The organism is Ensifer sp. ENS02 (assembly GCF_014851885.1).
Taxonomy (GTDB): Bacteria; Pseudomonadota; Alphaproteobacteria; order Rhizobiales; family Rhizobiaceae; genus Ensifer; species Ensifer adhaerens.
The window spans coordinates 337128-392069 of record NZ_JACVAO010000001.1 but is presented as its reverse complement, the minus strand read 5'-3'; the positions used below and the strand labels follow the sequence as shown (position 1 = coordinate 392069).

Genomic DNA, 54942 nt, shown 5'->3' with positions numbered 1-54942 from the left:
CGACAAGTCCATCGCCGCAGATCCGAACGTGCGCCGTTGGCTCAAGAACCCCCAAGCCACTCCCCTCATCTGGCGGCTTGGCACGAGGCCGGCCCCCACCCACCCTCATCTCTGTGCTCGTCACAGAGATCCAGCAGCCGTGCGTCGGCACGGTGGGAAGTACGGTCTTGGCACGACGCCTCTTGGGAACCAGGTCCCTCGCGCCGCCGACGCGACGCGGCTGAATTCCTGTGACAAGCACAGGAATGAAGGACGCACTGCCCAAGAACCGTAAAAAAGAGGGCCACACCGCACCGGCATGGCCCTGGAGAATTCAATGCGGCTCAGGTGGGCCGGCGCGTCTTACTGCGCCTGCATATGCAGATCCGCCATCGCCTGCCGGAGATCATCGATCGGCGTCTGATTGGCCATCTTCTTGCCCTCCAGTTCCGGCGGCATCTTCCAGCCTGGATCGATGCCTTCCATGTTGGGCAGCTCGTGGGCGATGCCCTTATGGCAATCGATGCAGGTGGCCTTGCCCGAGAGCAGATAGCGGGTGTGGATCTCGGCCGCCCGCTGCGTCTGCTTCTGCAGGTCCATGGCGACGGAGGAATGGCAGTTGCGGCATTCAAGGCTGTCATTGGCCTTCATGCGCGCCCATTCGTGCTGCGCCAGTTCCAGCCGCTTCTCGAGGAATTTCGGCCTGGTATTGATCGTGCCGAAGATCTTGCCCCAGACTTCCTTCGAAGCCTGCATCTTGCGGGCGATCTTGTCGGTCCATTCGTGCGGCACGTGGCAATCCGGGCAACTGGCGCGCACGCCCGAGCGGTTGGAGAAGTGGATGGTGCGCGTCAGCTCCTGATAGACGTTGTCGTGCATCTCATGGCACGAGGTGCAGAACTTTTCGGTGTTGGTGAGTTCCAGCGCCGTGTTGAATGCACCCCAGAACATGACGCCGCCGATGAAGCCGCCGAGCGTGAGGAAGCCAAGACCGAGCGTGCCGGCCGGCGTCTTCATGATGCCCCAGGCCCAAAGGATGATTTTCCTGATCCATGCGATCATGTCGTCACTCGCTTCCGGCCGGCTTGAAGCCCAGTTCGCTCATGTCCTTGAAATTGCTCGGCACCAGCGGGCTGGTATCGGCCTGCGGCACGTGGCAGGCGGTGCAGAAGTAACGCCGGGGCGAAACGTCGGCGATCATCTGCCCATCGCGCGTCATGTAGTGGGTGACGCTGATCATCGGCGCACCCGAATCCTGCGTGAACTCGCGCTTGTGACAGGACAGGCATCGGTTGGCATTGACCGAAAGCTCATAGCCCTCGATCGAATGCGGAATGACCGGAGGCTGGTCGGGATAGGCGCGCATCTTGCGCTTGTCATCGACCACCCATTTCGGCAGCGGTGCCGCCGCTTCCGTCGCCATCTGCGGCGTCGGCCCTTCGAGCTGCGGCACCAGTTTTTCCGCCACTTGGGCGACGGCCGCCGTCGTGACGAACATCAGAAGGCCAGCCGCAAGGGCCATCCATGCGGGCCGTTTGGCAACGGCCCGAACCAGCCGTGACCACCCTAGAGGGTGACGGGAAGAATCTTGACCGCGCATTTTTTGAAATCCGTCTGTTTGGAGATGGGATCGGTGGCGTCGAGCGTAACCTTGTTGATCAGCTGGCTGGCGTCGAACCAGGGAACGAAGACGACGCCGGGCGGCATGCGGTTGCGGCCGCGGATGTCGACGCGCGAGCGGATCTCGCCGCGGCGCGAGACGATGCGCACTTCCATGCCCTGGTTGATGCCGCGCTTGCGGGCATCCTCCGCGTTCATGAAGACGCGCGCGCCCGGAAACGCCTTGTAGAGTTCCGGCACCCGCATGGTCATCGAGCCCGAGTGCCAGTGTTCCAGCACGCGGCCGGTCACCAGCCAGGTATCGTATTCGTCGTCGGGGGATTCGGCCGGCGGCTCGTAGGGCACCGCAAGGATGATCGCCTTGCCGTCCTTGTTGCCATAGAACTTCACGCCCTCGCCCGGCTTCACATAGGGGTCGAAGCCCTCGCGGTAGCGCCAGCGCGTCTCCTGGCCGTTGACCACAGGCCAGCGCAGCCCGCGCACCTCGTGATAGGTGTCGTAGGGCGCCAGATCATGACCATGGCCGCGTCCGAAAGTGGCATATTCCTCGAACAGCCCCTTCTGGATGTAAAAGCCGAAATCCTTGGCTTCGTTGTTGTCGTATTCGGCACTGACATCGGTCAGCGGGAAACGATCGACTTCGCCGTTCTTGAACAGAACCTCGAACAGCGTCTTGCCGCGATATTCGGGGCTGGCGTCGAGGATCTCCTTCGGCCACACCTCGTCGGTGGTGAAGCGCTTGGAAAACTCCACCATCTGCCAGAGGTCCGAGCGCGCTTCGCCGCCCGCTTGCACCAGCTGGTGCCAGACATGGGTGCGCCGCTCGGCATTGCCGTAGGCCCCTTCCTTCTCCACCCACATGGCGGCGGGCAGGATCAGGTCGGCGCTCATCGCCGTGATCGTCGGATAGGCATCGGAAACGACGATGAAATTGTCCGGGTTGCGATAGCCCTGCCAGGTCTCGTTGGCGGTGTTCGGCCCCGCCTGGACGTTGTTGTTGACCTGCACCCAGTAGAAATTGAGTTTGCCGTCCTTCAGCATCCGGTCCTGCTGCACGGCGTGGTAGCCGGGCTTTTCCGGAATGATACCGTGCGGAATGCGCCAGATTTCTTCGGCGTGCTTGCGGTGCTCGGGATTGGTCACCACCATGTCGGCAGGCAGGCGATGGGCGAAGGTGCCGACCTCGCGCGCCGTGCCGCAGGCAGACGGCTGCCCGGTCAGCGAGAACGGGCTGTTGCCGGGCTCGGAGATCTTTCCGGTCAGAAGATGCAGATTGTAGACCATCTGGTTGGCCCACACACCGCGCACATGCTGGTTGAAGCCCATGGTCCAGAGCGACATGACCTTGCGGCTCGGGTCGGCATAAAGCTCGGCCAGCTGCTCCAGGAACTCCGGATCGACGCCGGTCATCTCGGCGGTCTTCTTCAGCGTATATTCGGAAACGAACTCCTTGAACGCCTCGAAATCCATCGGCTCAGTCTTGCCGGGGTCCTTGGAGTTGGCGGCATTCACCTCGACCGGGTTGTCGGGCCGGAGACCATAGCCGATGTCGGTGACCCCGCGAGCAAACTTCGTGTGCTTGTTGACGAAGTCCTCGTTGACCTTGCCGGTCGTGATGATGTGGTTGGCGATGTAGTTGAGGATGACGAGGTCGGTGCCTGGCTTGAAGACGATCGGGATATCGGCCAGGTCCATGCTGCGATGGGTGAAGGTCGAAAGTACCGCGACGCGCACATGCGGCTGGCCGAGACGCCGGTCGGCGACTCGGGTCCAGAGGATCGGGTGCATCTCCGCCATGTTCGAGCCCCAGAGCACGAAGGCATCGGCGTTCTCGAAGTCGTCGTAGCAGCCCATCGGCTCGTCCATGCCGAAGGTGCGCATGAAGGCGACGGCGGCGGACGCCATGCAGTGGCGGGCATTGGGATCGAGATTGTTGGAGCGGAAACCCGCCCGCATCAGCTTGGTCGCAGCATAGCCCTCGAAGATCGTCCATTGACCGGAGCCGAACATGCCGACGGCCGTCGGGCCTTTCTCCTTCAGCACCTTCTTTGCCTGCTCGGCCATGACGTTGAAGGCCTCGTCCCAGCTGACGGGCTCGAACTCGCCGTCCTTGGCGTAAGTGCCGCCGCGCTTCCTCAAGAGCGGCGTCGTCAGGCGGTCGTTGCCGTACATGATCTTGGAAAGGAAATAGCCCTTGATGCAGTTGAGACCGCGGTTGACCTCGGCCTGCATGTCGCCGTGGGTGGCGACAACCTGGCCTTCCTTCACGCCCACCATCACGCCGCAGCCCGTGCCGCAGAAGCGACACGGCGCCTTGGACCACTTGATTTCCAGCGCGTTGACGCCGCCCGGCACCGGCTGTGCGGCGGCAGGCAGCGCAATGCCGGCCGTGGCGGCGGCGATGCCGGCCGCATGGGCCTTCAGAATGTCACGCCGCGTCAGTTCTCCGCTCATGGCTCCTGCCCTTCCTCTTCCATTTCCACATGCTCGAAAACCATGTTGGCCGAGATCACCCCGTCGAGCAGCGAGATCTGTGTCAGCCGTTCGCCGAGCGCGCCCGTGCTTCTGCCTTCGATGACGACGACGATCTTGCCGCCGCCATGGCCATGGATTTCGACGTTTTCCATTCCCGCGAGCGTCGCCAGGATCGCTTCGGTGCTCTGCGGCATCGTGGCGACCACGGCGCTCGAAATGTGATAGGGCGTACCCGCCTTTGCCGCTGCGGCCTCAGACATGCGCCACCTCCACTTCCAATGCCTTCACTGCAATCGCACTCACCGGGCAGCCACTGAGGCAGGCGCCGCAGCCGGTGCATCGGTCTTCGTTGATCTCAGGCAGAAACGGCCCGCCGATACGCGGGCGAAAACGGATCGCCTGCTCCGGGCAGCTTTCACCGCAGGACTGGCAGGCAATGTATCGGCGCGCGAGACAGGTATCGGTGACCGCGGCGACATGCGGGAAACGGCGCACGGCCTTCTCGGTGAATACCGGCTCGGGACAGGCTTCCTCGCAGGCACCACAGAAGGTGCATTCGCCGCCCGAAAAGTCGACGAAGGGAAGACCGTCAGAAAGACGGATTATGGCGGTGGGACATCGCTCCGCACAGGCGCCGCAACCGGTGCAGGCGGCAAGGCTGAGCTCCGAAACACCCGGCGGGCGGATGCGGACGGGCTTTGCGGCAGTGCGGCCGGTAAAAAGTTCACGACGTGAGAGAGGTTCGACCTTCATGGCTCGACCTCAATGCCCGGGCGGGCCCGGCGGGCCAAAGATGATCTGCAGCATCCAGACGAGGAAACCATAGCCGCCGACGATACCAACGGCGACGATCGGCCAGATGCCGAAGGCGAGCACGAAGAAGGTAATCAGCTCCGCGCGTCGCGAGCGCGGCGGCTTTTCGATCGGCTGTGCCTGAACGACTTCCGGCATTCCTGCGTCCCCCAACACAATCCAAGGTAAGATGCGCCACCGGAAATAAAAATCAATCCCGTGACCGGCCGATGACAGCTTTTCACCGTGCCTCAGAGTAAATGCCGAACAGAAGGGGTCATTGATCTGTGTCAAATTGACAGAAAACTGGTACCGGAATTCCCGAGAAATTCTCACGCGTCGTTCCGGCATAACTTGCGGACGCCAATCAGTTTTTGCGAATATCGATATATTTCTAGAAATACATCGCCTCATGCCCGCTCGGTCGAACCAGCCGGACATGCGGATACGGGAGCAAACTGCCGGCGGCGAACGCAACCTGCCCCGACCGCAGAACCCGAGGCAACAGCCTTGCAACCCTGGGCTTTGCAGCCTACTTCTTGGCGCATGACACAGCTGATCGAAATCGGAACCGCGCGCGTGCTGCAATGCGCTGTCGATGGCCCCCTGCTTGCGGCACCGGGCGACGCCAATGATTTTCTTGGCGACGGCTGGGCGCATGAGGCCGACTTGCTGGCAGTCCCGGTCGAACGGCTGGGTCCCCATTTCCTCGATCTTTCGACCCGCGTCGCCGGCGAGGTGTTCCAGAAATTCGTCAACTACCGCATGCGGCTCGCCATCGTCGGCGATATCAGCACCAGGCTCGAAGCCAGCAAGGCGCTGACCGATTTCGTGCGCGAAACGAACAAGGGTGATTCGATCTGGTTCGTGCCGGATTTCGAAACGCTTCGCGCCCGGCTCGAGCGTTTGCCGACCGCCTGAACGCGGTAGTGTCTGACGATCAGTGCGGATCGATGGGGAAACCTCTGACAATGCGCCCATCCGCAGCGAACACTGGAAATCGCCCCGCGGTCACGCTGACGACCGATCGACTCGCGCTGCGCCCGACAACGCCCGCCGATGCGCAGCGCGCCTTTGAGATCCAGTCGGATTGGGACGTCACGCGCATGCTACGCATGGCGCAGTTTCCACCCGATCCCGACGACATGACCGGCTGGTTCGGTGAGCACCGGCAGGAATGGATCGCCGGCACGGCCTTTCGATTTGCCATCGAGCGCAGAGGCCGCATGATCGGCCTGGTCGATCTCGACGAGATCGACGGCGAAGAAGGCGAACTCGGCTACTGGCTGGAGAAGCCAAGCTGGGGCCAGGGCTATGCCTTCGAGGCCGCGCAGGCGGTGGTGTCCTTCGCCTTCGAGCAGCTCGGCTCGCGAGGCTGAAAACAGGCCACGCGGCCGACAATCCGGCCTCCGGCAAGGTGCTGCTCAAGCTCGGCTTTCGCCCGCAACAGGCCATGCGGAAGGCCTCCCGCTCGAGGGGCGAAGAGATCCTCCACCAGAGCTACAGCCTCGCGTCCGAGGCGTGGCGCAATCGGTCGGGTGCCGATCGCTGAGCGGCGCCGCGTCGGCCCCGCCCGTCTCTTGCGGGATCATCACTCTCCAGCTGGCTCCGCGGCGACGGCCCGTTGTGCGCGCCTGAACGCCCTGCCCGCAACGGCGATCGCCAGCGCGGTCACGGTCAACAGCCCAGCCACCGCAAAGGTCACCTGCATGCCCCTGGCGACCAAGGCTGGCGCCGCCCCGGCCATGTCGCCTGCCGCCACGGCTGAGGCAAAGACCGCGCCCATGACCGATGCGCCGGTGACGAGGCCGAGATTGCGCGAAAGGTTGAGCAGGCCGGAAACGACGCCGCGCCGGTCCGCGCTCACCTCCGCCATGACCGCCGTGTTGTTGGCCGCCTGGAACAGCTGGTAGCCGGGCGTCAAAAGCGCGATCGCCGCGACATAACCGGCAACGCCAAAAAGCCCCGGCAGCAGCACAAGCGCCGCGCAGCCCGCAACCATCGCGGCAAGACCGATCGTGACTACGAAGCCCGCGCCCAGGCGATCGACGATACGGCCGGCGACCACGCCACCGAAGGCCGAGATGACGGGACCGACCGACAGGACGAGCCCGACCATCGCCGCATCGAGCCCCAGCCCGCGCGACAGATAGAACGGCCCGACCACCAGCGTCGCCATCATCACGGTCGAGACCAGCGCATTGGTCGAAAGCCCGCGGCTGAAAACCGGATCACGCAACATCGCCGGCCGGATCAGCGGCGAGGCTACCTTGGTCTCGACCCGCAGGAACAGTGCAAGACCCAAAACGGCGGCCGAAAGCAGCGCGACATTGAGCATGCCAAAACTGCCGCGTCCCACCGTCATCGCCAATGCATAGGCGCCCAGCGAAAGCGCAAGCAGCAAGGTGCCGGCGACATCGAATCGTGAGCGCTCCCTGCCCTCAAGGCCTCGGTCTACCGGCAGATGCCGACGGGCGAGAAGGAAAGCGACGAGCCCCAACGGCACGTTGACGAGAAAGATCGCCCGCCAACCGGGCCCGGCAATCAGCGCGCCGCCAAGCGACGGCCCGAGCGCTGTGCCGATGGCCGACATGGTGCCGAGCAAGCCCATGGCGCTGCCGGTCTTCTCCTTCGCCACCGTCTCGCCGACAAACGCCATGGTCAGCGCCATCATCATCGCAGCCCCGATGCCCTGCATCGCTCGCGCCGCGACGAGCAGCGGGAAAGCGGGCGTCAGGCCGCAAAGCACCGAGGCTGCGATAAAGAGCGCGATGCCGGCAAGCAGAAGCCGCCGCCGGCCGACGATATCGCCAAGCCGCCCGACGCTGACGATCAGCGTGGTGATGGCAAGCAGATAGGCAAGCACCACCCATTGCACCGCCTGGAACGAGACACCAAAAGCGTCCGCCAGCGCCGGAAGCGCCACATTGGCGCTGCTGGTGCCAAGCGAGGAGAGCAGCATCGACAGCGACAGGCTGGTGAGCACGCAGCGAACCGAGGCCGTGGCGGGAGCGTTTGCAGTCTTCGTCGCGCTCATCGACCACCTCCCGCGCGCGAGGTTTCGCGCCGATCTTTTGCAGCACGGGAAATCGCGGGGAAACAAGGCGATAGCACGCTTTCATGATTCAAAATATGCGGCAACGACTTCCGATCAGACAGGGAAATCGGGGCGGGCATCAGTGGGCATGGGATCATCGGAAAACCCTCCAAGGTCGGTTCTCCGCAAAATTAGACCTCGGCTTCATGTGGCGGAAGACGCAGCATTTGCACTTCATTCGTGCGTTTGACGCCACATCATGAACCAGCTGTGTTATGGATGGGCATGACCAGACCGGATCTCAACCTGCTCGTGACCCTCGAGGTGCTGCTTGCGGAAGGCAGCGTCGCCCGCGCCGCAAGGCGGCTGCGGCTCAGCCCCTCGGCCATGAGCCGGGCGCTGGCAAGGCTGCGCGAGGCGACCGGCGATCCGCTGCTGGTGCGCGCCGGCCGCGGCCTCGTTCCAACGCCGAGGGCGCTGGAACTGCGCGATCGCATCGGCCCCATCGTCGAAGCGGCCGAAGCCTGCCTTCGCCCGGCCGAGAGCCTGGACCTGAAGACGCTTTCCCGCACCTTCACGCTCAGGAACCGCGAGGGTTTCGTCGAAAACTTCGGCGCTGCACTGATTGCCCGTGTCGAGCGAGAGGCGCCCGGCGTGCGTCTGCGCTTCGTGCAGAAGCTCGACCGGGAAAGCAGCCCGCTTCGCGAAGGAACCGTCGATCTCGAAACTGCCGTTGTCGGCGACATGACGGGCCCGGAGCTTCGCGCCCAAGCCCTCTTCCACGACCGTTTCGTCGCCGTGGTCCGCCCGGGCCATCCGCTGACATCAGGCGAAGTGACGCCCGCCCGCTACGCCGAAGGCCACCACATCCATGTCTCGCGCCGCGGCAACGACGTCGGCCCGATCGACACTGCCCTCGAGGCCCTCGGCCTTAGCCGCAAGATCACCGCTTCCGTCGGCAGCTTCTCCGAGGCCCTGGCGCTTGTCCGCGCCACCGACCTCGTCGCCAGCGTGCCCGAGCGCTACACCGGAAGCCTGCGCGAAAACCTCGTCACCTTCCCCCTGCCCGTCGCCCTGCCCGAAATCACCATTTCGTTGCTCTGGCACCCCCGCCTCGACGCCGACCCGGCGCACCGCTGGTTGCGGGCCTGCGTGCGGGAGGTCTGCGCCGTGTGACGCGCCGCGCGGCAAGAGGCTAGGCCCCGAGCGCATACCGATGCGCCCCCAAGGACCTACGGTTGCCTGCAACAGGCCATCGGGGTATCAGCCCAATCCCGGCCGCAAATGCGCCGCCTCGCCAGCGCACGTCAAACCCGCACACAGGAGAACGCGATGTTCGACCACGTCAAATTCGGTGTCCGCGACTATGCGGCAAGCCTCGACTTCTACCTGAAGGCGCTCGAACCGCTCGGCGTTTCGGTGGTCGATCACGGCTCGCATGGCGTGGAGATGAGCACGGACGGCAAGTCGTCGCTGTGCCTCTACCAGACCGAGGAAACGCCGGCGCACCTTCACCTCGCCTTCATGGCCACGACCCGTGAGCAGGTCGACGCCTTCTACAGCGCAGCCCTTGCGGCCGGCGGCAGGGACAACGGCGCGCCGGGCCTGCGCCCGCGCTACCACGCCAACTATTACGCCGCCTTCGTTTTCGATCCGGATGGCCACAACATCGAGGCTGTCTGCCACGAGCCTGAGGCCTGATCCGACCAAGATCGCGGCAAGGAGCCGCCATCGATGCCCGGCAAACGAGCTGGGCCTTGATGGCGACAGGCTGAAGTCTACGTCGCGTTGCGCCCCCGCTCCAGGGCGGACGGCGCGACGCTCAAAACCAATAGCGTCTCATCCGCGCCAGGAATTCGACCGTCGTCACGGGAAAGCCTGAGCCACTGCCGATGACGGAATCGATGCCGCAACCGGGACAGATCGCCGTTGTGTCATCGTCGATCCATTCGTTTATCTCGGCCGCCGGAAAGATCTCGCAACAATAGAAGCATCCGCAGGACGGGCTCGCTTCGATTTCCGCTCGATGGTTGGCGCTATGCTTGTGCGCCTGGATGACGATTTCGTCCATCCGTCATCATCGGCGCATGTATCAAGGGTTGTCCAGCGAGCGCGACACGCGCCTCCATCGCTCATGCGCCTTTCGAGACGGAATTCCGGGCCACCGCCGGCGCTACCTCGTACCAGTCCCTGGACCTGTTCACGATCCAGACGACCGACAGCATCACCGGTACCTCGATGAGCACCCCGACGACGGTCGCGAGCGCGGCGGCCGACTGGATGCCGAACAGGCTGATGGCGGCGGCAACGGGCGGAGGAGCCAGCCGATGAACAACCATGCCTGCAGGGCCATCGAGAATGGCTTGATCGCCCAGTTGATGAAGAGCGTCACGCCGATGCCGCGCCAGTGGCACCCCAGCTTGCACAGCGAGCGGAAGTCGATCTTCATCAGCATCGGGCCACGGTAGCAATGGATCGCGGACATCCCTGCCCGAACTACTTGCCGACCTCGATCACGAGCGGGTAGCCCTCGTCATCCCACTCCAGAAATCCGCCGGCGAAATAGTAGACGCGGGTGTAGCCCCAGGCGATCGCCTTGGCGGACGCATAGGCGGCATGGGTGCAGTTTCGGCCCTGACAATAGAAAGCGACCTCGTCTGCCTTTCCCACCACCTTGGCGAGGCTTTCCTTCGATAGCGCGGTCAGCAGCGACAGATTGACGGCCTTGGGGAGATGGCCAATGTCATAGGTGAGCGGCGCCCGCACATCGATGAAGGTGACGCCGCGCGCAAGCAGCGCTTTCACTTCCGCAACGTCGACCTTTATCGTTCGCTCGACGCTGAGCTCGCCCTTCGTCAGCGAAATGAACTTGGCATAGTCGTCGAAGGCAAGGTCCGTGCCGGCCCCTTCCGGCAATCCGGCCTTGCGAAGTCCCTCCTGCAGCCGCGCGATATAGGGCTGGTGGTAGCTGAAGGCGCTGCCATACCAGTCATAGGCGCTTTCCTGGACGGTGAGCGGATCTCCCAGCGAGGACGCCGCCAGCTTGTTGTACTGGTCGACCAGCCTCTGAATGTCGCCCGTGCGGCCGAGATGTCCATAGCTCGAAGTCAGCGTGGCGTAATCCCCCAAGAGTTCGGAGCTTTTCTCGAGCACCCGCTCGTAGGTGGCGGCGGCCTCGTCGTATTTGCCTTGAGAAAACAGCGAGACGGCGAGCATGCGCAGCGTTGCCCGCGTCGGGTGAGGATCGAACCGCATCGCCAGGCGCGCCTCCTGTTCCGCCTCGGTCGCGCGTCCTGTCGCGTTGAGGATCCGCGCCATGCCGACATGGTTGTCGGGATCGTTGGGCGCAAGCGTCATCGCTCGGTCGATGGCGGCGAAGGCTTCGTCGTAACGCCCCTGCTGCGCAAGCACCTGCGCCGAGACGGCATAGGCAAGCGGCGTCGGCCTCTCCATCGCCTTTGCGAGATTTCTGGCGAGGTTCCTGGACGCGGCCTCCCTGCGGGAATAATCCCAGGAGAGGATGCTCGCCCGCCAGTTTGCCGCCGCCAGCGACGCGTAGGCGCGGCTATAGTGCGGGTCGAGCACGATCGCCTTCTGGAAAAATGCGGAAGCTGCGACCGTTTCCGCTTCGCTGTCGCGGCGAAGATGCTCCCAGCCGCGCAACAGGGTATCGTAGGCCTTCGGGTTCGTCGTTTCCGGCACCGCCGCCACGTTCTTTTCGGCACTCGTCAGCTTCACGGAGAGCGTCGAGACGATCTGTCCGATCACCTTGTCCTGCAGCCCGAACACGCCGCTCATTTCCCCATCATAGCGCTCGGCCCACAGGTGGTGCCCGTCGATCGCGTCGATCAATTGGGCATTGACCCGAACCTGGTTTCCCTCCCGACGGACGCTGCCCTCAAGGATATAGTGGACGCCCAGTTCCGCCCCCACCTGCTGCGCCTTGGTGGGCTTGCCCTTGTAGGCAAAGGTCGAGTTGCGCGCGATGACGAAGATGCCCGACAGTTTCGACAGTTCGGTGATCAGGTCGTCGGTCATGCCGTCGGCGAAGTAGCTTTGCGCTGAATCGGAGCTGAGATTTTCGAAAGGCAGCACCGCGATCGAGGGCGTCTGCGGCAGCGGCAAGGCGCTCCGCGCAACGGACGCGGGCTCGACGCTCTCGCGCCTCTGCACCAGCCACGTCGCGGCAAGGCCGGTCGCAACGATCACGGCCAGCGCAGCCGCAATGCGCCAGCCGCGAAGGGTCTCGAAGGTGAAGCGCCGACTCTTGAGATCTCCGTCGAACTGCACCCGGTAGACGCGGACGGGCCGCTGGATGTTCTTCACGTGATGCTCGCCAATGAACTCCAGCGGCAGTTCGAACTTGCCCTGCAGGTGGTCGAAGGCGGTACCGGAGACGAACAGGCCCCCTGGCTCGCACATCTGCTCGAGGCGGGCTGCGACGTTGACGCCGTCGCCGAGCAGATCATCCCCCTCGACGACGACATCGCCGAGGTTGATGCCCATGCGCAGCAGCAGCCGATGCTCGCGCGGGATATCCGCCTGGCGCGCCGCAACCCTGTTTTGCGACGCGACCGCACAGGCGACGGCATCGACGACGGAGCCGAATTCGACGATCGCACCGTCGCCCATCAGTTTGACGATGCGACCGTGGTAGTCCTGCATGAGGGGATCGAAGATGTCGCAACGCCACGCCTTGATGGCTGCGAGCGTACGGGCCTCGTCGGCCTCCATCAGCCGCGAGTAGCCGACAACGTCGACGGCAAGAATGGCCACCAGCCGCCGTTCTGCGCGAACTGCTTCCATAGCCACCTCTCCCGACGGTGCAGCAGGCTCCGCAATTGCGTTGTCAGGGGCGGAAACGCATCCTCCTCGCCTCCGGATCCGTGCTTGCGTCCACGCGCAGGCCTTGAGCGCGCGGGCCCGCTTTTCATCCCGCCCCCGCCTTCACCAGCCCCTCGCGCAGATGCTGCAGGTCCTCCTCCTGCGCATAGTGCATGGTCGCCAGAAAGGTCTCGATCTCGAAGCTCGGCGCCAGCGCCTTGACCTTGCCGATATGCGCGCCCGCCGCAATCGCATCACCGCGCCAGCCGTGGCAGGCGGCGACGAAGGCGTGCTGGGTCTCGTCCATCGAGGTCAGGTGCATGAAGGCCTCGATCGCCTCGCCATATCGGCGCGCGGCGAAATGCGCCTTGCCGAGGTGGCTCCAGAAGCGTTCCGGGTGGTGCGGGTTGAGGCGCATCGCCTTCAGGATCCATTCCGCTCCCTCCTCCGGCCGGCCGAGCCAGGTCAAGAGTTCGCCCTGCTGCACCACGACGAGGTCGTAATTGGGGTTGAGGAACAGCGCCCGCTCCTGGTGATAGCGCGCCGTCGTCAGTTCGTTGGTGTTGACGTTGACGGCGGCAAGGATGCGATGCACGTCGGCGTCGTTGTCGTCGAGCGCAAGCGCCCGTTCGAGCTCGGCATTGACCTCGGCCCAGGTCGCCTCCTTGTCGGCACACCAGCCGTAGACCCAGGATTGCCCGAGGATGCAGGCCCGCCAGGCATGCGCGTGGGCATAGCCGGGATCGAGCGAAACGGCACGGTCGATCAACGCCTGCGCCTGCCTGTTGTCGTCGGCACTGCTGCGGTGATGCAGCACCTTGGCGGCAAGCGCACATTCGTAGGCCGCCATGTTGGCCGGCTTGGTGCGCGAAAGCTGGTCGCGCTGGGCTGCCTCCAGCCGACCGGGCACGGTCGCGGCGATCGCCGCCGTCACCTCGTCCTGAATGGCGAAGATGTCATCGAGCTGCCGGTCGTATTTGTCGGCCCAGATGTGTGCGTCGTTGACCGCGTCGATCAACTGGACGGTGACGCGCACCCGCTCGCCGATCTTGCGCACGCTGCCTTCCACCAGATATTGCGCCCCGAGGCTGGCAGCCACCTCGCGCACGTTGACCGACTGGTTCTTGTAGACGAAGGAGGAGTTGCGCGAGATGACGAAGAGCTCATGCCTTCGCGAAAGCTCGGTAATGATGTCCTCGGTCAGCCCGTCGGCGAAGAACTCCTGGTCGGGATCGCCGCTCATATTGTCGAAGGGCAAGACGACGATCGTCGGTTTGCAGACGCCCTTTTTCGCTTCGCTCCCCCCCGTCGAGGCCGGAAGGTCCAGCCCCTCGAGACCGACGCGGTAGAGGCGCACCGGCCGGCTGATGTTCTTCAGCGTCTTCTCTCCGAGATCTTCGATCGGCAATTCCAGTCGGTCGGCCACTTGTGTCGCCACTGCTGCTGTCACGCAGATGCCGCCGACCTCGGCCAGCTGCTCGGCGCGCGCGGCAATGTTGACGCCGTCGCCGAAGATGTCGTCGTCCTCGAAGATGATGTCGCCGAGATTGATGCCGATGCGGAATTCGATCCGCCGGTCCTCCAGCACATCGGAGTTCCGCCTCTTCATGCGCTGCTGGATCTCGACCGCGCATTTGACCGCATCGGTCACGCTCTGAAATTCCACCAGCAGCCCGTCGCCGGTGGTCTTGATCAGCCGCCCCTTGTTTTTGGCGATCGCGGGATCGATGAGCTCGATGCGGTGGGTGCGGAGCCGCGCAAGCGTGCCCGCTTCGTCGGCCTCCATCAGCCTGGAGTAGCCGGCCATATCGGCCGCCAGCACTGCGGCTAATCTCTGCTCCATGGGCTTGCCAAACACGTTGAAAAGCGGCCCGTTCCGGACTTCCGGACCTAAGAGATATCCGATCCGATATTATCGCAGCCTGAAACGATCTCCTACCTAAATTAGCAAATGCAAAAACCAAAAGGGGGCGCACATGCGCCGGCGCTCGGCAGCGGGCGGTCCCGCAGGCCTTGGCGCATTCCTGCTTGACAATGCTTGCCTTAGGCAACTAATTATCTGATCAAGGCAAACTCATGAAGGCATCCCATGTCTCCGCAGCAAATCGATGACCGCGCCCAGACGGTGCGGCACTTCAACCGCTTTTACACCCGACTGATGGGCCTGCTGCACGAGCATCTGCTCGCCAGCGCCTTCTCGCTGACCGAAGTCCGCATTCTCTATGAGTTGGCGCATCGCTCCGGTCTGACGGCGAGCGACCTCTGCCGCGAACTCGGCCTCGATGCGGGATATCTCAGCCGCGTCATTACCGGCTTCGAGAAGAAGGGGCTGATCGAAAAGACCCGTTCGCCGGCCGACGGCCGGGTCACGCAACTCGAGCTGACGGACGCGGGGCGCGTGATCTTCCAGCCCCTGGAGGATGCATCACAGCGCGAAGTCGTCGCCATGCTGGAAAAGCTTTCGGTGCCGGAACAGAAGCAGCTGGTGGGCGCCATGGGCGAGATCGAAAGCCTGCTTGCCGAGGAGCGCACGCCGGGCTTCATCCTGCGCGATCCGCAGCCGGGCGACATGGGCTGGGTGATCCACCGGCAGGGCGCGCTCTATGCGCAGGAATATGGCTGGACCACCGCGTTCGAAGCGCTGGTCGCCGAGATCGTCGTCAAATACATGCACGACTACGATCCGAAGTCGGATCGATGCTGGATCGCCGAAAAAGACGGCAAGGTCGTCGGCTCGGTATTTCTCGTCCGCCACGATGAAACGACGGCGAAGCTGCGCCTGCTCTATGTCGAGCCCACCGCCCGGGGCCTCGGCATCGGCCGTCGGCTGGTCGAGGAATGCATGCGCCACGCCCGCCTTCTGGGCTACCACCGCATGATCCTGTGGACCAATGCCGGCCTCGACGCCGCCCGCCACATCTACGAGAAGGCCGGCTTCGCGCTGATCGAGGAAGAACAACACCACAGCTTCGGCAAGGATCTCACCGGCCAGATTTTCGCGCGGGACCTGTAGGAACGGCAGGCACGCCATCCGCTTGAAGATCGAGAAGGCCATTAAGAGGCGTCTTCTGCTGGCCTTGCAGGAAAGCGGCGGTCCGTCGGTCACGCCCCCGACGACGGCGGGCTTCGGCACCAGGCTTATCGAATTCTCCGTGAGAAGCGAATTGGGCGCGCGCGTGGAACTGAACTATGCACCAAAGGGTTTGGCAGTAGAGATCGCTACGCCCCTGTCACCGGTCTCCAAAGACAGAGACTGGTTTTATGTCCAAGTCCGTGCTTCTCGTCGAGGATGAGTTCCTGATCGCCATGGACCTCGAGCTGCTGCTGGAAAGGCACGGCTGGCATGTCTTGGGACCCGCCGCGACGGTAAAGCAGGCCCTGCAGCTCTTGCGAAGCGCCGAGCCGGCGGTGGCCATTCTGGACGTTACCCTGAAAGACGGCACCGTGACGCCGGTGGCGGAGGCGCTGCGGGCGCAGAGCGTGCCCTTCGTGCTTGCCAGCGCCTATGAAAAGCCGGAGCAGGTCGGCGGAGAGGTTCTGGCGGGGGCAGTCAATGTCGGCAAGCCGGCGGATACGCGGGCGTTGCTGAGCGCTCTGGAGCAGGTGATGCAAACGTGATGCTTGCGCAGTCCGCGCCTGCCTTTGGCTGATAGCCCTCCAACCGCGAAGAAACGTCGATCCACGGCGGCGGCCACTGGAAAGGCCCGGGAGCCGACACGAGGTGCCGCGCTAGTGTTTTCACTCGGTAGCGGACGCCAGTTGCCGGCCGGTCGATACGCCGGTGACGAGGCTGAACGCCCCATCGCCGAGACGATAAAATCCATCCTGCGGCACCGGCAACTCCAGCATTTCCCGCCTGGAGAGGCCGGCATAGACGCCGCGCAGCAACCGGCCGAACAGCCCATGGGAAATCGCGACCGTCGGCCGCCGGATATCCGCAAGCCAGCTTTCCGCCCGCGCACAGGCGGCATCGAAACTCTCCCCATCCGGCGAACGGAAATACCAGTCGAAGACATCGGAACCATCGAGTTTGCCCGGATACTCCATGTCGATCTCGAACTTGGTCATGCCATCCCAGCAGCCGACCGAAACCTCCATCAACCGCGCATCCTCGCGGCTCGCAAGCGGCAGCACCCGCTGCACCCTTTCGGCGGTTTCGCGGGTCCGTCCGAGCGGGCTGACATGCATCTCGAACGACGGCACCTCATCACCAATCTCGGCGCGAAGGAGGTTGGCGACAGCATCTGCCTGCTCGGCGCCAAGCCTCGTCAGCGGCGAATCCAGCTGCCCCTGGAACCGACCGAGCGTGTTCCAGACGGTTTCGCCATGGCGGAGAAGATAGATCAAGAGATGGCCTTTCCATGAGCCTGTGGCTGGCGCAGGCAGCTAGATCAGGTCGCCAAGACAATGTCGAGCACTGAGCTTGCGCTCCCGTCAGGCGATACGACGCTTTTCCAGGCCACCCCTCTCGCACAACACAAAGGATCGTGTTCAGTTTCAGCCGCAATCAAGGAAGGCATCGATGTCGCAACGGTACATATGGACGTTAGCTGCTCACATTGGGCGCAAGCTCCAGCGTGCCTCTTCCGGCGTCCGCTGAGCCGGAAATGGCGGCGAACTGTGCGCTTCTCCGCCATGAAGACGTCGCGGGTATCGCTGCTACGGTCTATCGATATGAGCGACAGATCCAAAAGGACTATAATGTCCGTGTCGAAATGTGGATTTCCAAGGAAACCGGGTTGCCGCTAAAATCCCATTTCAGGGCGCTGCCTCTCGATAACATCTCTGAGCGCCGTCTGACCTACACCTACGGCGATGACGTAAAGGCACCGATTTGAGACGGCAAAGCTGCAGCGGGAGGATCGTGAAGGTTGCCAAAACAATCGTTCACGATATCGCCTTTATCATCATCGCGTACATCGTGTTTCAGGTGGTTATGGCACTTGCGATCGTGCCTTCATTGCTTTGGGCTCAATGGACGAAGTGAAGCGCTTCCCCTTCAATCCACCGGATCCAAGATATCCGGCGTATCGTTCTTCGGCGAGCCGACCTTGCTGCCGATCTTCCACATCGTCATGAGCTCAGGCGAAAACGGCTTCATCAGGTCAGGGGCTTCCGGCTCCGGCGAAAGCCAGCGCTCGTAATCGTCGGGATGCAGGATGACAGGCATGCGGTCGTGGATGTCGGTCATCATCGCGTTGGCGTCGGTGGTGACGATCGCAAAGGTGCGTATATCCTCGTCGGTATCGGGGTTCCGCCAGCTCTCCCAGATGCCCGCAAGGCAGAACGGCTCGCCCGTTTTCATGGCGATTGCATAGGGCTGCTTGTCCTTGCCGGTCCCGTGAATGTCCTTCCATTCGAAGAAGCCGTCGATCGGCACCAGGCAGCGGCGGCGCTGATAGGACGAGCGGAATTTGCTGGCGATCGTGTCGGAACGCACGTTGACGAGCGGCCTGCCCGCTTTCGGGTCCTTGGTCCAGCTCGGGATCAGGCCCCAGCGGGCCGAGACGAAGACCGGACCGAAGAGATCGGGATCGCGGATCACGTCGCGGATGATGATCGGATAGGTGAGCGTCGGCGCTCCGTTATAGCGCGGAAACTGGTTGGCGATCGTCTCGACGCCGCCACGCTCAGCAAAGCCGAAGGCGCGCAGCAACCCCTCCAGATTGGTCTTCAGATAGACGCGTCCGCACATGGTGGCTCCTTCCGCCCGCGGCTGCATGCATAGCTATGGCTCCGCCGGAATGCGTCAACACCGTCACTTTGCAAGTACGGCATTTGCAAGCGCTACGGCATCTTCTCCACGTCGGGCAGCTTCCAGCTTTTCTCGAACAGCGGCTTTTCCGGGCCGTAGAGCCTGAAAAGCAGTTCGAACTTGCGGGCGGGGTCGACGGGCACGAAGTTCGCCTCCTTGCCCGCAGGCGCCTTGGCGCCGAAATAGACGTCGACCGAGCCGTCGGCATTTTTCTTCACCCCCTCGCCGATCGAGGCGACGCTCGCCTTGTCCATGTTGCGGATCAGCGCATGGGTCTCGCGGTCGTAGGCGGTCACCGACCAGTACTGCTCGACCGGCGCATCCTTCGGCACGACGAGGCGGTAGTTAGCGCCGCCGTCGAACGGATTGCCGTCCTTGTCCTTGTTGGCCATCAGGTAGAACTGCGCCGTGCCCAGCCGCTTGATGCCGGTGAAGCCGAGCGTATAGGTCACGCCTCGGGCATCGACCGGATAGAGACCGGGATCGGCATAGGCCTCCGAGGCGGCCTTCACCATGTCCGGCAGCCCGGCGGGGAACCAGCGGATGCCCTCGTTGATGACAGGAAAGCCGGCGTCATAGCGCGCCGAAAGCTCGGCTCTGGCTTCGGCCGCCGCCTTGTCGAGCAGCGCCTTGGTTTCGGCGCTTGGCTGGAAGGGCTTGCCCTTCTCGATGCCGAGCGTCCTCAGCTGGTCGATCATCACCCGGTCGCGCTCGAGCCACGGCTCGGTCTGGACGACCCGGTTCAGATTGTCGAAGAAGCTGGCGTCGAAGCGGATGGTGCTGTCGAACAGCACGTCATAGGCGTCGGTAAAGACCGTTTCCGGCGGCTTGTCGGTCACCGGCATCGGGTAGATCTTGATCTTCTTGCCATAGGCGACCGACTTTTCGATATCGGCGTCGGCATGGCTCTTCAGGTTGGAACGCAGCAGCGCAAATCCGGTGAAGGTGTCCGAGCGAAGCGGAATGAAGCCCTCCGGCACCTCGCCCATGTAATCCGGCGGCAGGATCAGGTACTTGCCGCCCTTGCCCTCGTCGGCGCCATGCGGGCCGGCATCTTCGAGCGGCATCTGCCAGGCGTTGACGATGTTGCCGGCGATCGATCCGCCCTCGGCCGGTGGGATCTCGATGACGATGGGCCCGTCCTTCACGTTCCAGAAGGACATGAAATAGATCGAATCCGGGTTCGGCGTCAGCGTCTGGTTCTTCCAGTTGACCGGGCGAGACCAGTAGACGACTTCGTTGACCCTGGCCTTCGTCGTCGAAAGCATCGTCTGCAGCATCAGGTCGGCATTGACCGCCGGCATGCCCCAGATCACCGCCTCCGTCGCCCGGCGGGCGATCGCGCGGTCCCGGAGTTCGGCCGGCAACATATCCTGCGCCGCGATGTTCGTCGCGCCGGCCAGAAGCACCACGCCTGTGAGTATAAATCGCAGCATGCCGAATCTCCCTCATACGCCGCGGCCGGCGGCCTTGAAATCGCTCGACCGCCGCTGCCTCGCAAACTCCATTGCGGGCCACCAATGCGAAATTTAGTGCGAATGCATGCCGAGCAGTAGACCCGTTGCGTGCGACGCGCGGAAGTACGTTACGGTTACAGCCGCAAACACAGACGGCGACGATCGGCCGGCGCATCACCGCATCCTCATCTCCCCTTTGAAAAACACCGCGTCACTTGACATCGGACCAAAATAGGTAGATCGGTCTACCTAATAGATTGGAGAAAGCGATGAGCGACAAGGCGCCGGCGCGCGAGCGGCTTTTGAAGGCGGCAGCCGAACTGTTCTACCGGGATGGGGTCGGCGCCACGGGCATCGATGCGATCACCGCGCATGCGGGCGTCGCCAAGATGAGCCTCTACAACAACTTCTCGTCCAAGACCGATCTGGTGAACGCCTATATCGAGGCGCGCCACCGGGAATGGCAGGAGCTTTACCGCGAGCGCCTGGCTCATGCGGCAACGCCGAGAGACCGTGTACTGGCGATCTTCGACAGCTATGTCGACCACGCTGAAATGGCCTATTCCTGGGGCTTCCGCGGCTGCGGCCTCCTGAATGCCGCAGCCGAGCTTTCGGTCGGCGATCCCGCCCGCGACATCGTCGCCTCGCAGAAGGACGAGGTGGAAACGCTCTTCAAGCAATATCTCGCCGAGATGAAGCCCGACGCGGGTGCCGCCATCGACGAGACGGCGGAGCACCTCTCCTTCCTGCTCGAAGGCGCGATGTCGCGTGCCGGGCTCGACGGACATGACGCACGGCTGAAGACCGCGCGCCGGATCGCCATCTCGATCATGGACCAGCTATGACCTCCCGAAATTCCGCTTCTCTCGTCGGCTTTGCCTGCGTGCTCACCGCCTCCGCGCTCTGGGGCACGACCGGCACCACCGCCACCTTTGCTTCAGGGGTCAGCCCGCTTGGCATCGGCGCCGTCGCCATGGGCCTCGGCGGCCTGCTCCTGGCGCTGACGGCGCTGCATTCGATCGTCAAAAGCAGGGCGAAGATCGCCGCGCAGTGGCCGATGCTGATCCTCGGCTCGCTCTCGGTCGCGATCTATCCGCTTGCCTTCTACTCTTCCATGCATCTCGCCGGCGTCGCCATTGGCACCGTCATCTCCATCGGCTCGGCGCCACTCGCCGCTTCGCTGATCGAGCGCATCTTCGACGGTCAGAAGCTCACCACTCGCTGGTTGCTGGGTGCCGCCGCCGGCCTTGGCGGCGCCGTGCTTCTCACCTTTTCGGAAAGCCACGGCAGCGCCGGTGCTGCCGACGCGACGGCCGTCCTCTACGGCATCCTGCTCGGCCTCGTCTCCGGCCTGCTCTACGCGCTCTATTCCTGGGTCGCGCGGCGGCTGATGCAGGCGGGCATTCCGCCACGCGCCGCCATGGGCTCGATCTTCGGTGTCGGCGGCACTCTGCTGTTGCCGGTGCTCGCCTTCACCGGCGCGCCGCTTTTAGCGTCGTGGACCAATGTCGCCGTCGGTATCTACATGGCGCTGGTGCCGGTGCTGGTCGCTTACGTGCTCTTCGCCTATGGCCTCGCGCGCGTGTCGGCCACCATGGCGACCACGCTGTCGCTGCTTGAACCGGTCATCGCCGCCGTGCTTGCCGTCGTCATCGTCGGCGAGCGCCTGCCGGCCGAGGGCTGGGCGGGCATCGGGCTGATCGTCGGCTCGCTCTTCATCCTTACCCTGCCGATGCCGGGCCGGCGCCGCCGCGCCGAACGCCCGCGATCCGCCGCCGCCATCGACGCGGCCCTCCCCAGCCGCTAGAGCCGGAACCCTTGATATGAGCGACGTCGCTGCGCTGCCTTCCCGCCAGCCAAACCGGATGTGGGCCGTCGTCATCCTGATCCTGCTCGAGGCCGCGCTGGTGATCTCCTGGAGCGCCGGCTTCGTCGGCATCCGCTTCGCCATCGATCACGCGCCGCTCTTCCTGATCCTCTTCTGGCGCAGCCTCGTCTCCGGTCTCATACTGCTGCCCTTCGCCCTGACGGTCGGGCCAGAGATCCGGTTGCAGGACGCCGTGCCGCAGATGCTCTTCGGCGCGCTTGCCATGTCCGGCTATCTCGCGGGCTTTGCGCTGGCGATCTCCTATGGCGTGCCCACTGGCCTCGTGGCGCTGATCACCGACATGCTGCCGCTTGCCGTCGCCATCCTCTCCTGGCCGGTCCTCGGCCAGGCCTTGACCGCCCGCCAATGGCTCGGCTCCTTCATCGGGCTGACCGGTGTCTTGATCGCCTCCGGCTGGTCGCTCGATATCGGCAACGTTCCGCTCTGGGCCTATGGCCTGCCGGTTCTCGGCACCCTGTCGCTGGCGCTGGCGACCCTGCTGCAGAAGCGCAGCCCGGCGGGCGCCATGCCGGTGCATCAAAGCCTCTCGATCCAGTGCCTGTCGGCGGCAGCGATCTTCGCGCTCTTTGCCTGGCATGAGGGCAGCGTTCTGCCGGTGCTCGATCCGGGCTTTGTCGGCGGTATCCTCTGGCTGGTCTTCGTCGCCACCTTCGGCGCCTGGAGCCTCTATTATCTGGCGCTGAAAAAATCCTCGCCCGCCCGCGTCACCGCCATCCTCTATTTGAGCCCGCCCGTGACGATGATCTGGGCCTTTATCATGTTCGGCGAGCCCCTCTCCTGGGCCATGGCCGCCGGCCTCGTCGTCTCGCTCATCGGCATCGTCATCGTCGCGAGGGCACGGCAGCCGGCCCGGGGGCAAAGTCCGGAGCACGTCTAGGAAAGCCATCCACTGACCGCTTGCATCTTGTGGTGGTGTCTGCGACAGCTTCGCCCAAACCACCGGGGGACCGCGGCCATGAGCTTTTCCGAAGTCAAACCACGTCACGTGCTCTGCCTGCTCGGCGGAGAACGCCCCTTCTCCATGCTTTGCGAGATGATCCAGTCGGCGATCGAGAGTGTCGCGCCAGGCTTCGAGATCGACGACACCTTTTCCGAGGACGCCCCGGACGACCGAATGCCGATGTCCTTCGAGGTCTGCCGGGATCGCGTCAAGAAGGGTGCCTGGACCGAAGCGGACGAAGAGGCCGTCAGCGACCATCGCTCGGTCATCTATGTGCTCGGCCCGCCGATGACGGCAGACGATGCGGTCAAACATTCAGCCATCGCACTTCGGCTGGTCGCCCACACTCTCGATAACGGCATCGCCGCCGCCAAGGGCGAGAGCGCCGGCGTCGCCCACGGCGTTGAGAGGTGGAAAGAGCTTGCTCGCGACGCCGAAGGCCAAACAGGCGCTGCACTTGCCCGCCCCTGCCGCCTCGCCTTTGCCAAGCGGCCGATCGGCACCGACGAACATCTCTACAGCATCGGCTTCCATCTGGTCGGGATACCCGAAGTCTACGCGCCGAAAACCCTCTCCGACGACGAACTGGCCTTGAGCGCGTTGATCGACACCGTTGCCGACGAAGTCTTCAGCGACGGCGTCGAGACGGTGCTGAAGCACCGCGGCGCCCAATTGCTGCCCGTCGACGCCTATGACGAGGACGAGTTCAAGTACAATCCCTTTGGGGCCATCCATCTGGCGTCATAGATTCGAACCGCCCCAGCAATGAAGGTACTTATGCCAGCGTCAGATCGCGAGAAACGACTGCTCCTCAGCGTGCAACGCGCCTTGCTCGGAACAGTCCCGCCGACGATATCGGCCGTAACGTGCGGCTGGAACAACGACAATATCGTCCTCGAGTTCTTAGTAGACTCAGCTTTTGACGATGAAGATCGAGAACGTTGTGAAGTTGTTGCAACTGAGGTGGTCGCGGATTTCAGCTATGAAACGATAACGTCCGTCTTCACGGTACAAGCTTCCGGCGGACCGAAGACCCCAGTCGAAGAGCGGTGGTAAGCATACCGGCGATCTTAGCCGAATGCGCTGACAACAGGAGTGGCACCTCGTCAGGCAAGCCTCTGTCGCTTGGCACTTTTGGCGTGAGCTAGAGGTACCGCTTGCATCGCACTTCGATTCGTAATAATTGAAGTTACATGAAAAAAGACAGCCGCCTTTCCTCCGTCCTGCACGCGCTCCTGCACATGGCCGAGCGCGGCGAGCCCTTGACCTCGGACGAGCTTGCCATGTGCATGCGCACCAATCCGGTGGTCGTACGCCGCACCATGGGTTTCCTGCGCGATGCCGGCATCGTTTCCTCCGCCCGCGGCCATGCGGGCGGCTGGGCGATCACTGCCGATCTCAAGACCGTGACGCTCAGGCAGTTGCACGAAACACTCGGCGAACCCGCGATCTTTGCCATCGGCAACCGGCAGGAAATGCCGGAATGCCTCGTCGAACAGGCGGTCAACGCCGCCCTCGATACCGCCTTTGCGGAGGCCGAGGCGCTGCTGCTCGACCGCTTCGCCCACGTGACCCTTGCCGACCTCGCCGAGGACTTTGCCCGGCGGCACCGGCTCCGATCGCACTGACAGCAGCCGATCGATCCGTCCTGACGTGATCGATCCCGACACATCCGACTACACCGGGACCGCATAAGCGGTTTCCGGCCGGAATCCTATTGCCCAAAGCCCGGGTCGAGACACTGGTTCAAGAAACCGGTGGGCTGGCCTGCGCCCAACCGAAAGGAAGACCCATGCAACAGGACGTCATCATCATCGGCGGCAGTTATGCCGGCATGGCCGCCGCCCTCCAGCTTCTGCGCGCCCGCCGGCGCGTGACGATCATCGACGAGGGCATTCGCCGCAACCGTTTTGCCAGCCATTCCCATGGCTTCCTCGGCCAGGACGGCATCGACCCCGGCGAGATCGCCGCGAGCGCCCGCAAACAATTGCTCGCCTACCCCACGCTCACCTGGATCGACGGCCGTGCCGAGAAAGCCAGCGGCAAGCAGGATGCCTTCTTCGTTACCACCGCTGACGGCGCCTCCTTCGAAGGCCGGCGCCTGCTCTTTGCAACCGGCGTCAAGGACGGCCTGCCGCAGATCGAGGGGCTGGCCGAGCGCTGGGGCAAGAGCGCCTTCCATTGCCCCTATTGCCACGGCTACGAGCTGAACCAGGGCGAGATCGCCGTCATCGCGGCAAGCCCCATGTCGATCCACCAGGCGCAGCTCATTCCGGAATGGGGCAAGGTGACCTTCTTCACCAATGGCGCCATCACCCTCGACGCCGAAGGCCGTGCCGATCTCGTCAGGCGCGGCGTAACCATCGACGAAACCCCGGTCGCACGGCTCGAAGGCCATGCCGACGTCGTGCTGACGGATGGCCGCCGCCTGCCCTTCGCAGGCCTTTTCGTCGCCACCCGCACCACGCCCTCATGCGACATCGCCGAGCGCTTCGGCTGCGAGATCGAGGAGACCCCGATGGGCCTGCAGATCCGGGCGACGGCCGCCAAGGAAACCACCATTCCCGGCGCCTATGCCTGCGGCGACGTCGGCCGCGTTCCCCACTCCGTCTCGCTTGCCGTCGGCGACGGCGCCTGGGCCGGCGCGCAACTGCACCGCTCGCTGGTGTTCGGATAGAAGGCACACCGAGCAAGGACGCTGGCATGAAGGAATACCGAACGGACGCAACCGCATTGCGCCGTTCGGCTTCCAGCCTTGCCAAATCGACGGCCTCTGTGCTTCGTTCGCTGCAAACGCGAGTTGGAGCCGCCATCGATGCCCATTGCCCTCACCTGCTTTCAGGGTCGCGCCGGCGATCACAACGACCTCGGCATTCCCGGCGCGAAGTCCGTTGCCGCCCATCTCGCCCGAAAACTCGGCCTCGAAACGGTCACGGTCGGAGATCCGGAACCGGCGCTGAACGGCCACTGGGCGGTCGAGCTCGAAGCCGCGATGCCGGCTCTGAAGCGCATGCGAGATCGCTTCGATGTGGTCTACGCCGAGGGATCGTTTTCGCTGGCAGCGACCAGCCGCTGTGCCGTCTCGCTCGCAACCCTGCCTGCCCTTGCGAGGCACCACGGCAATGCGGTCGTCGTCTGGTTCGACGCCCATGCCGACCTCAATACGCCCGAGGCCAGCAGCACCGGCTATCTCGGCGGGCTGGCGCTGTCCGGGCCCTGCGGCCTCTGGCAGTCCGGTCTGGGCGGCGGGCTTTCCATCGAAAATATCGTGCTCGTCGGCCAGCGGGACCTCGATCCCTTCGAGGCCGAAGTCATCGAGGCGAAGCGCATTCCGCATATTCGTCCCGGTGCCAATCTCCCGCAAAGGCTGGCCGAAGCCGTCGCCGGCCGTCCGGTCTATATCCACCTCGACTGCGACGTGCTGAACCCCGGCATCGTGCCCACCGACTACCAGCATGAAAACGGGCTGTCGCTCGATGACCTGCGTGCAGCCTGTGCGGTCCTTGCCAGGAGCGAAGTCGTCGGGCTTGAAATCGCCGAGTTTCAGAATGTTTGGGAGGAAGGCGGCGATCCGGTTTCGCCCGAACCGCTGATCGAGGCGCTGGAACCGCTTTTGCAGAAGCTGCGCCGCTGACCTGACCAGAGCCTGCCGGCAGGTTTGCCTAACCGCAGGGGGCTCAGCCGGCCAATCCATCGGCGGCGGACCCCGCATTGCGCTAGGTCGGTTTGGGCGTAGCATGGATATCCCGCTCGCCTTCGGTATCGGCTGCCATGAAGCTCGGATCGATCCTTCTTGCCTACGTCTGCCTTTTCTGCGGGAGTGCTTCCGCCGAACCGCTCCGGGTCGATCTCGAACTGGTGCTCGCCGTCGACGTTTCCTATTCCATGGAACTCGACGAGCAGCGGCTGCAGCGGCAGGGCTATGTCGCGGCCTTCCTGGAGCCCGCCCTCATCGAGGCGATCGAGAATGGTCCCGTCGGCCGCATCGCCGTCACCTATGTCGAATGGGGCGGCTCGGCGGTGCAGGTCACGCCCTGGACGCTGATCGACGGCCGCGGCACGGCCTCGCAATATTCCGAGCTGCTGCGGCGGCAGCCGATCCGGCGGATCGCCTTCACCTCGATCTCCAACACGCTGGCCTTCACCCGACGGCTGTTCGACTACAGCCCCTTTGAGGGCAGCCGCCGCGTCATCGACATCTCGGGCGACGGTCCCAACAATTCCGGCGTCCCCGCCCCTGTCGCCCGCAATTCCACCGTTGCCCGCGGCATCACCATCGACGGCCTGCCGATCATGCTGAAGACCCACGTCGCCTGGGACTCCGCCGCGATCCCCGATCTCGACGCCTATTACCGCGAATGCGTGATCGGCGGCGACGGCGCCTTTCTGGTGAAGGTGACGGACAGCGGCGAGTTCGCCCGCGCCATCCTGCGCAAGCTGATCATCGAAATCTCCGGCCTGGAGATAAGCCGCCTGTCGCCCGAAACGGTGCGCGCAGCCCGGTTCGGTGAGGGCTACAATTGCTTCATCGGCGAAGAAATGCAGGAGCGGATGATCGGGCGGTAGGGCAGGTCTGCCGCCCCATCCACAGCCGACAACGAAGAAGCCGTTGACTCTAATTAGGCGCCTTATTATCTGTCGCCTTATGACAATGCTGGAACAAAAACACCGGGCCATGTTGCAGGAAGCCGAGCGTCGTGCGGTCGCCGAGACCGGCAACATGCGCGCCTGCTTCGAACTGCTGGCGCTGTCAGGCGCGATCGACCGGGATTGCGCCGCAAGACTGGCGCCCCACCGGCTGTCGGAAGGCAAGTTCGTTATCCTCTTCCTGCTCAACGATCAACCCGAGGGCCTGTCGCCGCATGAGCTTGCCGATCGCGCGGGCGTGACGCGCGCCACCATCACCGGGCTCCTCGACGGCCTGGAGCGCGATCGCTTCGTCGAGCGCCGCTCGGGCCTTAATGACCGGCGCAAGATCGCGGTAATGCTCACCGAAACCGGCCGCAGGACTGCCCGCGATCTGCTGGGCGAACACAGCGCCTGGATCGCCTCGCTGTTTGCCGGTTTCAGCGCCGATGAACACCAGACGTTCCACCGGCTGCTCAAGCGCATCTGGCAAAATCTGGAGACCGGCGCCACGCCCAAGAACACGCCGGAAACACAGGCGTGAGCGAGAGCAAGACCAAGAAACGCGGCGCCAGCGGCATTGGCGCCGAGCGCCTGGCGCAGCTGAACGCCGGAGCGCAAGCCATCACCTTGACCGAATGCCTCGCGGTCGACTTCGCAGCGCTGATGGGCAACATCGTGCCCGGCATCGACGACGATGCCCTTGCCGAGATGACATCGGCCGCGTCGGCCGGCATCTCCCGGCGCATGCCGCTTGCCGCCCGGCTGATCGGAGAGCGCCTCGGCCCCTCGACTTTCGAGACGCTCAAGCAGCATTCCTCGGACACGGTGCGCGGCTGGGCCTGTTTCGTGGTGGCGGCCGGAGAAAACATGACCCTCGCCGAGCGGCTGGCCGCGATCCGGCCGCTGGCCGACGATAGCCATTTCGGTGTTCGCGAATGGGCCTGGATCGCCGTTCGCCCGCATCTCGCGGCCGATCTGGATCAAGCGATCGCCCTGCTGGCGGCAGAGTGGACATCAGATCCATCCGAACGCATCCGCCGTTTCGCCTCGGAATCCATCCGCCCGCGCGGCGTCTGGTGCGCCCATCTCTCAGTGCTCAAGAAAGAACCCGAACGCGCGCTGCCCGTGCTCGAGCCGTTGCGCGCCGATCCCTCGCCTTACGTGCAGGATTCGATCGGCAACTGGCTGAACGATGCGGCCAAGGATCGGCCCGAGTGGGTCCAGGCGCTGGCGGCACGCTGGTCCGCCGAAAGCTCAGGACCCGCGACATCGCGCATCTGTCGCCGCGCGCTTCGATCCATCCCCACCAGATCCAGTTCCGGAAACGCTTGAGAGCGCCCGGAATGGCATAACCTCAGACTGACAACAAGAAAGCAGACTATGCCTCACTACCTGACCGAACTTTACAGCGCCAAGCCGGCGTGGCTCGCCCTTCCCCGTCAGGGGCGCCAGCAGTTCCTGGCCGCGATCGGCTCCGCCATGCCGGGCCTGTCGGCGCTCGGCGTCGAGCTCATCACCTTCGGCAAGGTCGACCAGTCGAAGCTGCATGCGGCATCGCAGACCTTCTTCGCCGTCTGGCGCTGCCCGGACGCGACAGCACTCGAAGCCCTCGTCGCCGGCATCGCCCAATCCGGCTGGCACGAATATTTCGACACGATCAACGCCGCCGGTCGGGGCACCGACCTCGCCGGCCACCTCGCCGAGCTCGGCGCGGCCGCCTGAGCCCCACGCTATCCAGCCCCTCAGGTCACGCTCGGCTTGGGGGGCTGTAGAACACGATCTCCGGATCGTTCTCGTCGAGATTGTCGATGTAGCCGCTCGGCCGGAACCCGGCCTTGACCAACAGGTCCTGCATCGGACGGTTCGACATGTTGGTCGAGCTGAAGAGTTTCGCGCCCGACGACATGGATTGAAAGTGGGCGATCAGCGTCCCAGCCAGACCACGCCGGCGCCAGGACGTCCCCACCATCAGCATTTCGATGAAGGCCTGGCCAAAGAAGTGGTGGGTCAGCACGCCATAGGCGGCAGCCTCCCCCTCGATCTCGATGAGATGGCAGCAGCCCTGCTGGATCCAGTCGGCAATGTCGGCGCGTCGCTTCAGATCGTCGGCCGCAACGCTGTCGATCGCGCAAAGCGCCGGATGGTCGTCCTTGACCGCAGGTCGAATTCGCATGGTTCAGCTCCCGGCAGATTTGGCGGGAAACTAGGATGTGGTGTCGCTGGGCGCAATCGCGAAAGCGCTATCTCAACTGCCCCTCTCACGGCGGCAAGACGAAGTCGCCACCGGACCTCACTGGGCCGGCGCGGCGCCTGAAAATCCCCGCCGCGTCCACTGAAAATCCGACGTCCCCTGTTATGTACCGGATCGCTCACTGTCCAAGGCCGATGTTCTTCGCCGGGTATTTCTTGAAGGTGGCGGCATGCGCCTTCATCTCGGCCAGCATCGAGGCGAGGAAGGCGTTCATCCGGTGGCCGACCGGATATTCCTCCTTCGGATCGATGTAGAGATTGAAGAGCCACGGCGCGAGGCCAACGTCGCTGACGGTGGTCATGTCGATGTTCAGCCACTGGGCCTTGGTTTCCACCACCTTCACGTGGATCTTGTACTCGTACATGCGCATCGCCATCAGGTTCTGCTCGTTCCAGACGAACACCTTCTCGCGGTTCGAACGGCCGTCGTCGGCAAGCAGGAACGAGGTCTGGTCGATGCCGTCGATGTAGCGGTCGACCGGCACCTTGTCTCTGATGCCGCCAAGGCTCAGCGACGTGTTGAAGAGGTCCATCAGGTCGAAGAGCTCGTCGCTTTCGCGGCCGGGCTTGATCATGCCCTTCCAGTAGGCGATCGCCGGGATGCGGATGCCGCCCTCCCAGGCCGATCCCTTTGCGCCGCGAAACGGCGTATAGCCGCTGTCCGGCCAGCTATCGAGCTGCGGGCCGTTGTCGGAGGTGACGAAGATGAAGGTATTGTCGAGGACGCCGGCCTGATCGAGCGCATCGACGATCTCGCCGATATAGGCATCCACCTCCACCACGTCGTCCTTGTAGGGGTACTTGCTGCCGCTCTTGCCTTCGAAGGCCTTGGAGGCGAAATTGTCGGCGTGCACTTTCATGAAGCAGTGTTCGAGGAAGAACGGCGCCGTTCCCGAAGCAAGCTCCTTGATCTTCTTCACGGTGAATTCCTTGAGCATCCGATCGCCTTCGGCCATCTTCTCGATGCTGTCGATCTCTTCGACCTTCTTGACTGGCCCGCCCTTTACCGCCTGTACCAGCGCCGTGCTCGATCCGGTCTTCCTCAGCATCGCCAGCCGCTCGGGGTTCAGCACCAGATCGGGGTAACGCCGCTTGTCGACCCCTTGGGTGATTTCCTTCTCGGCCTCGTAGAAGCCGTAGAATTCATCAAACCCGACCTCGTGCGGCCGCATGCCTTCGCTTTCGCCCACATGCCACTTGCCCGAGAGCACGGTCTTGTACCCTGCCCCACCAAGCAGCGTCGGCAGGGAAATCTCGTCGGCCCAGGGGTTCTTGGTGATCTTGTCGCCGGCAAGGATCGGCCGCGTCAGGCCGGTGCGAACCGGCAACCGGCCCGTCAGGATCGCCGAGCGCGTCGGCGTGCAGGTGGGTTGCGAATAGGCCGAGGTGAGCCTCAGGCCCTCGCGCGCCAACCTGTCCATGTTGGGTGTCGCAGCGCCGATCGCAGCACCTCCGCCATAGGCGCCGGGGTCGCCATAGCCCATGTCATCAACCACGAGCCAGACGATGTTCGGCCTCTTGCCCAGCCTGGCATAAAGCGTATCGAGCTTCTGTTGCGCCGCGGACTGCTGGTCGGCATGGATCAGCGCTGGCTCCTGCGCCTCGCTCGTGCGTATGCCCTGAGTCATCACCGATTGTGCCGGCGCCACTGTCGGCAACGCCACCAGGATCGCCGTGTGTAGGGCAAGGGCACGCAGACTCCGCAGGCACATCGCACGCTCCTTTTTTGCGATCGAACGCAAGGAATTACGCAAGGGATGCCGCCGGACCTTGACCCGCGGCAAGAGGTGGCGGCCTTTTTACAAGCCGCCGGCGCTTTGCGTCCCGCCGCCAGCGGTCGCCGGCGGCGGAGTCTTTCCGCTCTTTACCGCGGCGCCAGGCTTTCCAGTTCGCCCAGCCGCTTCATCGCTGCCTGCTGCGCCAGCCAGCCATAGTTGATGCCGCTGGCGTTCAGCGTGCTGCCGGCCTGGTACGGATAATCGTTGAAGTCGGCGAAGAACTCCTTGATCTTGCCCTGGATCGGCACCAGCAGCCACATGTTGCGGGCGAGGAACTCGATCGCCCCGCCGCCGTCTTCCATGCCGCGCTCGTAGGGGTCCATGCGCAGGTTGGCGATGACGGCCCAGCTCGGCACCTCACGGGTGGCCGTCGCGATGTTGCCGTGGCTCGCCTGGGCGAAGCTCAGCTTCCAGTCGTTCCAGCGGATAGCGTTGAGGTTGCCGCCCTGGTCGAAGTAGTAGACCGAGTCACGCGGCGGCTCCTTCGCCTCGCCCTTCAACAGCCCCGTCAGGTCGTAGCCGTCGAGATGCACCTTGAAGGTCTTCGACGTGCCCTTGAAGCCCTTCTTCATCTCTTCCTTGACGTCGGCGATGCCGGCGGCGGTCGCAAAGGTCGGCAGCCAGTCCATCAGCGTCACCGGGTCGTTGATCTGCGTGCCCGGCTTTACCACGCCCGGCCAACGCACCATCATCGGAATGCGGAAGCCGCCTTCCCAGGTCGTGCCTTTCTCGCCGTGGAACATCGTCTGCGCGCCGTCCGGCCACAGCGCCAGTTCCGCGCCGTTGTCGGTGGTGTAGAGCACGATGGTGTTCTCGGCGATGCCGAGATCGTCGAGCTGTTTCAGGAGCTGGCCGACGTGACCGTCATGCTCCACCATGCCGTCGGCATGGATGCCCTTGCCGGTCTTGCCGAGCGAGTCCGGCTTCAGGTGGGTGAAGACATGCATGCGGGTCGAGTTGAACCAGCAGAAGAACGGTTTGTCGGCCTTCACCTGCCGGTCGATGTAATCCTTGGCAGCCGTCAGGAATTCCTCGTCGATCGTTTCCATGCGCTTGGTGTTGAGCGCGCCGGTGTCCTCGATCTTGCCGTCGGCGCTCGACTTGATGACGCCGCGCGGGCCGAACTTCTTCTTGAACTCCGGATCCTTGGGATAGAAATAGCCTTCCGGCTCTTCCTCGGCGTTGAGGTGGTAGAGGTTGCCGAAGAACTCGTCGAAGCCATGTGCGGTCGGCAGATGCTCGTCGCGGTCGCCGAGGTGGTTCTTGCCGAACTGGCCGGTCGAATAGCCCTTGGTCTTCAACACGTCGGCGATTGTCGGCATCCAGTCCTGGATGCCGTGCGGGTCGCCCGGCATGCCGATCGTCAAGAGCCCGGTGCGGAAAGGCTCCTGGCCGAGGATGAAGGAGGCGCGGCCCGCCGTACAACTGTTCTGGCCGTAGCTGTCGGTAAAGATCGCGCCTTCGGCGGCGATACGGTCGATATTGGGCGTGCGATAGCCCATCAGCCCCATCGTGTAGGCGCTGATCTGCGGAATGCCGATATCGTCGCCGAAGATGACGAGGATGTTCGGCGGCTTGCCGCTCGCGGAAGAAGAGGATTGCGCCTTGGCCGGACTTACCGAAGCAGCGCCTGCCACCAGCGACGCGGCTGCAAAAATTGTTCCACTGAGAAGGAGATCGCGGCGGCTGACATCCGTTACCCCATTCTCGGCCATCGCTGGCGCAGCCTTGTTATCGTCATGCATGCTCATCGTACTCTCCTAGTTAAGGCGATCGGAAATGCACTGCTGTCGAGGACCGGGCGGATGATGCGCGTGCGGGGGTGGGTGTCCAAGTACGTAACAGTTACGACGTGCCGGCTCGCAACCGTTACTGCGACGCGCGACGCGGGCAATCCGTTGCAAGGCCGGGTAGAACAGCACTGGCAAAACTCACCCAGCGTTACCTCTGACAGATTGACGCAATCGCCCCTTCGGCCTCTGGCGCGACGCCCCCGCATGCCTATATGCAAGACGCCAAAGATAAGGGCCTGGGCCTGAGACATGGGCATCGAGACAGGGGCATCGAGACAGGGACATCGGGATGGACGACAACGACTTGCAGGGCCGCGCCGCTCATGTCGCAGCAATCCGCGAACGAGCGGAAGCCGAGATGAAGGCGATCGGCATCGATGCGGCCTTCATCGATCGTCTCGTCGAGACCTTCTACGCCCGCGTGCTCGTCCATCCCGATCTCGGCCCCGTCTTCGACGCCAGGCTTTCCGGCCGCTGGCCGGAGCACATGGACAAGATGAAGAGCTTCTGGTCGGCCGTCGCCTTCCGCAACGGCGCCTATGGCGGCAAGCCGGTGCAGGCGCATGTCGGCGTCGCCAACATGACGCCGGATCTCTTTCCGAAATGGCTTGATCTCTTTTCCACGACGCTCGACGACATCGCCCCGAACGGCGAGGCCAAGGCCTGGTTCATGGCCACGGCCGAACGCATCGCCCGCAGCCTGACGCTTTCGCTGTTCTACAATCCGGCGATGGACGATCCGGCGCTGAAGCGCGGGTAATTGCCGCGGCCTTTACGCCCGATGCCGAAGACGGGCGTCAGGGTCAGGAACAGCGCAGCCGTGCTCGCCGGCAGGCGCTTGAGGCCGATCAGGTAGAGCCAGAAGGCAAGCGCGTACTGGACGATGCCGGAGATCAGGGCGAGCGCCAGCATGCCCGCCTCCGCGGCGGCAAGGTCCTTGCCGATCGCCTGAGGCCTGACCCAGGCGAACAGGAAGACCAATCAGACAACACGACCTGGCCCCTTAGGTCAGAGCGAGCGGCCTGCAAACAAAATGTCCTCGGCCTCGTCGACCGACATCGCAAAGACCCGCTTGCCCAGTTCGAAGCTGAAGCCGCCCCGGGCAAAGGCGGAGAGCTCCTTGGCCGTACGCTTCTCGTCGAGCGCCGCCTTGCGGAACGGCCCGAAGGCGCGCTTTCGCGCCAAGACGACGGCCGCATAGAGATCGTCGGCTTCCGCCACCGCCGCAGCGACGGCGTCCCGCGCGACGCCCTTTTCCGACAGCTTCTGAGCGATCGCCCGCTTCGACTTGCCGCCGCGCATGGCCGAGCGGGTCTTGATCTCGGCATAAGCTTTGTCGTTGAGCGCGCCATTGTCATAGGCAAAGGTCACGGCCACAGCCGCCAGCAGCTCCACCTGGTTCACGCTGATATCCTCGAACTTCTCCCGCGCCTTGCGCGAGATGGCGTCGAAGAGCTGCTTTTCCGTCAGCATCTGCCGCGCCAGCCGATAGGCCGCTGAATTGCGCGCCCAGGCATACATGCGCGGCGTCGGTTGATCGGATTGCGCTTGATCGTCGATGAGGTCCAAGCCTGCCCTGCCCTCGAAGTGAACCATTGATGGCACCAGTCGATCCGCAGGATCGGATCGACGTCGCCCAAAGATGCGAAATGACCTGACTCTCCGCGACAAGGCAATTGCGCACCCGAGCCCACGACATGTTTTCCCGGCCTTGTTCCGCCGGCATGAGGGCGGCGGGCGCCCCTCAAGAGAGGCGCGCCTGAGGTAACCGCAGCAGGGCCTGCGCGGATCTTTTGATCCGCCGGCCGAGCGTTCCCGTCGTGATGCCCGAGCAAAGGCGCCGGAAAGCGTGATGTCTATTCGAACTTCTCGGTGCTGTCGGCCTTGCCCTTCACCCAGTAGCCGGAGGCTTTCAGCCAGCTGAGCGGCAAGCCGCGCTCCTCGACGAGATGGGTGCGGATCGCCCGGGTGACTGCGGCTTCGGCCGCGATCCAGACGAAGGTGCCGGGCTCGAGCGCCACTTGACGCACGACGGCAAGCAGCGCTGCCGGATCGTGCGCTTGATCGAGCGGGCGATAGGCCCAATGGGTGGTGAGCGCCGCCTTGGTGCGGAATTTCTGCCGCTCGTCCAGCCCGGTGACGGCGGCGACGCTGGTGATCTGATGCCCCGCCGGCGTCTCCTCGATCCGCCGCCCGATCGCCGGCAGTGCCGTCTCGTCGCCGATCAGCAGCCATCGCGTGAAATCTCCAGACACGACCGCCGAACCACGCGGCCCGCCGATCTCGAGCTTGTCACCCACGGAGGCCGCCATTGCCCAGGCGGTCACGGGGCCCGCCTCGTGCAACGCGAAATCGAGCGCCAGAACGCGCGCGTCTGTGTCGTAGCGCCGTGGCGTATAGTCCCGGCGCTCTTCGGTGCCGTTTGCGCCGGGCACGAAGATCTTGATGTGGTCATCCGCCCCGAGGCTGACGAAGTCGGCGAGATCCTCACCGGAAAGCGTGATCCGGAGCATGCCCGGCGTCACCCGCTCGATGCCGGAAACGACGAGCGAGCGGCGCTTCAGCTCCTGGCGAACACGCTCGATGCGCGGCGTCGGGAGATGGGAATAGTTGGGAGAATTGTCCATTTGCATCCTTTGGAGGGCCTCGAAAAGCTCGATCCGCAGGACACAGTCGCGCAGATCGAAGCCGCTTCTGGCCGTTCGATCATACGCGTTGAGTGACGTTAACGCTTACGTGGCCGGGGGTGCCCGGTCATGTCACGTTCTAACTATCGGAAGGCCCCGCTTCGATCAATGCGTCATCTTGACTAAAACACGAAGGTTTTACCAGCCAAAAGAAAAACGCGCCCGCAGGAGCAAGCGCGTTTCTCAAAATGAGGAAGGTCTGACGAAGCCTTAAGCTGCCAGAGCCGCAACTTCGCCACGGATGAGGTCGCCGAGCCGGCGGATGCCCTCGTCGATCATCTGATCGTTGGCGCAGGAGAAGGAAACGCGCAGGGTGTTTTCGCCCGAGCCATCGGCAAAGAAGGCGCGACCGGGAACGAAGGCGACCTTGGCGGTCTCGATCGATTTTGCAAGCAGTGCGGCGCCGTCCATGCCCTTTGGCAGCGTCACCCAGACGAACATCCCGCCTTCCGGCTTCGTCCAGGACACGCCCTCGGGCATGTACTTTTCAAGCGCTGCGAGCATGGCGTTGCGGCGCTGCTTGTAGACCCGGTGGATCTTCGCCACCTGCTCATCGAAGCCGCGCTCGGCAACGGTGCAGATCGCCATCTGGTTGATGGTCGAGGAATGCAGATCGGCTGCCTGCTTCAAGAGCACGAGCTTGCGGATCACCTTTTCCGAGGCGCAGACCCAGCCGACGCGAAGGCCGGGAGCGAGCGTCTTCGAGAACGAGCCGCAATAGATCGTGCGGGTGTTGTTGATGTCGCCCTTCTTGGCGATTTCGAGCGCCAGGATCGGCGGCACCGGCTCGCCGTCATAGCGCAGCGACTGGTAGGCCGCGTCTTCGATGACGGCAATGTCGAGCTCTTCGGCGAGCGTCAGCACGCGCTCGCGGCCGGCCCGGTCGACGGTCTCGCCGGTTGGGTTGGCGAAGTCGGCCGAGAGATAGGCAAACTTGACGCGGCCGCCCGCCTCGCCCGCCGCCTGACGGTAGGCTTCCGGCGTGCGGTTGCCGTTGGGGTTCAGCTGGTCGTAGGTCGGCTCATAGGCGTTGAAGGCCTGCAGCGCGCCGAGATAGGTCGGCCAGGTGACAAGTGCGGTATCGTTCGGCGACAGGAACAGCTTGCCGAGATAGTCGAGGCCCTGCTGCGAACCGGACGTGATGAAGATGTTGTCGGCGCCGGCGGGAATGCCGAGATCGGCCATCTGCTTGGCAAGCCATTCGCGCAGCGGCTTGTAGCCTTCGCTGACCGAATACTGCAGGGCGGCACTCACGGCCGGGCCGGAAAAGATCTCCGCATAGGCGTCCTTGAATTCCGCATCCGGAAACAGCGCGGGATCGGGAATGCCGCCGGCAAACGAGATGATGTCGGGGCGATCGAGCAGCTTCAACAGTTCGCGGATTTCCGAAGCGCGCATCCGGTTCGAGCGCGTCGCGAAGATATGTTCCCAATCCAGCATGGGGTGTTTCCTCAGAGATTATAAGCGGAAAGCGGTTCTCCGCTTCCTCCCGCGTCATTCTAGAGCGCCGTGCGTTCGCATGAACGCACAAAGCACGCTCTGGTTTTTTGTTTAGAGCATCTTCCCGCTTCGGGCGATCCCCCTGGAAGGAAGGATGCTCTGGACGGTGACGCGACAGGACCATGACGACCAATTTATGTCAATATTATTGACCTAATTCCGTGCGCTTTTCGGGCTTTTGGGGCTCCGCGCACGTTACGTCCAGGACCTGACGTTACGTCAGCTTGAGCCGAATGCCACGCGCCAGGAGGTAAAGCAAGCCATCTGCTCAACCGCTACGCTCGCGCCGCTTGGCCCCAATCGCACAGACGCCCGTCGTCCGCTTGTCCTTGCGCCGGCAGCGGCACCCGGCGCCTGATAACCCAAAGTGGCAAATTGCCGGAGAAGGAGGCGAAGCGTAAAATTTCTCCCCTCAATTCGACCGGAGGGACTAGGCCATGAGCAGACTGTTTATCCTGTCGGCTGGCGCCGCCCTGGCGCTGGCACAAGCGGCGTCGGCGGCACCCGCAGCACCGGAGACGCAACCCCTCAAGATCGCCAAGGAGTGCAGCCAGTTCACCGGCGACACCCCGAGCTTCTGCACCATTACGGAATCGAACCTCGAAGCGATCCCGGCTGGCAGCAAAATCCTCTACTATGGACCGGTGGTCGCCAATCCCCTCTTCTCCAGCAGCACCGCCGTCATCGCTGTCGGAAACGGCGACTCGGCGCTCGGATACTGCGTCGTCTACGATACGGCCAAGCCGCCGCTCGGCACCTGTGCGTTCCACGCCGGCAGCGGCACGCTCGCTGGCTTCCAGGCGATCGTGAAGGTCACGGTTGACGACAAGCAGATCTGGCACTGGGACGGAGACTACGTGCTCGGCACGACCCAGGCAGCCAAGTAAGACCGTAGGCATTGCCGGCTCCACACCCGGCCAATCGACACGACGCGGCAGAAGACCTAGGCCCTCTGCCATCAATCAACGTCTTTCAAGTGCTGTCCCCGCCCAGCGGGGACAAGCGCCGCCTTACGTTTTGACCGCCGGCGCGCTGGCGTTGCCTGCAAACAGGAGCCGGAAGCCGAGCCCCAGCATGACGGCGCCGGTAAAACGCTGCTGCCAGACGAGCAGCCGCGGAAAACGATAAAGCGCCTGCCCGACCGTCCCCGAAGCAAGCGCTACCGAACCGAGCGAAAGGATGCCGGCAAGCTTCTGCACGATGCCGAGCACGGCAAGCTGCAGCCAAACGGGGCCGGCGGTCGGGTCCACGAACTGCGGCAGGAAGGCGAACATGAAGAGCAGCGACTTCGGGTTCGTCAGGCTGTTGATCGTTCCCTCGCGGACCGCGCGCCAGTCCGACACCTCGGTCGCCGCCAGCCGCTTGCTTTCAGCCGCATCGCCGAAACTCGACCAGACCATGCGCGCGCCGAGATAGAGCATGTAGGCGGCCCCCACCCACTGCAGAAGCATGAGCCCGGCGGGATAGGCCTTCAGCAGCGAGGCGACGCCGAGGACCAGCAGGCCTACCTGCACGACGCCGGCGACGAAGATCATGCCGACCACCGTTAGCAGCGCCACCCGGCGCCCCTGCCCGATCCCGCGGGCGAGCACCAGCATCATGTCCGGACCGGGCGTGATCTCCAGAACGAAGAGTGCAGCAACGAAGGTCAGGAGAATGGGGAGATCGGCCATTGAAGGTTCCGGCTGAGGACAACTGCCACATGCTTATCCGGAAGCGTTAGGCCTGTCGATCAGCCCGCTTTAACCGCAGCATGCCGATATTTTTTGCTCCGCCTGCCGCCATCTTCGTCTAATCTGCTCTCGGGCTTCGAACGGAGAAAAACGACCCATGGCGAAACGCTGACGGAACGGATTTCGCAGCCCAAGGCAATCGCCCTTCCCACGCCGGCGCCAACGCCCAGAAAGCATCGATGACAAAACCCGACGACGACACCCTCGCCTTCTATCGCGACAATGCCGCCACCTATGCGGCGCGCGAACGCAAGCCGCCGGCAACCCGTCTCGCGGCCTTCATGGCCCGTCTCGCCCCCGGCGCCTCCGTGCTCGATCTCGGCTGCGGCGGCGGGCATGACAGCCTTGTTCTGCTGGACCATGGCTTCGACGTCAGCGCCTGCGACGGTTCGGCGGAACTGGCGCGGGAAGCCGAAGTGCGCATCGGCCGCAAGGTCGAGGTCATCACGTTTCAGGAGATCGTTTGGGAAGGACGGTTCGACGGCATCTGGGCCGAGGCCTCGCTTCTGCATGTGCCGCGCACGGAGCTTGCCGACGTGCTCACACGCATTCGCCGGACGCTGAAGCCGGGCGGTCTTCTGCAGGCGAGTTTCAAGGCCGGCGAGACGGAAGGCCACGACCGCTTCGGCCGCTACTTCAACTACCCCTCAGCCGACTGGCTGCGCGCCTGCTTCGAAGACGCCGGCTGGCCCGAGCCTGACATCAGCGAGGCCGATGGAAGCGGCTATGACGGCGAACCGACCCGCTGGCTGCATGTCTCGGCAAGGCGCACGGCTTGAGCCGGTTCAGCGCTACGACCGTAAAGCCATGCAGATCGAAGTGCATGACGCCACGTGTTGTCGCGGTTCAGCGACGGCAAGCTTGAAGCGCCCGCGCGCCATCGCGGAACCCCTCCGGGTCGTCCACGGATCCCGTTTTGCTTCCCCGCGCCCTCAGGCCTCGCGGCTGAAGTAACTCAGGATCAGAAGCGTGCAGATCGCCGCAACGATCAAGGCGTCGAAAAGTGCAAAGTGCTCGAAGAACGAGAGCATGGCATGTCCTCCTTCCAACTAAACCTATGAGAGCACATATTTTCCAAACTTGGAAGAAGTTCTGGAAAATATACTGACCAAACAACGCAATTCGCCCAAATACTATTTGCACTGCAGCATTATTTATTTGCGCTGCACAAAGCTTAATTCCATGAAAATTATCGGTGACAGTGCCGCGACAGCTCAACGATACAGCCGTCGATAGGCCGTCAACGACGCGCCATTTCGCCCCTTTGCCACCACGACAATGTTAATTGACGGCGCTACCGGAAGGTGCAGATATTAGAAAAATCGAATAAAAGATTCGCCGTCCGGTCGGGTCGCATTTCCAGGGGGTGCGCATGTCTGAACTGCAAGCGAACAACGCCCGTGCAAACGCATGCGGCGGCAAGACGGCTGAGGCGGATCCGGAAGCCGGCCTGACCCGGCGCGACATTCTCATGAGCAGTGCGGCGATCGCCGTTGCCGCCGGCCTGCCGGCGAGCCTTGCGGCTCTTGCCCCGAATGCGGCACAAGCAGCCGGCGCGACGGCGCCGAACATCGTCTACATCATCGCCGACGATCTCGGCTGGGGCGATGTCGGCTTCCGCGGCTCGGACATCAGCACACCCAATCTCGACAGGCTGGCGGCGAGCGGCGTAACCTTCGACCAGTTCTACACCCAGCCGATGTGCACGCCGACGCGCGCAGCCTTCCTCACCGGCCGCTACCCGCTGCGCTATGGCCTGCAGACGGGCGTGATCCCCTCGCCCGGCTCCTACGGGCTGGCGCTCGACGAATACCTGCTTTCCCAGGTCATGAAGGATGCCGGCTACAGAACCGCGCTGGTCGGCAAGTGGCATCTCGGCCATGCCAAGCCGGAATATTGGCCCAAGCAGCGCGGCTTCGACACCTTCTATGGCGCGCTGGTCGGCGAGATCGACCACTTCAAGCACGCCTCCCATGGGGTGAAGGACTGGTACCGTGGCAACAGGCCGCTCGAGGAGACCGGCTTCGACAACACGCTGATCGGCGACGAGGCAGCCCGGGTGGTCGAAAGCCACGACCCCTCAAGCCCGCTGTTCCTCTACCTCGCCTTCACCGCGCCGCACACGCCCTTCCAGGCGCCTGATGACTATCTCGAGCGCTACAAGCACATCGCCGACAAGAACCGCCGTGCCTATGCGGCGATGATCTCCGTGCTCGACGACGGTATCGGCAAGCTGCTGGCGTCGCTCGAAAAACGCGGCATGCGCGACAACACGATGATCGTCTTTCACAGCGACAATGGCGGTGTGACGAGTTCGCTCTTTGCCGGCGACAGCAAGGTGAGCGGCGGGCTGCCGGCCGACAACGGCCCCTATCGCGACGGCAAGGGCACACTCTACGAGGGCGGCACCCGCGTGGTCGCGCTTGCCAACTGGCCGAAGAAGATCAAGCCCGGCAAGGTCGCAGGCATGGTCCATGTGGTCGACATGTATCCGACGCTGGCAGCGATCGTCGGCGCGACGCTCGACAAGAACCAGCCGCTCGACGGCATCAACCTCTGGCCCTCTTTGAGCGAGGGCAAGCCGACGCCGCGCACCGAGGTTGTCTACAACGTCGACCCCATGGGCGGCGCCGTGCGCCGGGACAACTGGAAGCTCGTCTGGAAGGCGACGCTGCCGCAAAAGGTCGAACTCTTCGATCTTGGCGCCGACCCGTCCGAGGCACACGATGTTTCGGCCGATTACGCCGACCGCGTGCGCGACTTCCAGGACTGGATCACCAGCCTTGCGGTCGAGATGGACCAGCCGCTGCTGCTGATGGACGCGGCGCGCCTGACCTTCTACGCAGCGCCCGTCGTTGCCGATCCTTCGACGCTGTTCAATATTGGTGATTGACGGCCGGCAGCATGGCCGCGGCCGGGTTGTCTGCTAGACCGGCGTGACCGACTTCACGCTGCCGGCGGTGTCGACGATGCAGGTGAACTTGCGGCCAGCGGCGTCGAGGTCGACGCTGTAGGAGGCGGCATCGAGCGCCCGCGAACTGGTCGGCAAGACCTTGGCGCTGTCGACCTGGGCAGCACCGGCGGCCGCATGGGCACACAGAAGCTGCAGATCAGCCGGCGCCGTCTGCAGGCTGGTGCGCGCCATATCCTCGGGCTTGGGCGCGGACTGGCAACCGCTGATCGCGGCCGTGGCCGCCAGCGCCAGAACAAGGCCTTTCATACGCAATATCCCCTCGCTCACCACGTATCCTCCCCTTCGCATCTTCTGTCCCTGTTTCTTCGCGCGATCGACCACCCGTGTCCCCGGCGGCCGATCGGTTCTTTCCTGGCGCCAGCAAGGTGCCTGCGCCGACGCGCCGCCCTCGCGGGCCGCCCGCCTCATCCCTGCTGCCTCAAACACCCTTGTAGAGCGCTGCCCCCTGCATCAGCACGATCACCTTGGCGCCGATCTCGATGCGCGAATGCAGGTCGATGACGTCGTCATTGTTCATGCGGATGCAGCCGGAGGAAACGTCGAGCCCGATCGTCCAGGGCTCCACCGTGCCGTGGATGCGGTAGATCGTGTCCTGGTCGCCCTCGTAGAGATAGAGCGCGCGGGCGCCGAGCGGATTGTCCGGCCCGCCGGGCATGCCGGCCGCCCATTTCGCCGCATTCGGGTCGCGCGCCACCATCTCGGCCGGCGGCGTCCAGGTCGGCCATTCGGCCGTGCGCCCGACGCGCACGATGCCGGCCCAGCCGAAGCCCTCCCGCCCGACGCCGATGCCGTAGCGGATCGCCTGGCCGCCGGGTTGCACCAGGTAGAGGAAGTGCTGGTTGCCGTCGATGATGATCGTGCCCGGCTGTTCCGCCGTTCGGAAGGTCACCACCTGGCGGCGGAACGCCTCTGGCAGCTGATTGTTGCGGGCGAAATACTGCCGCGCTTTCTTCTTGTCGTAGTTCACCCATTTCTTGGTGCGGGCGTCGTAGATCTGGGTCTGCGCCCAGGCGGCGAGCGGCCCGAGCGTAAGGGCGGCGGCAAGCACCGCGACACCGAGCCTGCGCCGCGTCCACAGGGGCCGTTCCGTGCCGGCAAGGCGATTGTCGTCAGAACGTCCGCTCATGGCTTGGCCCACCCGTCGATGCGCGCCGCATTGTCCTCGGCCCATTTCTTCGCGTAATCGGCCGGCGCCTGCCGCTCGACCTCCAGCGCGTAGCTCATCTTCGTCACTTCCTCCGGCGAGAAATCCACCTTCTCCAGGAACTTCGCGACATCGGGGTGTTTCTTGCCGAAGGCAGTGGCATAGGCAATCTGGAAATGTGCCGCTTGCCAGGCGGTCGAGGCACTGGATTTCGACACCCAGAGCGGGTCGCTCGGCGGCAAGATCTTCCACTTGGCGGCATCGTGCGGCGGCTCTTCGAGCCGTGCGATCGGGTGCAGCTCGAACACGTGATGCGGCGCGTAGCAGTAGAACACCATCGGCCTCTCGGTCGCGACGGCCGCATCGACGGCAGCCATCGCCACCTCCTCTTCCGCCTCGAACAGCGTCAGCGTCTTGTCGTAGCCGTAGCCGGCCGCCCGCGCCCGCTCGATGCCGGTCGAAAGCCAGGTGGCGGCGCCGATCCACATCTCGCCCTTGCCGTCGCCGTCGGTGTCGAGGACCTTGGTCTTTTCAGGGTCGCTGAGATCGGCGGCCGACTTGATCGTCCTGGCCGCTTCCGGCGTGGCGCAAAGCCCCTGCCAGGCCGGCACGCTGCGTTCGGTCAGCTGGCCGACCCCCTTTTCGGTCACGTATTTGCGCACGACGTCTTCGAAGTTCGGTCGCCAGACCTCAGGCTGAATGTCGACCGTGCCCGCCTCGAAACCGACGAAGGCATTGAGCGTGCCGAGTTCCTTGACCTCGGCATCGAGCCCGAATTTCTTGGCGATGCCCACTTTCAGGATATTGGCCGTCGCCTGGCCCGACGGCCAGTTCGGCATGGCGATCACCAGATCGGCGGCAGTGGCAGGCAGCGCCACGGATGCGGCCAGCATGGCAGCCAGCACCGCTGGCAGTAACCTCGACTTTTCCTTCACAATCCCCTCCGGCCTCGAGCAATCGATGCGAATGACGTCGTGAATGCGTATGTCGTGCTCAAGCGACGCTGAAACGCGTCGCAACTCTGCAGGTTTCCCTTGATCGCGAGCCCCTGCAGCTCTTCAGAATGCCATGGCGACCTGGCGAGACGCACGGGCGCCGTTTGCGAATGCGAAGCTTATCAATGCCTTGGGCCTTTGGCCCTGCTCTTCCCGTGCCGTATCCGGCATCTTCGTTCGTTGGCCGGCAGGATGCATAGAACCGTGGGCTTCGTCAACGTATCAGCGATACCACACGTTGCACGAACACGTCTGCCGATCGTCTATCACGCGCCAATGCCACGGGAGACCTCGGAGACGGTGCGGTCACAATTTCGTTGCTGCGGTAAGGCTCTCCAACGCACGAAGGTTGCCTTGGAGGGGATGAGGCGGGCCGCACCCCCGGCCCGCCCGCCCGCGAACGGCAGGGCATGATCGCCCCGCACGTCCCGCTTTGTTCCCTCAGGCGGCCCGCGCGTCGGCCGCGCGGCGACGGTCACCCATGCCGCCCGTTGCCGCTGCCGTGCCCGCCTCGCGCCGCTCGGCACGGCGGTTGAGCTGGAAGCGGTTGACCAGTTCCGTCAGCCGCTGCGCGCCTTCGGCCAGCCGGACGCTGACGTCGGCGGTGCGCTCCACCATGCCCGCATTCTTCTGCGTCATGACGTCGATGTCGTTGACCGCAGCGTTGATTTCGCCGAGGCCCGCCGTCTGCTCGGTCGCAGCCGTCGCGATCGCCGCGATCCGCGTGTCGATCGCCGCGACGAAGTCCTCGATTTCCTTCAGCGCGCTGCCGGTATCGCCGACGAGGCGCACGCCTTCGGCGACTTCGGCGACCGAATTCTGGATCAGCGCCTTGATCTCCTTGGCGGCCTTGGCCGAGCGCTGGGCGAGCTCTCGCACCTCCGAGGCAACGACCGCAAAGCCCTTGCCGGCATCGCCGGCGCGCGCCGCCTCGACCCCGGCGTTGAGCGCCAAAAGGTTGGTCTGGAAAGCGATCTCGTCGATCACGCCGATGATCTGGCTGATCTCCTCGGAGGCCGCCTTGATGCGTTGCATCGCCGTCACCGCATCGCGCACGACGCCGGAAGAGCTGTGCGCCGATTGCCGCGCATTCTGCACCAGTGCGCGGGTCTGCTGGGTATTCTCGGTCGAGGTGCGCACCGTCGCCGTCGCCTGTTCCAGCGCCGCCGAGGTCTGCTCCAGGGCTGCCGCCTGCTGGCGCGTGCGGTCGGCAAGATGCTCGGCGGCATCCTTCATCTCGTGGCTGTTGCTGTTGAGGTCGCGGGTCTGGCTGAGCACGGCCGACAGCGTTTCCTGGAACATGCCGATCGAGGTGTTGAAGTCGCGCCGAAGGATTTCGAGCTCACCGACGAAGGGCTCGTCCAGCGTCATGCGGATGTTGCACTCGGCTAGGCGGCCGAGCCCGGCGCCGATCTCCTGGACCGCAAGCACGCGGTCGGAAACGTCGACGGCGAATTTCACCACCTTCGACACGCGACCGGCATCGTCGAGGATCGGATTGTAGGACGCCTGGATGAAGACCGTCTTGCCACCCTTGCCGATACGCTTGAACTGGTCGGTGACGAAGCGCCCGGCCGCAAGATCGCGCCAGAAGTCGGCATAGGCGGGCGAATGGACATCGTCCGGCTCGCAGAACATGGAATGGTGCCGGCCGACGATCTCGGGAAGCGCGTAGCCCATGGCCGAAAGGAAGTTTTCGTTGGCGGTGATGATCTCGCCCGAAGGCTTGAATTCGATGATCGCCTGGGCCCGCGACAGGGCGTCGATCTTGCCCTGATCGTCGGTGCTCTTTGCCTTCGACGCGGTGATGTCCGTCGCGAACTTCACCACCTTGTAGGGCTTGCGGCCGCGAAACACCGGATTATAGGAGGCCTCGATCCAGATCTCCCGCCCGCCCTTACCGATGCGCCGGTACTGCTGGCTGTCATATTCGCCGCGGGCAAGGCGTGCCCAAAAGTCGGCATAGGCAGCGGACGCCGCCTCCTCCGGCTGCACGAACATGCGGTGATGCCGGCCGACAATCTCGTGGAGATCGTAACCCATCGCGCGGCAGAAATTCTCGTTGGCGGTCAGGATCGTGCCGGAAAGATCGAATTCGATGATCGCCTGCGACCGGTTGATCGCATCGAGCATGGCTTTGGCATCGGACGAAAAAAGAAACGGCAGGCCAGTCATGAGGGCGGGACCTATAGCTAACAAATCGAAAAGGGATACATGCGAATTGTAGCTATTCGTATGATAAATTTCTTAAGCGATTCTTTTCGCGCCCCCTAGAATTGCCCTGCTTTTGCTCTCATGCGGCCTCGGTCCCGATCGTGCGCCGCGCTCTCAAATCGTGCAAAGCGAAATGGCCGGCCAGCAGCCAGATCAAAACTTCCAGCGCAAAGGTCCAGTGCAAGAGGAAGTTCAGGTACCAGGGTTTGTAGACCGCCTGCACATGCACAAGGTTCACCCTGAGATCCACAAAGGGAAAGAACCAGCGGATATCAGCCGCGACAGAATCCATCACCAGATGCAGGAGCACGCTCGAAAGCCCGACACCGACAAGGACGAGCTGTTTGCGCCGCCCGGTGGCGATGAGAACAAGCGCAACCGTCGCCGCCAGCACCAGCCAGAAGATCGGCGTGTGCACCCAGTAGTCGTGATGCGGCGTGCGGCGCTGGTCGATCAGGTAGAAATAGGCGAGATCGAAATCCGGCAGGACGGAACAGACAAGCCCGACACCGAAGATGGCGCGGGCCTGCGACGGGTTGCGGCGCGCAAACGGGCGGCACAGCAGATACCCGGCCGGCAGATGTGCAATGAACAAGCAGGTTTCCTCCCGAAGCGCGGCGATACCCGCGCCCAACCGGCGCAGTCTTGACGCGAACGCCGGAGAATTGCAACCGAACTTGTCGCTTTGATGGCTTCCACCCACAGGCATCGCTGCCAGCGGACGTTACCAGTTGCCCGGATCTGCCGTGTGGTCGACGCTCGCGAATTCGTCCGCCTTGTCGCGCTCGAGCGTCAGCCTGGTGATGTTCTTCGCCTCGTCGGTGACGGCGTAGGAAAGCGGCGCCGGCTCGCGGGTCAGATACTGGTACATCAAAAGGGCCGCCTCCTCGGCGCTATCGGCCTCGAATTCCTTGGCGACGCTGACGAAGAACCTTTGCATGGCCTGCCCCTGCCCGTTTGACTGCGCTGAACGCCTGGATATGACATCTGGATATGACATGGAGCGCTCGCGCCGGGCGTCAATGCGTCGCCCGCCTGTCGGCCGTATTCCAGGCGGCAGGCCGGACGTTCGGCGTCCCTCAAAAACTTCCGGCGAGAGCGGCGGCAGCCAGCAGCCCGCCGGTCAGGATATTCGTCAGAAACAGTCGATAGCTGATTTCGGGGCGATCGAGGTCGAAGCGCCGGGCCTGCCACGCGAGATGGGCCGCGATCACCACCATGCCGATGGCATACAGGCTCGACATGCCGAGCATCCAGCCGCCGACAGACCAGGCGGCCAGCGTCAGGCCGTAGAACAGGGCGATGCAGGCCTTGCCGCGGGAGCCGAACAGGATCGCCGTCGACTTGAGACCGAGACGCGTGTCGTCTCGCACATCGACATAGGCGTAGGCCGTATCATAGCCGATCTGCCACGCAACGGCGCCGGCCCACATCAGCACAGCGCCCGCCGGAACATGTCCGGCAACCTGCGACCAGGCCATCAGCATGCCCCAGTTGAAGGCAGCGCCCAAGACCGCTTGCGGCCAATGGGTGAACCTCTTGCAGAAGGGGTAGAGGAACACGAGCGGCACGACGCACACCGCAAGCACACGGGTCGCGGGACTCAGGAAGACAAGGAGCGAAGCGGCGAGCGCAAGTTGCGCAATCAGGAAGACAACGGCCCGGGACATACCGATCTCACCATTTGCAAGCGGACGAAACCGCGTGCGCTCGACATGCCCGTCGAAATTGCGGTCGGCCATGTCATTGATGGTGGAGCCGGCACTGCGCATCAGAAATGCGCCGAGCGTGAAAACCAGAATATCCCGGATCTCGGGAAGGCCATGCGCCGCCTGGAAAAGCGCCGCCCAACAGGGAAAGAGCGTCAGCCAGATACCGACCGGCCTGTCGAGCCGCGCAAGACGGGTATAGGGCCGCACCGCCCGCGGCAACCGGCGATCCACCCAGTCGCCGCGGTGAATGTCTGTCAGGTCGGGGCGGCTTGCTGCGGTCATGGGGCGGGTCATCCAGTCAGCGTGCGGCGCGCTCCGGCGGCGGCCGCAAACAGCGGCACTATAGGCGCGGGCGTGCTCAGATAAAGGAGGGATTCTGTCGCAGAGGAAGCAGGCTTCCGGCGCGGGGTTCGCCGCTCCGGCAACCATGGGTCGTGGGAATGGAAGCTAAACGGCCTCTCCGCCGCCCCCCCAGAGGCGGGGAAAAGGAAACGCGGAAGGCACGCCAACGTCGCTTCTCCCCGCATGCGGGGAGAAGGCGCCGGCAGGCGGGTGAGGGTCAGCTCCCTTACCGCAAGATGAGGGGCAGCCCCCTCGTCGCGGAATGCGGATAAACCCTCACCCCCAGCAACGAAGGACGAACCCGTAACGCGGGCGCTTCCGCGCCCTGGCGAAATGTCAGCCCCGCCTCAGCCCTTCGGCTGCGGCACGATGCGGATATAGGGCTTCGGCGCGCGCCAGCCCTCCGGATAGACCTTGCGGGCATCCTCATCCGTGACGGAGCCGGCGATGATCACGTCGTCGCCCTGCTGCCAGTTCACCGGCGTTGCCACCTTGTGCTTGGCCGTCAGCTGCAGCGAGTCGATGACACGCAGCACCTCGTCGAAGTTGCGGCCTGTCGTCATCGGATAGATGAGGATCAGCTTGATCTTCTTGTCCGGGCCGACGACGAAGACGTTGCGCACCGTCTGGTTGTCAGCGGGCGTGCGCTTGGTCGGATCGCCGGAAACCGGCGCCGGCAGCATGCCGTAGAGCTTCGAGACGGTGTAGTCGACATCGGCGATCATCGGGAAGTTCGGCGCATGGCCCTGTGTCTCCTCGATATCGGCGGCCCAGCCGGCATGGCGGTCGAGCGGATCGACCGAAAGGCCAATGATCTTGACGCCGCGCCGGTCGAATTCCGGCTTGATGCGCGCCATGTAGCCGAGCTCGGTGGTGCAGACGGGCGTAAAGTCCTTCGGGTGCGAAAACAGCACCGCCCAGGAGTCGCCGATCCAGTCGTGAAACCGGATCGTGCCGTCGGTCGTCCCGACCTCGAAGTCCGGTGCGAGGTCATTGATTGCAAGCGTCACGATACCCTCCAGTTGTGTATGCACCGCGCCCATCCGGAGCGGTGGCAGCGCTTAGATTTTTGGCAACGCGGCGTCCGAAAAGGCGCTCAAAAAGCCCGCTGTATTCCTCTGGCTTTTTCCAACACGTGTTTTCCGACGGAAATCGGCCGGAGAGAAATCCATTTAGAAAAACAAAATATTACAGTGGCCTCCGCCCTGTCATTCAGACGCTTGGCGCCGTCGCGCGAGGCTCAGTGTGCCACTTTTGCCGGTTAAGGCAACCGGAAAGACGGGCGTCGCCAACGGCCCGGTCGAGCCCCGGGAAAATGCCCGCAACGGGGGCCCGGCCGCTGCCCGCCGGAAGCGTCCCTTGCAACCTTCGTCAGGCGAGCAACTTCGCCGCCCAGGCCGAAACATCATCGCCGCTGCTCACGTCCGGCCGCACGATCCCGTCGATCATGAAGGTCGGGGAGACGTGGATGCCGTTCTGGCGGGCGTACCGGCAATGCCATTTGATCTCCCGATCGAGATCGGGGATCGCAAAGGCCGCCTTCAGTTGCACGCCGCTATAACCTTCCAGTCGCTCGATGATCGTGTTGGGGGTCACGTCCATGTTGGGCCCGCCGGCGTGGTGGGTGAACTCGAACTCGTCCCGATGCGCAGCGACGGCCGCGATGACGGTCTTTGCGGTCTCCTTGCCGCCCGCCAGCGTCGAGGCCGCAAGAATACAGCGAACGACGACGCCGGAATACATGTGCCAGGGCTGCGACTGCAGCCGGATCTTGATGGTGATCCTGTCCGCGCCGGCGCGGGCGAGAAGGGCATCGAGCTTGCCGAATGCCTTGGCCGAGTAAGGATCCGTCGGTTCCAGAAAGACCTCGAAGAGGTGCGGACCGGTGCCCCAGGTAAGTGGATCGGCGTGCCAAGGTGCGTCTGTCATGTGATGTCCCCTTCTTCAAGCCGCCTGGTCTGTTCGATGAACGTCGAGAGCCATGCGCCCGGTCTGCAAGGCTTCGACGAAATGGCGGGCACCAGGACGGCGGTCCGGGTAAAGTTCACGTCGCCTGCAGCAGCGCGCCGTAGGTCGCCAGATCGACATTGCCGCCGCTCAGGACGATGCCGACGCGCTTGCCGGCGCAGGCAAGCACCCCCTCGAGCACGGCGGCCGCCGCAAGGCAGCCGGTCGGCTCGACCACGATCTTCATGCGCTCGCCGAAGAAACGCATGGTTTCGACCAGCTGTGCGTCGCTCACCGTGACGATGTCGGCGACCGCGCGCTGGATGATCGGAAAATTGTGGGCGCCGATGCTGGGGGTGAGCGCGCCGTCGGCGATCGACTTCGGGATGGCGATTTCGACGATCCGGCCCTGGCGCAGCGACTGCTGGCCGTCATTGCCGGCCTCGGGCTCGACGCCGACGATGGTCGCGCCGGGCGAGCGCTCCCTGGCGGCGAGCGCGGTGCCGCCAAGCAGCCCGCCCCCGCCGAGCGGCGTGACGATCAGGTCGAGCTCACCCACCTCCTCGATCAGCTCAAGAATTGCCGTCCCCTGGCCCGCGATCACGTCCGCATGGTCGAAGGGAGGGATCAGCACGGCGCCGCGCTCGGCCGCCAACCGGGCGCTGATGGCCGAGCGGTCTTCCTTGTAGCGGTCGTAGAACACGACGTCGGCGCCATAGCCGCGCGTTGCCGCCACCTTCATGTCGGGCGCATCGGCGGGCATGACGATCGTCGCTGCGACGCCCTGCAGGCGCGCGGCATAGGCGATCGCCTGGGCATGATTGCCGGAGGAAAAGGCGACCACGCCCTGCCTCGATCCCTTCTCCCTGAGCGCGGCGATGGCGTTATAGGCGCCGCGGAACTTGAAGGCGCCGCCGCGCTGGAAGTTTTCCGCCTTGAAGAACAGCCGGGCGCCGGTGGCGGCATCGGCCGTGCGCGAGGTCAGGACCGGCGTTCGGTGCGCGATCCCGGCGATCCGGTTTCGGGCCATCTGCACGTCGTCGAATGTCGGAATGCGCAATGCCTCGTCCGCCGCTGAAACTGCCATCGAGTCTCTCCCCTGAGCCTGCTTTCCGGAGGCTAGTAAAGACCGCCATGCAAGGCAAGGACGTCAGCCGTGTCCCCCATTTTTGGACACCTGCCCATCTTGGGGCGGGACCGTGCGGTAATGGTCGACGGCGAAGCTGAAGAGCACCTTGAGCATGAAGAGGCCTGAGACCGCCATCATCGCCGGCGTCAGACCGGGCAGAAGCGGCAGGCCGGCAAGGCCAATCGCAGTGAGCAGCCCGCTGACGAAGGTCTGCGCCTCCCGCCCCGCCAGCCGGTTGACGAGCGCGGCCGCTGCGATCGTATAGGCCCAGACGACAACCGCGGCCGCGATCCCGTTGCCAAGAAGCAGCGCGACGAGGACGATGTGGAAATGGATGGCGATGAATATCCAGCGGTTGCGCGGCCGGGCTGCGTAGAAATCATTGGTCGACGGCGTGAAATTGGCGACGCAGCCGGCGGCGATGTCGAGCACGAGAACAAGCGCCAGCGCCGCCCGCCACCAGGCAAGATCGGCAAGCATCGACCCCGCAGACAGCGCAAAGACGACGGCAACGCCGGCTCCGAACAGGAGTATGGCGGCGAGATAGGCGAGTGGTTGCTCTTCACCGAAAACGTCGTGCAGGTGGGGATGGATGCGAAGAGATCTCATGGAGGTCGCCTGGGCAAACGCGGAATGGCCGCCACTATGAAGGGACGTTGGCCGGGCGCAAGCGGCTAACCGTAACGCGCCGCCGGGATGCCCAGCCGCGCACGGGCGCCGCTCCGCCCGCTCCCGACCTATGACGGCTTCGCCTCCGCCTTCTCGTCGCCCCAGGACCGCAACAGCTGCGCAAGTGCTGCCACGCCCTTGCCGATCTCGGCCGCCTCGAGGCTCGCATAGCCCATGACGATGCCGGCCCGGTCCGGCCGGTGGCCGGCATCACCTGCCGCATAGAGGGGCGAAACCGGATAGAGGCCGACGCCAGCCGCCCGCGCTCGCGCGATCAGCGCGTCTTCCTGCGCCTTTTCCAACTGCTCGAACCAGACGACCACATGCAGGCCGGCATCGGCGCCGGATATGGTCACCGCGTCGCCGAGCTCCGCCTTGAGCGCCGTCAGCAGGGCCTCCCGCCGACGGCCATTGTTGCGCCGGCTGCGGCGGATGTGGCGCTCATAGGCGCCGCTTGCCATCATCGCCGCCAGTGCTTCCTGCTCGAGGCTTGGCGAATGGCGGTCGATCAGTTGTTTGGCGGCGGCAAAGGCCGGGACAAGCGGCGGCGGCACGACGAGATAGCCGAGCCGGAGCATCGGCGACAGGCTCTTGGAAATCGTGCCGAGATAAAGCACGTTTTCCGCCTGTCCCATGGTCTGGAGCGGCGGGATCGGCCGGATGTCGTATCGATATTCGCCGTCGTAATCATCTTCGAGCACATAGGCCCCGGTTCGCCTGGACCAGGCCAGAAGCTCCTGCCGCCGCCGGGCCGAAAGCACGCTGCCGAGCGGGAACTGATGCGAGGGCGTGACATAGGCGAGCCTGGCATCCTCCAATTGTTCGAGGATGTCGGTCCTCAGCCCTTCCGCGTCGACCGCGAGGGGAACCACCGCGGCGCCGGCGGCGGCAAAGACCCGGCGCGCCATCACATAGCCCGGATCCTCCATCGCCACCCGGTCGCCAGCATCGACGAGCACGCGCGCCGCAAGGTCCAGCCCCTGCTGCGAGCCGTTGACGACGACGATCTGATCTGGATCGCAACTGAGCCCCCGCGCCCGCCAGAGATAGGCCTGCAGGGCCATGCGCAGGGCAGACGAACCGGCGGGGTGATCATAGGCAAGCCGCGGCCTTCGCCGGCGGAGCGCCGCGACCGACTGCCGCCACGCCTCCTCCGGAAAATCCGCGGCCGACAGGTCGCCGTAACGAAAGTCGGCAATCAGTCGAGCAGAAACCGTCGGCGTCCAGATCGGCCCGTCGCAAAGGGCAGCCCCCAGGCGTGACAGGCGAACCGCCGCCGCACCCTTGTCCCGATGCTTCTGGCTCGCTGGGCGCCCGGGCGCGGCCACCGAGCCGGGACCCTGCCGGGCCGCAAGCAACGCGACCCGCGAGCGCGCGCCCTGCCGGCTTTCCAGATACCCCTCGGACAGAAGCTGCTCATAGGCGGCCGTCACCGTCGTGCGCGAAACGCCAAGCTCGGCGGCGAGCGTCCGCGTCGACGGCAGCAGCGCCTCGGCGCCATAGGTGCCGTCAAGGACCTGTGCCTTCAGCGCCTCATAGATCCGCCGGGCGGTCCCGACCGTCGCCTCTTCTTTCATCGTTACAAACTGGCCCACGCATTTATACGGAAACTGGATATTCTTGGCCGTCCAGTTTGCCTCTATGACGGGGCGAGCACAAGGAGCGAGATCATGTACACACCGCCTGCCTTCAAGGAAGAAACGCTGAGCGTGTTGCACGACATCATCGAGGCGGCTTCGCTTTCGACCCTCGTCACCGCCACGGCCGATGGTCTGCTTGCGACCCCGCTGCCGCTGCTGCTTGATCGCAACGAGGGGCCGAACGGCACGCTCTACGGCCACGTCGCCCGCGCCAACCCGCAAGGAACGACACCGGTCATCGGCGCGGCTATGGCGACCTTCATGGGGCCGGACGCCTATGTCACCCCCTCCTGGTATGCCTCCAAGCGCGAACACGGCAAGGTCGTGCCGACCTGGAACTATGTCGCCGTGCACGCCTATGGCGCGGCCGAATTCTTCACCGACGAGGACCGGCTGCTCGACATCGTCACGCGGCTGACCAACCGGCATGAGGCCGGACGAGCCGAGCCCTGGCAGGTCAGCGACGCGCCCGCCGCCTTCGTCAAGGCGCAGCTTCGCGGCATCATCGGCCTCAGGCTGCCGATCGAGCGTCTCGACGGCAAGCGCAAGATGAGCCAGAACCGCAGTGCCGAGGACCGCACCGGCGTCGCGGCAGGACTTGCCGCCAGCGCCCGCCGCGAGGATCGCCTTGTCGCTGAGGAAATACCGGTCTGACCACGGACGAACGGACCGCCGGCGGCTGACCCGCCGGCCCGAGCACTTGTGATTTTCCTTCAACTTTCCCGCGCAAGCCCTTACAACGACTCCCGCAAGAGGCCACGCAGCAGCAGACGAGGTATAACCGCATGCAATCGCTCGACATTCTCCTTACCTTCTTCGTCACCACGGCGATCTTCGCCTATATCCCGGGCCCGGCCATGCTCTACGCTGCCGCGCAAACCGTGGCGCGCGGCCGCTCTGCCGGAATGATGGCCTCGCTCGGCATTCATCTCGGCTGTTACGTGCACGTCATTGCCGCAGCTGCCGGCCTTTCGATCCTGTTTCATGCGGTGCCGACGCTGTATCTGGCAGTGAAGCTTGCCGGGGCCGCCTATCTCGT

The 54942-nt window shown here is 64.1% G+C and carries 57 protein-coding genes and 2 pseudogenes (1 of these 59 cut by a window edge); 25 read left to right on the top strand and 34 right to left on the bottom strand.

The annotated features are described in order from the left end of the window. Positions 1-342 precede the first annotated feature (342 nt). The 6 genes and pseudogenes from IB262_RS01975 to napE all read right to left on the bottom strand — a co-directional run bounded on the left by IB262_RS01975 (position 343) and on the right by napE (position 5025). A complete protein-coding gene (locus IB262_RS01975; protein ID WP_034793141.1) occupies positions 343-1041 on the bottom strand; it encodes a NapC/NirT family cytochrome c in 699 nt (232 codons plus the stop codon). Positions 1042-1045: 4 nt separating this feature from the next. Continuing rightward, on the bottom strand, positions 1046-1501 hold the full coding sequence (locus IB262_RS01970) for a nitrate reductase cytochrome c-type subunit (protein ID WP_089043553.1): 456 nt from the start codon (positions 1499-1501) through the stop codon (positions 1046-1048). A gap of 44 nt (positions 1502-1545) precedes the next feature. Then, positions 1546-4053: a periplasmic nitrate reductase subunit alpha gene (gene napA / locus IB262_RS01965; protein WP_060516070.1), complete on the bottom strand. Its 2508-nt coding sequence runs from the start codon at positions 4051-4053 to the stop codon at positions 1546-1548. Beyond that, positions 4028-4334: pseudogene (locus IB262_RS01960) on the bottom strand (chaperone NapD). Before IB262_RS01960 ends, napA begins: the two are co-directional and overlap by 26 nt. Continuing rightward, on the bottom strand, positions 4327-4827 hold the full coding sequence (gene napF / locus IB262_RS01955; protein WP_112975897.1) for a ferredoxin-type protein NapF: 501 nt from the start codon (positions 4825-4827) through the stop codon (positions 4327-4329). The pseudogene IB262_RS01960 and the gene napF overlap by 8 nt, the downstream one beginning before the upstream one ends. 9 nt (positions 4828-4836) lie before the next feature. Then, positions 4837-5025, bottom strand: coding sequence for a periplasmic nitrate reductase, NapE protein (napE, locus tag IB262_RS01950; RefSeq protein WP_034793129.1), 189 nt, complete (start codon positions 5023-5025; stop codon positions 4837-4839). A 387-nt stretch (positions 5026-5412) separates the two neighbouring features. On the opposite strand from napE, the gene IB262_RS01945 reads away from it, so the two are divergent. Further along, positions 5413-5787: a DUF4180 domain-containing protein gene (locus IB262_RS01945; protein WP_034793127.1), complete on the top strand. Its 375-nt coding sequence runs from the start codon at positions 5413-5415 to the stop codon at positions 5785-5787. 50 nt (positions 5788-5837) lie between these two features. After that, entirely contained in the window at positions 5838-6245 is a 408-nt protein-coding gene (locus tag IB262_RS01940) for a GNAT family N-acetyltransferase (protein ID WP_246802557.1), read from the top strand. 212 nt (positions 6246-6457) lie between these two features. Here IB262_RS01940 and IB262_RS01935 read toward each other — a convergent pair whose 3' ends face one another. Then, a complete protein-coding gene (locus IB262_RS01935) occupies positions 6458-7903 on the bottom strand; it encodes an MFS transporter (RefSeq protein ID WP_192493370.1) in 1446 nt (481 codons plus the stop codon). 285 nt (positions 7904-8188) lie between these two features. Between IB262_RS01935 and IB262_RS01930 the strand changes: the two genes are divergently transcribed. Beyond that, a complete protein-coding gene (locus IB262_RS01930) occupies positions 8189-9079 on the top strand; it encodes a LysR family transcriptional regulator (protein WP_112975921.1) in 891 nt (296 codons plus the stop codon). 156 nt (positions 9080-9235) lie between these two features. Then, positions 9236-9604 carry a VOC family protein gene (locus tag IB262_RS01925; protein WP_192493369.1) on the top strand — a complete coding sequence of 123 codons (369 nt, stop codon included), beginning with the start codon at positions 9236-9238 and terminating at the stop codon, positions 9602-9604. A gap of 121 nt (positions 9605-9725) precedes the next feature. On the opposite strand, the gene IB262_RS01920 is transcribed toward IB262_RS01925, so the two are convergent. Continuing rightward, positions 9726-9974, bottom strand: a complete 249-nt coding sequence (locus tag IB262_RS01920) for a cytoplasmic protein (protein ID WP_192357113.1) — start codon at positions 9972-9974, stop codon at positions 9726-9728. A gap of 61 nt (positions 9975-10035) precedes the next feature. Next, positions 10036-10212 (bottom strand): annotated as a pseudogene (locus tag IB262_RS35850) (arsenical-resistance protein); the annotation flags it as partial. 18 nt (positions 10213-10230) lie between these two features. Between IB262_RS35850 and IB262_RS35845 the strand changes: the two are divergent. Continuing rightward, complete coding sequence (locus IB262_RS35845) at positions 10231-10371, top strand: hypothetical protein (protein ID WP_246802556.1); 141 nt, start codon at positions 10231-10233, stop codon at positions 10369-10371. A gap of 28 nt (positions 10372-10399) precedes the next feature. Here the strand turns inward: IB262_RS35845 and IB262_RS01910 are convergent, their stop codons facing one another. Together IB262_RS01910 and IB262_RS01905 are read right to left on the bottom strand one after the other, a co-directional pair. Next, positions 10400-12709 carry a rhodanese-like domain-containing protein gene (locus IB262_RS01910; RefSeq protein WP_112975900.1) on the bottom strand — a complete coding sequence of 770 codons (2310 nt, stop codon included), beginning with the start codon at positions 12707-12709 and terminating at the stop codon, positions 10400-10402. A 124-nt stretch (positions 12710-12833) separates the two neighbouring features. Then, a complete protein-coding gene (locus tag IB262_RS01905; protein ID WP_192493368.1) occupies positions 12834-14570 on the bottom strand; it encodes an adenylate/guanylate cyclase domain-containing protein in 1737 nt (578 codons plus the stop codon). 246 nt (positions 14571-14816) lie between these two features. On the opposite strand from IB262_RS01905, the gene IB262_RS01900 reads away from it, so the two are divergent. Together IB262_RS01900 and IB262_RS01895 are read left to right on the top strand one after the other, a co-directional pair. Further along, positions 14817-15740 carry a bifunctional helix-turn-helix transcriptional regulator/GNAT family N-acetyltransferase gene (locus tag IB262_RS01900; protein ID WP_034793110.1) on the top strand — a complete coding sequence of 308 codons (924 nt, stop codon included), beginning with the start codon at positions 14817-14819 and terminating at the stop codon, positions 15738-15740. A 248-nt stretch (positions 15741-15988) separates the two neighbouring features. Further along, on the top strand, positions 15989-16345 hold the full coding sequence (locus IB262_RS01895; protein ID WP_090294177.1) for a response regulator: 357 nt from the start codon (positions 15989-15991) through the stop codon (positions 16343-16345). A gap of 120 nt (positions 16346-16465) precedes the next feature. Here IB262_RS01895 and IB262_RS01890 read toward each other — a convergent pair whose 3' ends face one another. After that, complete coding sequence (locus IB262_RS01890) at positions 16466-17074, bottom strand: histidine phosphatase family protein (protein ID WP_112975901.1); 609 nt, start codon at positions 17072-17074, stop codon at positions 16466-16468. Between the two features lie 260 nt (positions 17075-17334). On the opposite strand from IB262_RS01890, the gene IB262_RS01885 reads away from it, so the two are divergent. Continuing rightward, complete coding sequence (locus tag IB262_RS01885; protein WP_060583220.1) at positions 17335-17565, top strand: hypothetical protein; 231 nt, start codon at positions 17335-17337, stop codon at positions 17563-17565. A gap of 161 nt (positions 17566-17726) precedes the next feature. Here IB262_RS01885 and IB262_RS01880 read toward each other — a convergent pair whose 3' ends face one another. Continuing rightward, complete coding sequence (locus IB262_RS01880; protein WP_192493367.1) at positions 17727-18422, bottom strand: SOS response-associated peptidase; 696 nt, start codon at positions 18420-18422, stop codon at positions 17727-17729. 92 nt (positions 18423-18514) lie between these two features. Then, positions 18515-19918: a DUF1254 domain-containing protein gene (locus tag IB262_RS01875; protein ID WP_112975902.1), complete on the bottom strand. Its 1404-nt coding sequence runs from the start codon at positions 19916-19918 to the stop codon at positions 18515-18517. 290 nt (positions 19919-20208) lie between these two features. On the opposite strand from IB262_RS01875, the gene IB262_RS01870 reads away from it, so the two are divergent. The 11 genes from IB262_RS01870 (at position 20209) to IB262_RS01820 (ending at position 29118) form a co-directional block, all read left to right on the top strand. After that, positions 20209-20784 carry a TetR/AcrR family transcriptional regulator gene (locus IB262_RS01870; RefSeq protein ID WP_060516055.1) on the top strand — a complete coding sequence of 192 codons (576 nt, stop codon included), beginning with the start codon at positions 20209-20211 and terminating at the stop codon, positions 20782-20784. After that, complete coding sequence (locus IB262_RS01865; RefSeq protein ID WP_110818652.1) at positions 20781-21746, top strand: EamA family transporter; 966 nt, start codon at positions 20781-20783, stop codon at positions 21744-21746. The genes IB262_RS01870 and IB262_RS01865 overlap by 4 nt, the downstream gene beginning before the upstream one ends. Positions 21747-21762: 16 nt before the next feature. Then, complete coding sequence (locus IB262_RS01860; protein ID WP_112975903.1) at positions 21763-22704, top strand: DMT family transporter; 942 nt, start codon at positions 21763-21765, stop codon at positions 22702-22704. A gap of 78 nt (positions 22705-22782) precedes the next feature. Next, positions 22783-23514 carry a hypothetical protein gene (locus IB262_RS01855; protein WP_192493366.1) on the top strand — a complete coding sequence of 244 codons (732 nt, stop codon included), beginning with the start codon at positions 22783-22785 and terminating at the stop codon, positions 23512-23514. Between the two features lie 446 nt (positions 23515-23960). Then, entirely contained in the window at positions 23961-24395 is a 435-nt protein-coding gene (locus IB262_RS01850) for an Rrf2 family transcriptional regulator (protein ID WP_034793085.1), read from the top strand. Positions 24396-24559: 164 nt separating this feature from the next. Beyond that, positions 24560-25444, top strand: coding sequence for an NAD(P)/FAD-dependent oxidoreductase (locus IB262_RS01845; RefSeq protein ID WP_112975906.1), 885 nt, complete (start codon positions 24560-24562; stop codon positions 25442-25444). A gap of 138 nt (positions 25445-25582) precedes the next feature. Continuing rightward, entirely contained in the window at positions 25583-26401 is an 819-nt protein-coding gene (locus IB262_RS01840) for an arginase family protein (RefSeq protein ID WP_112975907.1), read from the top strand. A gap of 137 nt (positions 26402-26538) precedes the next feature. Beyond that, positions 26539-27333 (top strand): DUF1194 domain-containing protein, encoded by a 795-nt coding sequence (locus IB262_RS01835; protein ID WP_089043536.1) that lies wholly within the window; start codon positions 26539-26541, stop codon positions 27331-27333. Positions 27334-27412: 79 nt separating this feature from the next. Next, a complete protein-coding gene (locus tag IB262_RS01830) occupies positions 27413-27937 on the top strand; it encodes a MarR family transcriptional regulator (RefSeq protein ID WP_090294187.1) in 525 nt (174 codons plus the stop codon). Beyond that, positions 27934-28728: a DNA alkylation repair protein gene (locus IB262_RS01825; RefSeq protein WP_112975908.1), complete on the top strand. Its 795-nt coding sequence runs from the start codon at positions 27934-27936 to the stop codon at positions 28726-28728. The genes IB262_RS01830 and IB262_RS01825 overlap by 4 nt, the downstream gene beginning before the upstream one ends. A 48-nt stretch (positions 28729-28776) precedes the next feature. Next, complete coding sequence (locus IB262_RS01820) at positions 28777-29118, top strand: DUF6616 family protein (protein ID WP_034793040.1); 342 nt, start codon at positions 28777-28779, stop codon at positions 29116-29118. A 25-nt stretch (positions 29119-29143) separates the two neighbouring features. Here the strand turns inward: IB262_RS01820 and IB262_RS01815 are convergent, their stop codons facing one another. The 3 genes from IB262_RS01815 to IB262_RS01805 all read right to left on the bottom strand — a co-directional run bounded on the left by IB262_RS01815 (position 29144) and on the right by IB262_RS01805 (position 33175). After that, the gene (locus tag IB262_RS01815) at positions 29144-29569 is read right to left on the bottom strand and encodes a GNAT family N-acetyltransferase (protein ID WP_090294191.1); all 426 of its coding nucleotides are present in this window, start codon (positions 29567-29569) and stop codon (positions 29144-29146) included. Positions 29570-29765: 196 nt separating this feature from the next. Then, complete coding sequence (locus IB262_RS01810) at positions 29766-31358, bottom strand: arylsulfatase (protein WP_112975924.1); 1593 nt, start codon at positions 31356-31358, stop codon at positions 29766-29768. A 152-nt stretch (positions 31359-31510) separates the two neighbouring features. Continuing rightward, positions 31511-33175 carry an arylsulfatase gene (locus tag IB262_RS01805; protein WP_034793006.1) on the bottom strand — a complete coding sequence of 555 codons (1665 nt, stop codon included), beginning with the start codon at positions 33173-33175 and terminating at the stop codon, positions 31511-31513. A 331-nt stretch (positions 33176-33506) separates the two neighbouring features. Between IB262_RS01805 and IB262_RS01800 the strand changes: the two genes are divergently transcribed. After that, positions 33507-33977 (top strand): truncated hemoglobin, encoded by a 471-nt coding sequence (locus tag IB262_RS01800; RefSeq protein WP_112975909.1) that lies wholly within the window; start codon positions 33507-33509, stop codon positions 33975-33977. Here the strand turns inward: IB262_RS01800 and IB262_RS01795 are convergent. The 4 genes from IB262_RS01795 to IB262_RS01780 all read right to left on the bottom strand — a co-directional run bounded on the left by IB262_RS01795 (position 33935) and on the right by IB262_RS01780 (position 37344). Beyond that, positions 33935-34198 carry an EamA family transporter gene (locus IB262_RS01795; protein ID WP_112975910.1) on the bottom strand — a complete coding sequence of 88 codons (264 nt, stop codon included), beginning with the start codon at positions 34196-34198 and terminating at the stop codon, positions 33935-33937. The genes IB262_RS01800 and IB262_RS01795 overlap by 43 nt on opposite strands. Before the next feature lie 27 nt (positions 34199-34225). Then, positions 34226-34813 (bottom strand): recombination regulator RecX, encoded by a 588-nt coding sequence (recX, locus tag IB262_RS01790; RefSeq protein ID WP_113189696.1) that lies wholly within the window; start codon positions 34811-34813, stop codon positions 34226-34228. 260 nt (positions 34814-35073) lie between these two features. Next, positions 35074-35844: a siderophore-interacting protein gene (locus tag IB262_RS01785; RefSeq protein ID WP_192493365.1), complete on the bottom strand. Its 771-nt coding sequence runs from the start codon at positions 35842-35844 to the stop codon at positions 35074-35076. Positions 35845-36114: 270 nt separating this feature from the next. Beyond that, positions 36115-37344, bottom strand: coding sequence for a PLP-dependent aminotransferase family protein (locus IB262_RS01780; RefSeq protein ID WP_034792987.1), 1230 nt, complete (start codon positions 37342-37344; stop codon positions 36115-36117). Between the two features lie 497 nt (positions 37345-37841). Between IB262_RS01780 and IB262_RS01775 the strand changes: the two genes are divergently transcribed. After that, a complete protein-coding gene (locus IB262_RS01775; RefSeq protein ID WP_060605298.1) occupies positions 37842-38291 on the top strand; it encodes a hypothetical protein in 450 nt (149 codons plus the stop codon). 123 nt (positions 38292-38414) lie between these two features. Here IB262_RS01775 and IB262_RS01770 read toward each other — a convergent pair whose 3' ends face one another. Further along, on the bottom strand, positions 38415-39077 hold the full coding sequence (locus IB262_RS01770; RefSeq protein WP_060605301.1) for a LysE family translocator: 663 nt from the start codon (positions 39075-39077) through the stop codon (positions 38415-38417). A 239-nt stretch (positions 39078-39316) separates the two neighbouring features. Between IB262_RS01770 and IB262_RS01765 the strand changes: the two genes are divergently transcribed. Beyond that, complete coding sequence (locus tag IB262_RS01765) at positions 39317-39916, top strand: class I SAM-dependent methyltransferase (protein ID WP_090294452.1); 600 nt, start codon at positions 39317-39319, stop codon at positions 39914-39916. Between the two features lie 593 nt (positions 39917-40509). Further along, a complete protein-coding gene (locus IB262_RS01760) occupies positions 40510-42030 on the top strand; it encodes an arylsulfatase (protein WP_112975915.1) in 1521 nt (506 codons plus the stop codon). Between the two features lie 33 nt (positions 42031-42063). Here IB262_RS01760 and IB262_RS01755 read toward each other — a convergent pair whose 3' ends face one another. From IB262_RS01755 to IB262_RS01700, 12 genes are all read right to left on the bottom strand, one after another. Further along, a complete protein-coding gene (locus tag IB262_RS01755; RefSeq protein WP_226020593.1) occupies positions 42064-42357 on the bottom strand; it encodes a hypothetical protein in 294 nt (97 codons plus the stop codon). A 172-nt stretch (positions 42358-42529) separates the two neighbouring features. Then, on the bottom strand, positions 42530-43237 hold the full coding sequence (locus IB262_RS01750) for a L,D-transpeptidase (RefSeq protein ID WP_060582772.1): 708 nt from the start codon (positions 43235-43237) through the stop codon (positions 42530-42532). Further along, positions 43234-44148: a glycine betaine ABC transporter substrate-binding protein gene (locus IB262_RS01745; RefSeq protein ID WP_112975925.1), complete on the bottom strand. Its 915-nt coding sequence runs from the start codon at positions 44146-44148 to the stop codon at positions 43234-43236. Before IB262_RS01745 ends, IB262_RS01750 begins: the two co-directional genes overlap by 4 nt. Positions 44149-44691: 543 nt before the next feature. Then, the gene (locus IB262_RS01740) at positions 44692-46425 is read right to left on the bottom strand and encodes a PAS domain-containing methyl-accepting chemotaxis protein (RefSeq protein ID WP_112974872.1); all 1734 of its coding nucleotides are present in this window, start codon (positions 46423-46425) and stop codon (positions 44692-44694) included. 118 nt (positions 46426-46543) lie between these two features. Continuing rightward, positions 46544-47059: a metal-dependent hydrolase gene (locus tag IB262_RS01735; protein WP_060582795.1), complete on the bottom strand. Its 516-nt coding sequence runs from the start codon at positions 47057-47059 to the stop codon at positions 46544-46546. A 129-nt stretch (positions 47060-47188) separates the two neighbouring features. Next, positions 47189-47404, bottom strand: coding sequence for a hypothetical protein (locus IB262_RS01730; RefSeq protein ID WP_034792977.1), 216 nt, complete (start codon positions 47402-47404; stop codon positions 47189-47191). A gap of 139 nt (positions 47405-47543) precedes the next feature. Further along, positions 47544-48458: a 4-hydroxybenzoate octaprenyltransferase gene (gene ubiA / locus IB262_RS01725; protein ID WP_112974976.1), complete on the bottom strand. Its 915-nt coding sequence runs from the start codon at positions 48456-48458 to the stop codon at positions 47544-47546. A gap of 407 nt (positions 48459-48865) precedes the next feature. Next, positions 48866-49528: a peroxiredoxin gene (locus tag IB262_RS01720; protein ID WP_034793680.1), complete on the bottom strand. Its 663-nt coding sequence runs from the start codon at positions 49526-49528 to the stop codon at positions 48866-48868. 361 nt (positions 49529-49889) lie between these two features. Beyond that, the gene (locus tag IB262_RS01715) at positions 49890-50447 is read right to left on the bottom strand and encodes a thioredoxin (RefSeq protein WP_112974873.1); all 558 of its coding nucleotides are present in this window, start codon (positions 50445-50447) and stop codon (positions 49890-49892) included. A gap of 115 nt (positions 50448-50562) precedes the next feature. After that, complete coding sequence (locus tag IB262_RS01710) at positions 50563-51552, bottom strand: threo-3-hydroxy-L-aspartate ammonia-lyase (protein WP_034792973.1); 990 nt, start codon at positions 51550-51552, stop codon at positions 50563-50565. 63 nt (positions 51553-51615) lie between these two features. Further along, the gene (locus IB262_RS01705) at positions 51616-52203 is read right to left on the bottom strand and encodes a hypothetical protein (protein ID WP_112974874.1); all 588 of its coding nucleotides are present in this window, start codon (positions 52201-52203) and stop codon (positions 51616-51618) included. A gap of 128 nt (positions 52204-52331) precedes the next feature. Continuing rightward, positions 52332-53858, bottom strand: coding sequence for a PLP-dependent aminotransferase family protein (locus IB262_RS01700; RefSeq protein WP_348646881.1), 1527 nt, complete (start codon positions 53856-53858; stop codon positions 52332-52334). A 75-nt stretch (positions 53859-53933) separates the two neighbouring features. On the opposite strand from IB262_RS01700, the gene IB262_RS01695 reads away from it, so the two are divergent. Continuing rightward, positions 53934-54557 (top strand): FMN-binding negative transcriptional regulator, encoded by a 624-nt coding sequence (locus tag IB262_RS01695; RefSeq protein ID WP_089043521.1) that lies wholly within the window; start codon positions 53934-53936, stop codon positions 54555-54557. A gap of 131 nt (positions 54558-54688) precedes the next feature. Continuing rightward, positions 54689-54942: the 5' end (the start) of a LysE family translocator gene (locus tag IB262_RS01690; RefSeq protein WP_192357109.1), read on the top strand. It continues 379 nt past the right edge of the window; only the first 254 of its 633 coding nucleotides appear in the window; it begins with the start codon at positions 54689-54691; the stop codon falls past the right edge of the window.

Excerpts from the sequence above, each read along its gene's own strand:
- IB262_RS01975 (WP_034793141.1), bottom strand. The coding sequence starts at position 1,041 with ATGATCGCATGGATCAGGAAAATCATCCTTTGGGCCTGGGGCATCATG.
- IB262_RS01970 (WP_089043553.1), bottom strand. The coding sequence starts at position 1,501 with ATGGCCCTTGCGGCTGGCCTTCTGATGTTCGTCACGACGGCGGCCGTC.
- napA (WP_060516070.1), bottom strand. The coding sequence starts at position 4,053 with ATGAGCGGAGAACTGACGCGGCGTGACATTCTGAAGGCCCATGCGGCC.
- napF (WP_112975897.1), bottom strand. The coding sequence starts at position 4,827 with ATGAAGGTCGAACCTCTCTCACGTCGTGAACTTTTTACCGGCCGCACT.
- napE (WP_034793129.1), bottom strand. The coding sequence starts at position 5,025 with ATGCCGGAAGTCGTTCAGGCACAGCCGATCGAAAAGCCGCCGCGCTCG.
- IB262_RS01945 (WP_034793127.1), top strand. The coding sequence starts at position 5,413 with ATGACACAGCTGATCGAAATCGGAACCGCGCGCGTGCTGCAATGCGCT.
- IB262_RS01940 (WP_246802557.1), top strand. The coding sequence starts at position 5,838 with ATGCGCCCATCCGCAGCGAACACTGGAAATCGCCCCGCGGTCACGCTG.
- IB262_RS01935 (WP_192493370.1), bottom strand. The coding sequence starts at position 7,903 with ATGAGCGCGACGAAGACTGCAAACGCTCCCGCCACGGCCTCGGTTCGC.
- IB262_RS01930 (WP_112975921.1), top strand. The coding sequence starts at position 8,189 with ATGACCAGACCGGATCTCAACCTGCTCGTGACCCTCGAGGTGCTGCTT.
- IB262_RS01925 (WP_192493369.1), top strand. The coding sequence starts at position 9,236 with ATGTTCGACCACGTCAAATTCGGTGTCCGCGACTATGCGGCAAGCCTC.
- IB262_RS01920 (WP_192357113.1), bottom strand. The coding sequence starts at position 9,974 with ATGGACGAAATCGTCATCCAGGCGCACAAGCATAGCGCCAACCATCGA.
- IB262_RS35845 (WP_246802556.1), top strand. The coding sequence starts at position 10,231 with ATGAACAACCATGCCTGCAGGGCCATCGAGAATGGCTTGATCGCCCAG.
- IB262_RS01910 (WP_112975900.1), bottom strand. The coding sequence starts at position 12,709 with ATGGAAGCAGTTCGCGCAGAACGGCGGCTGGTGGCCATTCTTGCCGTC.
- IB262_RS01905 (WP_192493368.1), bottom strand. The coding sequence starts at position 14,570 with ATGGAGCAGAGATTAGCCGCAGTGCTGGCGGCCGATATGGCCGGCTAC.
- IB262_RS01900 (WP_034793110.1), top strand. The coding sequence starts at position 14,817 with ATGTCTCCGCAGCAAATCGATGACCGCGCCCAGACGGTGCGGCACTTC.
- IB262_RS01895 (WP_090294177.1), top strand. The coding sequence starts at position 15,989 with ATGTCCAAGTCCGTGCTTCTCGTCGAGGATGAGTTCCTGATCGCCATG.
- IB262_RS01885 (WP_060583220.1), top strand. The coding sequence starts at position 17,335 with ATGGCGGCGAACTGTGCGCTTCTCCGCCATGAAGACGTCGCGGGTATC.
- IB262_RS01880 (WP_192493367.1), bottom strand. The coding sequence starts at position 18,422 with ATGTGCGGACGCGTCTATCTGAAGACCAATCTGGAGGGGTTGCTGCGC.
- IB262_RS01875 (WP_112975902.1), bottom strand. The coding sequence starts at position 19,918 with ATGCTGCGATTTATACTCACAGGCGTGGTGCTTCTGGCCGGCGCGACG.
- IB262_RS01870 (WP_060516055.1), top strand. The coding sequence starts at position 20,209 with ATGAGCGACAAGGCGCCGGCGCGCGAGCGGCTTTTGAAGGCGGCAGCC.
- IB262_RS01865 (WP_110818652.1), top strand. The coding sequence starts at position 20,781 with ATGACCTCCCGAAATTCCGCTTCTCTCGTCGGCTTTGCCTGCGTGCTC.
- IB262_RS01860 (WP_112975903.1), top strand. The coding sequence starts at position 21,763 with ATGAGCGACGTCGCTGCGCTGCCTTCCCGCCAGCCAAACCGGATGTGG.
- IB262_RS01855 (WP_192493366.1), top strand. The coding sequence starts at position 22,783 with ATGAGCTTTTCCGAAGTCAAACCACGTCACGTGCTCTGCCTGCTCGGC.
- IB262_RS01850 (WP_034793085.1), top strand. The coding sequence starts at position 23,961 with ATGAAAAAAGACAGCCGCCTTTCCTCCGTCCTGCACGCGCTCCTGCAC.
- IB262_RS01845 (WP_112975906.1), top strand. The coding sequence starts at position 24,560 with ATGCAACAGGACGTCATCATCATCGGCGGCAGTTATGCCGGCATGGCC.
- IB262_RS01840 (WP_112975907.1), top strand. The coding sequence starts at position 25,583 with ATGCCCATTGCCCTCACCTGCTTTCAGGGTCGCGCCGGCGATCACAAC.
- IB262_RS01835 (WP_089043536.1), top strand. The coding sequence starts at position 26,539 with ATGAAGCTCGGATCGATCCTTCTTGCCTACGTCTGCCTTTTCTGCGGG.
- IB262_RS01830 (WP_090294187.1), top strand. The coding sequence starts at position 27,413 with ATGACAATGCTGGAACAAAAACACCGGGCCATGTTGCAGGAAGCCGAG.
- IB262_RS01820 (WP_034793040.1), top strand. The coding sequence starts at position 28,777 with ATGCCTCACTACCTGACCGAACTTTACAGCGCCAAGCCGGCGTGGCTC.
- IB262_RS01815 (WP_090294191.1), bottom strand. The coding sequence starts at position 29,569 with ATGCGAATTCGACCTGCGGTCAAGGACGACCATCCGGCGCTTTGCGCG.
- IB262_RS01810 (WP_112975924.1), bottom strand. The coding sequence starts at position 31,358 with ATGTGCCTGCGGAGTCTGCGTGCCCTTGCCCTACACACGGCGATCCTG.
- IB262_RS01805 (WP_034793006.1), bottom strand. The coding sequence starts at position 33,175 with ATGAGCATGCATGACGATAACAAGGCTGCGCCAGCGATGGCCGAGAAT.
- IB262_RS01800 (WP_112975909.1), top strand. The coding sequence starts at position 33,507 with ATGGACGACAACGACTTGCAGGGCCGCGCCGCTCATGTCGCAGCAATC.
- recX (WP_113189696.1), bottom strand. The coding sequence starts at position 34,813 with ATGGTTCACTTCGAGGGCAGGGCAGGCTTGGACCTCATCGACGATCAA.
- IB262_RS01785 (WP_192493365.1), bottom strand. The coding sequence starts at position 35,844 with ATGGACAATTCTCCCAACTATTCCCATCTCCCGACGCCGCGCATCGAG.
- IB262_RS01780 (WP_034792987.1), bottom strand. The coding sequence starts at position 37,344 with ATGCTGGATTGGGAACATATCTTCGCGACGCGCTCGAACCGGATGCGC.
- IB262_RS01775 (WP_060605298.1), top strand. The coding sequence starts at position 37,842 with ATGAGCAGACTGTTTATCCTGTCGGCTGGCGCCGCCCTGGCGCTGGCA.
- IB262_RS01770 (WP_060605301.1), bottom strand. The coding sequence starts at position 39,077 with ATGGCCGATCTCCCCATTCTCCTGACCTTCGTTGCTGCACTCTTCGTT.
- IB262_RS01765 (WP_090294452.1), top strand. The coding sequence starts at position 39,317 with ATGACAAAACCCGACGACGACACCCTCGCCTTCTATCGCGACAATGCC.
- IB262_RS01760 (WP_112975915.1), top strand. The coding sequence starts at position 40,510 with ATGTCTGAACTGCAAGCGAACAACGCCCGTGCAAACGCATGCGGCGGC.
- IB262_RS01755 (WP_226020593.1), bottom strand. The coding sequence starts at position 42,357 with ATGAAAGGCCTTGTTCTGGCGCTGGCGGCCACGGCCGCGATCAGCGGT.
- IB262_RS01750 (WP_060582772.1), bottom strand. The coding sequence starts at position 43,237 with ATGAGCGGACGTTCTGACGACAATCGCCTTGCCGGCACGGAACGGCCC.
- IB262_RS01745 (WP_112975925.1), bottom strand. The coding sequence starts at position 44,148 with ATGCTGGCCGCATCCGTGGCGCTGCCTGCCACTGCCGCCGATCTGGTG.
- IB262_RS01740 (WP_112974872.1), bottom strand. The coding sequence starts at position 46,425 with ATGACTGGCCTGCCGTTTCTTTTTTCGTCCGATGCCAAAGCCATGCTC.
- IB262_RS01730 (WP_034792977.1), bottom strand. The coding sequence starts at position 47,404 with ATGCAAAGGTTCTTCGTCAGCGTCGCCAAGGAATTCGAGGCCGATAGC.
- ubiA (WP_112974976.1), bottom strand. The coding sequence starts at position 48,458 with ATGACCGCAGCAAGCCGCCCCGACCTGACAGACATTCACCGCGGCGAC.
- IB262_RS01715 (WP_112974873.1), bottom strand. The coding sequence starts at position 50,447 with ATGACAGACGCACCTTGGCACGCCGATCCACTTACCTGGGGCACCGGT.
- IB262_RS01710 (WP_034792973.1), bottom strand. The coding sequence starts at position 51,552 with ATGGCAGTTTCAGCGGCGGACGAGGCATTGCGCATTCCGACATTCGAC.
- IB262_RS01705 (WP_112974874.1), bottom strand. The coding sequence starts at position 52,203 with ATGAGATCTCTTCGCATCCATCCCCACCTGCACGACGTTTTCGGTGAA.
- IB262_RS01695 (WP_089043521.1), top strand. The coding sequence starts at position 53,934 with ATGTACACACCGCCTGCCTTCAAGGAAGAAACGCTGAGCGTGTTGCAC.